General features: G+C 37.6%; 55 protein-coding genes, 1 tRNA gene and 1 pseudogene (1 of these 57 running past the window's edge). 13 read left to right on the forward strand and 44 right to left on the reverse strand.

Annotated elements, in window-relative coordinates:
- Window positions 1-271: 271 nt before the first annotated feature.
- From CYP64_RS08920 to CYP64_RS08975, 12 genes are all read right to left on the reverse strand, one after another.
- Window positions 272-362: transfer RNA gene (locus tag CYP64_RS08920), tRNA-Ser, on the reverse strand.
- 117 nt (window positions 363-479) lie between these two features.
- A complete protein-coding gene (locus tag CYP64_RS08925; protein WP_103649483.1) occupies window positions 480-719 on the reverse strand; it encodes a helix-hairpin-helix domain-containing protein in 240 nt (79 codons plus the stop codon).
- 88 nt (window positions 720-807) lie between these two features.
- Complete coding sequence (gene pyrF / locus CYP64_RS08930) at window positions 808-1,488, reverse strand: orotidine-5'-phosphate decarboxylase (RefSeq protein WP_103649484.1); 681 nt, start codon at window positions 1,486-1,488, stop codon at window positions 808-810.
- A complete protein-coding gene (nusB, locus tag CYP64_RS08935; RefSeq protein WP_103649485.1) occupies window positions 1,485-1,880 on the reverse strand; it encodes a transcription antitermination factor NusB in 396 nt (131 codons plus the stop codon). Before nusB ends, pyrF begins: the two co-directional genes overlap by 4 nt.
- Window position 1,881: 1 nt before the next feature.
- A complete protein-coding gene (gene ribH, locus CYP64_RS08940; protein WP_103649486.1) occupies window positions 1,882-2,352 on the reverse strand; it encodes a 6,7-dimethyl-8-ribityllumazine synthase in 471 nt (156 codons plus the stop codon).
- A gap of 71 nt (window positions 2,353-2,423) precedes the next feature.
- Complete coding sequence (locus tag CYP64_RS08945) at window positions 2,424-3,479, reverse strand: restriction endonuclease subunit S (RefSeq protein WP_103649487.1); 1,056 nt, start codon at window positions 3,477-3,479, stop codon at window positions 2,424-2,426.
- Window positions 3,470-4,075, reverse strand: coding sequence for a restriction endonuclease subunit S (locus CYP64_RS08950; protein WP_103649488.1), 606 nt, complete (start codon window positions 4,073-4,075; stop codon window positions 3,470-3,472). Before CYP64_RS08950 ends, CYP64_RS08945 begins: the two co-directional genes overlap by 10 nt.
- 2 nt (window positions 4,076-4,077) lie before the next feature.
- The gene (locus tag CYP64_RS08955; RefSeq protein ID WP_103649489.1) at window positions 4,078-5,868 is read right to left on the reverse strand and encodes an HsdM family class I SAM-dependent methyltransferase; all 1,791 of its coding nucleotides are present in this window, start codon (window positions 5,866-5,868) and stop codon (window positions 4,078-4,080) included.
- A gap of 76 nt (window positions 5,869-5,944) precedes the next feature.
- Window positions 5,945-6,268 (reverse strand): DMT family transporter, encoded by a 324-nt coding sequence (locus CYP64_RS08960; RefSeq protein WP_103649490.1) that lies wholly within the window; start codon window positions 6,266-6,268, stop codon window positions 5,945-5,947.
- On the reverse strand, window positions 6,265-6,594 hold the full coding sequence (locus tag CYP64_RS08965) for a DMT family transporter (RefSeq protein ID WP_103629179.1): 330 nt from the start codon (window positions 6,592-6,594) through the stop codon (window positions 6,265-6,267). Before CYP64_RS08965 ends, CYP64_RS08960 begins: the two co-directional genes overlap by 4 nt.
- Complete coding sequence (gene kdsA, locus CYP64_RS08970; protein WP_103649491.1) at window positions 6,584-7,390, reverse strand: 3-deoxy-8-phosphooctulonate synthase; 807 nt, start codon at window positions 7,388-7,390, stop codon at window positions 6,584-6,586. Before kdsA ends, CYP64_RS08965 begins: the two co-directional genes overlap by 11 nt.
- Before the next feature lie 10 nt (window positions 7,391-7,400).
- Entirely contained in the window at window positions 7,401-8,291 is an 891-nt protein-coding gene (locus tag CYP64_RS08975; RefSeq protein ID WP_103649492.1) for a DMT family transporter, read from the reverse strand.
- A gap of 152 nt (window positions 8,292-8,443) precedes the next feature.
- On the opposite strand from CYP64_RS08975, the gene der reads away from it, so the two are divergent.
- The 6 genes from der to CYP64_RS09005 all read left to right on the forward strand — a co-directional run bounded on the left by der (window position 8,444) and on the right by CYP64_RS09005 (window position 15,776).
- A complete protein-coding gene (der, locus tag CYP64_RS08980; RefSeq protein ID WP_103649493.1) occupies window positions 8,444-9,829 on the forward strand; it encodes a ribosome biogenesis GTPase Der in 1,386 nt (461 codons plus the stop codon).
- Entirely contained in the window at window positions 9,813-10,334 is a 522-nt protein-coding gene (locus tag CYP64_RS08985; protein ID WP_103649494.1) for a shikimate kinase, read from the forward strand. Before der ends, CYP64_RS08985 begins: the two co-directional genes overlap by 17 nt.
- A 399-nt stretch (window positions 10,335-10,733) precedes the next feature.
- Window positions 10,734-11,696 carry a tryptophan--tRNA ligase gene (gene trpS / locus CYP64_RS08990; protein WP_103649495.1) on the forward strand — a complete coding sequence of 321 codons (963 nt, stop codon included), beginning with the start codon at window positions 10,734-10,736 and terminating at the stop codon, window positions 11,694-11,696.
- A 13-nt stretch (window positions 11,697-11,709) separates the two neighbouring features.
- Window positions 11,710-12,150, forward strand: coding sequence for a copper resistance protein CopD (locus tag CYP64_RS08995; protein WP_087585462.1), 441 nt, complete (start codon window positions 11,710-11,712; stop codon window positions 12,148-12,150).
- Window positions 12,151-12,159: 9 nt separating this feature from the next.
- Window positions 12,160-13,404 carry a serine--tRNA ligase gene (serS, locus tag CYP64_RS09000; RefSeq protein ID WP_103649496.1) on the forward strand — a complete coding sequence of 415 codons (1,245 nt, stop codon included), beginning with the start codon at window positions 12,160-12,162 and terminating at the stop codon, window positions 13,402-13,404.
- Window positions 13,404-15,776, forward strand: coding sequence for a tetratricopeptide repeat protein (locus CYP64_RS09005; RefSeq protein WP_103649497.1), 2,373 nt, complete (start codon window positions 13,404-13,406; stop codon window positions 15,774-15,776). Before serS ends, CYP64_RS09005 begins: the two co-directional genes overlap by 1 nt.
- A 44-nt stretch (window positions 15,777-15,820) precedes the next feature.
- Here the strand turns inward: CYP64_RS09005 and CYP64_RS09010 are convergent, their stop codons facing one another.
- From CYP64_RS09010 to selA, 16 genes and pseudogenes are all read right to left on the reverse strand, one after another.
- A complete protein-coding gene (locus CYP64_RS09010) occupies window positions 15,821-17,068 on the reverse strand; it encodes a DUF2920 family protein (protein ID WP_103649498.1) in 1,248 nt (415 codons plus the stop codon).
- A gap of 29 nt (window positions 17,069-17,097) precedes the next feature.
- Complete coding sequence (locus CYP64_RS09015) at window positions 17,098-17,676, reverse strand: hypothetical protein (RefSeq protein WP_103649499.1); 579 nt, start codon at window positions 17,674-17,676, stop codon at window positions 17,098-17,100.
- Window positions 17,677-17,684: 8 nt separating this feature from the next.
- Window positions 17,685-18,179 carry a TlpA family protein disulfide reductase gene (locus CYP64_RS09020; RefSeq protein ID WP_021090806.1) on the reverse strand — a complete coding sequence of 165 codons (495 nt, stop codon included), beginning with the start codon at window positions 18,177-18,179 and terminating at the stop codon, window positions 17,685-17,687.
- Window positions 18,169-18,858, reverse strand: a complete 690-nt coding sequence (locus CYP64_RS09025; RefSeq protein ID WP_054196145.1) for an ABC transporter ATP-binding protein — start codon at window positions 18,856-18,858, stop codon at window positions 18,169-18,171. The genes CYP64_RS09020 and CYP64_RS09025 overlap by 11 nt, the downstream gene beginning before the upstream one ends.
- Window position 18,859: 1 nt before the next feature.
- Window positions 18,860-20,002 carry an ABC transporter permease gene (locus tag CYP64_RS09030; protein ID WP_103649500.1) on the reverse strand — a complete coding sequence of 381 codons (1,143 nt, stop codon included), beginning with the start codon at window positions 20,000-20,002 and terminating at the stop codon, window positions 18,860-18,862.
- Complete coding sequence (locus CYP64_RS09035; RefSeq protein ID WP_103649501.1) at window positions 19,989-21,281, reverse strand: ABC transporter permease; 1,293 nt, start codon at window positions 21,279-21,281, stop codon at window positions 19,989-19,991. The genes CYP64_RS09030 and CYP64_RS09035 overlap by 14 nt, the downstream gene beginning before the upstream one ends.
- Complete coding sequence (locus tag CYP64_RS09040) at window positions 21,278-22,657, reverse strand: Fe-S-containing protein (protein WP_103649502.1); 1,380 nt, start codon at window positions 22,655-22,657, stop codon at window positions 21,278-21,280. The genes CYP64_RS09035 and CYP64_RS09040 overlap by 4 nt, the downstream gene beginning before the upstream one ends.
- Before the next feature lie 50 nt (window positions 22,658-22,707).
- Window positions 22,708-23,229: an iron transporter gene (locus CYP64_RS09045; protein ID WP_084041674.1), complete on the reverse strand. Its 522-nt coding sequence runs from the start codon at window positions 23,227-23,229 to the stop codon at window positions 22,708-22,710.
- A gap of 20 nt (window positions 23,230-23,249) precedes the next feature.
- Window positions 23,250-25,190: an FTR1 family iron permease gene (locus tag CYP64_RS09050; RefSeq protein WP_103649503.1), complete on the reverse strand. Its 1,941-nt coding sequence runs from the start codon at window positions 25,188-25,190 to the stop codon at window positions 23,250-23,252.
- Between the two features lie 318 nt (window positions 25,191-25,508).
- Window positions 25,509-26,069 carry a formate dehydrogenase FDH3 subunit beta gene (gene fdh3B / locus CYP64_RS09055; protein ID WP_103649504.1) on the reverse strand — a complete coding sequence of 187 codons (561 nt, stop codon included), beginning with the start codon at window positions 26,067-26,069 and terminating at the stop codon, window positions 25,509-25,511.
- A gap of 11 nt (window positions 26,070-26,080) precedes the next feature.
- The gene (locus CYP64_RS09060) at window positions 26,081-28,735 is read right to left on the reverse strand and encodes a formate dehydrogenase subunit alpha (protein WP_440130155.1); all 2,655 of its coding nucleotides are present in this window, start codon (window positions 28,733-28,735) and stop codon (window positions 26,081-26,083) included.
- A 60-nt stretch (window positions 28,736-28,795) separates the two neighbouring features.
- Window positions 28,796-29,056: pseudogene (locus CYP64_RS10390) on the reverse strand (hypothetical protein); the annotation flags it as partial.
- Between the two features lie 11 nt (window positions 29,057-29,067).
- Complete coding sequence (locus tag CYP64_RS09070) at window positions 29,068-29,274, reverse strand: twin-arginine translocation signal domain-containing protein (RefSeq protein WP_087579573.1); 207 nt, start codon at window positions 29,272-29,274, stop codon at window positions 29,068-29,070.
- Between the two features lie 286 nt (window positions 29,275-29,560).
- Window positions 29,561-30,301: a thioredoxin domain-containing protein gene (locus CYP64_RS09075; RefSeq protein ID WP_103580015.1), complete on the reverse strand. Its 741-nt coding sequence runs from the start codon at window positions 30,299-30,301 to the stop codon at window positions 29,561-29,563.
- Window positions 30,302-30,354: 53 nt separating this feature from the next.
- Window positions 30,355-32,175: a selenocysteine-specific translation elongation factor gene (gene selB, locus CYP64_RS09080; RefSeq protein ID WP_103649507.1), complete on the reverse strand. Its 1,821-nt coding sequence runs from the start codon at window positions 32,173-32,175 to the stop codon at window positions 30,355-30,357.
- Entirely contained in the window at window positions 32,172-33,497 is a 1,326-nt protein-coding gene (selA, locus tag CYP64_RS09085; RefSeq protein WP_103649508.1) for an L-seryl-tRNA(Sec) selenium transferase, read from the reverse strand. The genes selB and selA overlap by 4 nt, the downstream gene beginning before the upstream one ends.
- 154 nt (window positions 33,498-33,651) lie before the next feature.
- Between selA and CYP64_RS09090 the strand changes: the two genes are divergently transcribed.
- The 4 genes from CYP64_RS09090 to CYP64_RS10400 all read left to right on the forward strand — a co-directional run bounded on the left by CYP64_RS09090 (window position 33,652) and on the right by CYP64_RS10400 (window position 36,455).
- A complete protein-coding gene (locus CYP64_RS09090) occupies window positions 33,652-35,325 on the forward strand; it encodes a 4Fe-4S binding protein (protein WP_103649509.1) in 1,674 nt (557 codons plus the stop codon).
- Window positions 35,318-36,031 (forward strand): TorD/DmsD family molecular chaperone, encoded by a 714-nt coding sequence (locus CYP64_RS09095; RefSeq protein WP_103649510.1) that lies wholly within the window; start codon window positions 35,318-35,320, stop codon window positions 36,029-36,031. Before CYP64_RS09090 ends, CYP64_RS09095 begins: the two co-directional genes overlap by 8 nt.
- A 156-nt stretch (window positions 36,032-36,187) precedes the next feature.
- The gene (locus CYP64_RS10395) at window positions 36,188-36,316 is read left to right on the forward strand and encodes a DUF6803 family protein (protein WP_258032998.1); all 129 of its coding nucleotides are present in this window, start codon (window positions 36,188-36,190) and stop codon (window positions 36,314-36,316) included.
- On the forward strand, window positions 36,291-36,455 hold the full coding sequence (locus tag CYP64_RS10400; RefSeq protein WP_258032999.1) for a hypothetical protein: 165 nt from the start codon (window positions 36,291-36,293) through the stop codon (window positions 36,453-36,455). Before CYP64_RS10395 ends, CYP64_RS10400 begins: the two co-directional genes overlap by 26 nt.
- A gap of 39 nt (window positions 36,456-36,494) precedes the next feature.
- Here the strand turns inward: CYP64_RS10400 and CYP64_RS09105 are convergent, their stop codons facing one another.
- From CYP64_RS09105 to gltX, 6 genes are all read right to left on the reverse strand, one after another.
- Window positions 36,495-37,175, reverse strand: a complete 681-nt coding sequence (locus CYP64_RS09105) for an MqnA/MqnD/SBP family protein (protein ID WP_103649511.1) — start codon at window positions 37,173-37,175, stop codon at window positions 36,495-36,497.
- Entirely contained in the window at window positions 37,172-37,444 is a 273-nt protein-coding gene (locus CYP64_RS09110; RefSeq protein WP_103649512.1) for a barstar family protein, read from the reverse strand. The genes CYP64_RS09105 and CYP64_RS09110 overlap by 4 nt, the downstream gene beginning before the upstream one ends.
- Window positions 37,441-37,947 (reverse strand): ribonuclease domain-containing protein, encoded by a 507-nt coding sequence (locus tag CYP64_RS09115; RefSeq protein WP_103649513.1) that lies wholly within the window; start codon window positions 37,945-37,947, stop codon window positions 37,441-37,443. The genes CYP64_RS09110 and CYP64_RS09115 overlap by 4 nt, the downstream gene beginning before the upstream one ends.
- Before the next feature lie 9 nt (window positions 37,948-37,956).
- Window positions 37,957-38,583, reverse strand: a complete 627-nt coding sequence (upp, locus tag CYP64_RS09120; protein WP_004317747.1) for a uracil phosphoribosyltransferase — start codon at window positions 38,581-38,583, stop codon at window positions 37,957-37,959.
- Between the two features lie 84 nt (window positions 38,584-38,667).
- A complete protein-coding gene (locus tag CYP64_RS09125) occupies window positions 38,668-39,921 on the reverse strand; it encodes a malic enzyme-like NAD(P)-binding protein (RefSeq protein WP_054196129.1) in 1,254 nt (417 codons plus the stop codon).
- Window positions 39,918-41,297, reverse strand: coding sequence for a glutamate--tRNA ligase (gltX, locus tag CYP64_RS09130; RefSeq protein WP_103649601.1), 1,380 nt, complete (start codon window positions 41,295-41,297; stop codon window positions 39,918-39,920). The genes CYP64_RS09125 and gltX overlap by 4 nt, the downstream gene beginning before the upstream one ends.
- A gap of 70 nt (window positions 41,298-41,367) precedes the next feature.
- Here gltX and CYP64_RS09135 point away from each other — a divergent pair, with 70 nt between their 5' ends.
- Window positions 41,368-42,198 carry a peptidylprolyl isomerase gene (locus CYP64_RS09135; protein ID WP_021091056.1) on the forward strand — a complete coding sequence of 277 codons (831 nt, stop codon included), beginning with the start codon at window positions 41,368-41,370 and terminating at the stop codon, window positions 42,196-42,198.
- 92 nt (window positions 42,199-42,290) lie between these two features.
- Here CYP64_RS09135 and CYP64_RS09140 read toward each other — a convergent pair whose 3' ends face one another.
- Both CYP64_RS09140 and yedE read right to left on the reverse strand, forming a co-directional pair.
- Complete coding sequence (locus tag CYP64_RS09140; protein ID WP_103649514.1) at window positions 42,291-44,387, reverse strand: TonB-dependent receptor; 2,097 nt, start codon at window positions 44,385-44,387, stop codon at window positions 42,291-42,293.
- Window positions 44,388-44,675: 288 nt separating this feature from the next.
- A complete protein-coding gene (gene yedE, locus CYP64_RS09145) occupies window positions 44,676-45,734 on the reverse strand; it encodes a YedE family putative selenium transporter (RefSeq protein WP_103649515.1) in 1,059 nt (352 codons plus the stop codon).
- A 135-nt stretch (window positions 45,735-45,869) separates the two neighbouring features.
- Between yedE and CYP64_RS09150 the strand changes: the two genes are divergently transcribed.
- Window positions 45,870-47,069, forward strand: a complete 1,200-nt coding sequence (locus CYP64_RS09150) for a molybdopterin molybdotransferase MoeA (protein WP_103649516.1) — start codon at window positions 45,870-45,872, stop codon at window positions 47,067-47,069.
- A 17-nt stretch (window positions 47,070-47,086) separates the two neighbouring features.
- Entirely contained in the window at window positions 47,087-48,088 is a 1,002-nt protein-coding gene (locus CYP64_RS09155) for a TerC/Alx family metal homeostasis membrane protein (protein WP_103649517.1), read from the forward strand.
- Window positions 48,089-48,208: 120 nt separating this feature from the next.
- On the opposite strand, the gene CYP64_RS09160 is transcribed toward CYP64_RS09155, so the two are convergent.
- The 8 genes from CYP64_RS09160 to yedF all read right to left on the reverse strand — a co-directional run.
- Window positions 48,209-48,772 (reverse strand): MotE family protein, encoded by a 564-nt coding sequence (locus tag CYP64_RS09160; RefSeq protein WP_103649518.1) that lies wholly within the window; start codon window positions 48,770-48,772, stop codon window positions 48,209-48,211.
- Window positions 48,772-49,194, reverse strand: a complete 423-nt coding sequence (locus CYP64_RS09165; protein ID WP_103649519.1) for a flagellar export protein FliJ — start codon at window positions 49,192-49,194, stop codon at window positions 48,772-48,774. The genes CYP64_RS09160 and CYP64_RS09165 overlap by 1 nt, the downstream gene beginning before the upstream one ends.
- Entirely contained in the window at window positions 49,191-50,441 is a 1,251-nt protein-coding gene (locus CYP64_RS09170; RefSeq protein WP_084041659.1) for an adenylosuccinate synthase, read from the reverse strand. Before CYP64_RS09170 ends, CYP64_RS09165 begins: the two co-directional genes overlap by 4 nt.
- A gap of 2 nt (window positions 50,442-50,443) precedes the next feature.
- Window positions 50,444-51,310, reverse strand: coding sequence for an ATP phosphoribosyltransferase regulatory subunit (locus CYP64_RS09175; protein ID WP_103649520.1), 867 nt, complete (start codon window positions 51,308-51,310; stop codon window positions 50,444-50,446).
- Complete coding sequence (locus CYP64_RS09180; RefSeq protein ID WP_103649521.1) at window positions 51,310-55,404, reverse strand: diguanylate cyclase domain-containing protein; 4,095 nt, start codon at window positions 55,402-55,404, stop codon at window positions 51,310-51,312. Before CYP64_RS09180 ends, CYP64_RS09175 begins: the two co-directional genes overlap by 1 nt.
- Before the next feature lie 146 nt (window positions 55,405-55,550).
- Window positions 55,551-56,180, reverse strand: a complete 630-nt coding sequence (locus CYP64_RS09185) for an NAD(P)H-dependent oxidoreductase (protein WP_103560518.1) — start codon at window positions 56,178-56,180, stop codon at window positions 55,551-55,553.
- 93 nt (window positions 56,181-56,273) lie between these two features.
- Window positions 56,274-57,296, reverse strand: coding sequence for a selenide, water dikinase SelD (gene selD, locus CYP64_RS09190; protein ID WP_440130154.1), 1,023 nt, complete (start codon window positions 57,294-57,296; stop codon window positions 56,274-56,276).
- Window positions 57,293-57,671: the 3' portion of a sulfurtransferase-like selenium metabolism protein YedF gene (gene yedF, locus CYP64_RS09195; RefSeq protein ID WP_084041655.1), read on the reverse strand. It continues 221 nt past the right edge of the window; the window shows 379 of its 600 coding nt (coding positions 222-600); its start codon lies beyond the right edge, outside the window; the stop codon is at window positions 57,293-57,295. The genes selD and yedF overlap by 4 nt, the downstream gene beginning before the upstream one ends.

Here is a 57,671-nt window from a genome sequence, read left to right on the forward strand (position 1 = left end):
ATAATATTTTTTATAATAAAAACTTAATTTAAGATATTTTTAATTAGTTTGAAACAACAATATAACCAAAAAAATCATATTTTTTAAAAAATATGTGATCACTATAAAAATTTTATTTATAAATTTCACAAAAAATTATCAGTCTAAAATCTACAAACTTATAGTTAAGCTTTACTAGCTAAGCAATTTTCTAACACGGAAAATTTTATATAAAGATATTTAAAAAATAATGTTGAACAATAATAAAAAATTTATGATTATCTATAAATAGTGGCGGACAGAGAGGGATTTGAACCCTCGAGCCCCGATTAAGAGCTGCACCCTTAGCAGGGGTGTGGTTTCAGCCGCTCACCCATCTGTCCATAAAAAAGAAATCGCATTATAATTGAATGCTGCTGATATCTTGCTTAAATTTGCATTTCACAATTATAGCACTCAGATAGAGAATCTAAAAATAAAAATTTATAAATTTAGTCCTTCTAAGCTAAGGCCACCGTTTCAACTTGGTTTTTGTCTAAGTGCGGCGTATTGGCATAGTAGTAAATCATACGATAAACATTGAGAAAGTATCCATTGCTACCGAGATCAAGCGCCTTTGTGTGTTCAAACATCTCGTCCAGAACCGCAACCTTTAACGAAGCAATGTCTGTGTAGCCGAGCGCCAGTAGATCGGTCTCTGTCGCTTCGCCAACATAGGGGATTTTCTTAAAATCACTCAAATTTAGTTCCTCACTTCGCTTTGATGTCATCTTCACGCAACATTTTGTAAAAAAGCTTAGTTAAAACCACTTCACACAAGTTCAAATTTTAAATTTGCTCCAAAATTCGTTCACAAATTTCTCTTGGATTTGCATTTTCATAAATCGGCCTGCCAATAACGATAAAGTCGCTACCTTCTTGCTTTGCACTCACTAAGTTTGCTACTCTTTTTTGATCCCCAGCACTCTCGCCAAATGGCCTAACGCCAGGACAAAGCGTAATAAATTTCTCATTTGTAACATCTTTGATGAGCTTGCTTTCAAAAACAGAACAGACCATTCCATCAAGCCCTGCTTCAAAACTCATCTGACTAAATTTTCTAACTGAGCGAGCAAGCGTATCGTTATAAATCATTTCAAATTCACTCTCGTTAAAGCTAGTAAGTGCCGATACTGCGAGCACTAAAGGACGGTTATTAAGACCAGCTAGCCTATCCATAACTGTCTTCAGCGCACGCTCGCCAGCACTAGCATGCACATTTATCATATCTACACCGATTTTTGAGACGACTTCAGCCGCATCTGCCATCGTGTTCGGTATGTCATAAATTTTTAGATCAAGAAAAATTTTAAAACCTTCAATCCCTTTTAGCTCTTCTATAAATTTTGCCCCGTCCCTAAGATAGCTTCTAAGCCCAACTTTTAGCCAAAGATTAAGCCCTTTTAGCTCGCGAACAAGGGCTAAATTCTCTTCGCGACTAGCCATATCAAGTGCGACACAGAGCCTCACAGATCGCCCTTTAGCTTATCAAGTACACCGTTTATAAATTTTGGTGCCTGATCACTTCCAAGCTCTTTCGCAAGCTCGATCGCTTCGTTTATGATAACTGCTTTATCAGTTTGGCTAAATTTTATTTCATAAACTCCAAGTCTAAGGATGGCTAGTTCGGTTGCACCAACTTTGCTAAAATCGCCATCTTTTAGATATGGCTTTAAAATTTCGTCTAGTTTTTCTTTGTTTGCAAGCACCGCTTTAAAGGTCTGTAAAGCTTCATGTTTTCGCTCGTTTCTTATCTTTTTTTCTTCTAAAAATTCCTCTTCAAATGCAGCAGTTACCGGATTTATCTCGTTTGAGTATAGTAGCGAAACGACAGCCTGCCTAACCTGATGACGAGTCGCCATTTTACGCCTCCAAATTTTTATACAGATTTAGCATCTCGATCACGCCCGTCATCGCCTCAAAGCCCTTGTTTCCGGCTTTTGAGCCCGCTCTCTCGATGGCTTGTTCGATGCTATCTACCGTTAGCACGCCAAAGGTCACCGGCTTGCCGTACTTTAGCGTGACGTTTGCGATGCCTTTGGTGGTCTCTGCGCTCACGTAGTCAAAGTGAGGTGTAGAGCCGCGGATCACCGCTCCCACGCAGCAAATAGCGTCAAATTTGCCGCTAGCTAGAGCTTTTTCTAGCGCCATCGGTATCTCAAACGCGCCCGGCACCAAAATGAGGCTCAAATTTTTCTCGTCGCCGCCGTGGCGCAAGAACGCATCTCTCGCACCCTCGACCAGCCTATCGGTGATGATGTGGTTAAATCTCGCATTGATGATAGCGATCTTCTCGCCGCCTTTTAAAGCCAAATTTCCTTCGATTATTTTCATCTTTTTCCTTCGTTTAAATTTAGCGCGATTTTAGCGAAAGTTTAATAAATTTAAAGAATTTATGAGGCCAGTCAGTCTCTTGATAAAAGTAAGTTTCTCATTTTATTCTGCACTTGCGAGATGTATTCTTCGATAAAATCAAAAGCAATTTGACCATCCCCATAGGTCGGTAATAAAACTTTATCCTCTTGCATTATTTCTTTAGTCCATTTGCGATTATAGCCGTATTTTTGGCCCTGTTTACGAAAAATAGTCGCAAAAAATAACGATAAGAATTTATTGTTTTTAAATTTCGGATACAAGACGTTTACGTCGTCGCTAGCCCAAAACCGACTAGGTTGATAAAACGCTTCGCCGACCGAACCGTTGTAGGTTACGCTGATGGTATTTGACGGATGCAAATGTGTATCGTTTGATATTTTTGCGGTTATTCCGTTATTTGTAGATGTTGCTCCGATAAAATTTATATTTCCGTCCTTCATCTGTGATTTTGTAAGCCTTTTTCCCTTTTTAATCTCAAATAAATCATCGATTCTAAATTCTTTCCACTCTAAATTTTGAAATTTCTCATAATAAGCTAGATTAAATTCGGCCCTACTCCCACCCATAGTTAAAAATTTGTAGTAATTTATTAACTTTTGCGTATGCTTTTTCTCTATATCTTTTATAAAATTTTCCATTAAAGTAAAATTTGGCTTATCGAATTTATCAATCGGCAAATAAACGATATGTTTTTCCAAAGTATTTTGTCTATATTGTCGTCCGTATCCAAACTTATCCTTACTTTTATTTATAACAGCACTGATAAAATGCATAGCTTGGGTAGATATTTTCGCTTTTGAAGTAAGCACCAGAACATTATCATCGCAGCAAAAATCTTTAATATGAACAAAAGAATTACAAAACATATCAATAGTAATCGCATTATTAAAAATCTTTTGGTTTTTATTGTTTATAAATTCTTTAACGCCTAAATTTATTTCACCGGCCGTTACGAGCGGATAAATTCCGTTTTCTCGATTATTTTTTGTAAGTCTTGTGCCGCGTTCATAATCAAACAAATCTACAAGCTTAAATTCGCCCCATTTTACGCCCAATTTATCAAAAAGACTATTAGCTATTTGCATAATAGCCTCTTTGATAAAGTTTGAAATACTAGAATCCTCGCTAAAAATAAGATTAAAATCGCCGCGCGATTTACTCTCTCTCTCTCTCTCTCTCTCTCTCGAAGGGCAAGCACGCTATGATATAAAATCAACTTTTGCATTTTAGCTTCTACGCTTGTTATGTAATTTTCCATAAATTTGAAGTCTATTTGTCCATTTATTACAGGTAAATTTAAAATTTCACTTTCAATTCTACTTGAAATAAATGCATTTGTATAATCATATTTTTCGCCGATTTTATTTAATAAAGAACAAAAATATAAAGCAACTTTCTCGTTTAGTACAAAATTATATTTTTTCTTTAAATAAAGTCTATAAATTTTATTACCCGTTACAAATGGCTTCTTTTGATAAAAAGCCTTTGCGGATTCGGCCCCAATAATTATACAGTTTGCTGGATACAAAGTTTCACTTGTTTCAATCATATCAATCACACCGTTATTAAACGTAGTTCTTGCAATATATGGAACCTCGCCTTTATTATATTTTCTTGGATTATGATATTTTGAGCATTCTATATCAAAAATATCTCTGATTTGAAAATTTCCGTATTCCAAATTTAAACCTTAATCTTTATCTCATCATCGTATAAATTTATATCGCTTCCATATAAAACGCTCTCTAAAATCGTTTTTTCAAATTCTTTTTTATCTATGCCGTTTTCAAAAAGCAAATAATCAAGTACGACTTTTTTAAAATCTTGCTCGGTTATTTCAAATTTAGGCTCGGGCATTTTGTATTGCAAGCTTTCATTCGGTTTTATCCATTGGCAACTTTCGTCGCCACTTTGTTTGTATATTACATCAACCCAAAAATCTTCAAGCTCTTGCCATTTACCTTTTAAGTCGTGACGCCCTTGATTTTTAACGGTTTCTAGTCCGTCTTCTTTTATATAGCATCCGAAAATTTCCTTACTTCCTTGCGGTTCGTGTGCTTTAAAAATAAAAATAGACGTTTCGTTTGCACCTTTCATTCGAGCAAAAATTTCTTTGGGAAGTTTAATAATTTTTAAAAGAGAGTGCTTTTTAAGCCATTTTAAAACTTGTTTTTTACCCACTTCAAGTTTATTACTCGGTAGTAAAAATGCACAAGTCGCACCGCTTTCCACGTTATCAAGCACGTTTTTTACTATCGTTAGGCAACCGAATTTATTCTCATACGGCGGATTCATCAAAACTTTTGTAATTTTTTTACTCTTTATCCATTCGCAAGCTGCTTCGCCTCTTGCGTCATCGTGGGTTAAATTCGTCTTGCCGTCTTTATGAATTAGCATATTAGCGCAAGCCAAGGCAAACAACTCTTTATCGAATTCAATCCCGAAAAGCCTTTCATTTTGGATCTTCTTTACGGCATTTTCGTTAAAATTTCCGCCGACTTCGTTTATCATGTTATTCATGGCTTTTACTAAAAACGCGCCGCTTCCGCAACATGCGTCCAGGACGTTATCCTTATAATTTACGTTAGCTATACGGTACATAAGGCTCGTGATATGATCGGGCGTAAAAACCTGTCCTGCTTCACTTTTGCCTTTATAGCGGGTAAATTCATTAAAGAAAATTCCCATCACGTCTTCGCCGTTCCAGCTTTCAGCCTTTATATAGCCCGAAATCGCCACGACATCATCGATAAAGCTATCAATAGCTTTTTGATTTTTCGTATAGTTAAAGCTGATTAGATTAAACTGCTCTTTTATGATATCTAATTTTAAATTTAAGGCTTTTTGTTCGCTATACGAATTTTCAAGCGTTGAAATAATAATGTTTTGTAAAGTCGCAAAATCTCTGCCCTTTAAGCCTTTTAAATTAGCGCCTTTTCTATCTGCCACCAAAGCGCAAGCGGTGAAAATCATCCGATGTTTTAGATTGTTTATGCCGAAATTTACATGCAGATTATCGTTTATCGACTTAGTACAAGAATAAATTTTAGGCTTATCTATACTGCTTTGGGCAAAAAGCTTCAGATAATAATCTTTACTAAAAAGCTCATTATCCTCACGGTAAAATTTGTCGTTTTTATAAATTATTGCTTCATTACCGTTATATAAAATCCCGACGACTTGGTTGTATTTAGTTTGAGCAATCTCTATATATTCTTGAAGTTGCGGTAAATTTGAGCTTAAATTTGAATTGGGTTCATAAGCCTTAGTTTCTAAAATAATAGCAGTATCGTTTTCGTTGTGCGGAAAATACCGACCGTCAGGCTTTTTTAAAATACCGTCAAAGCCTAGTTCGTTAAACGTAGTAATTTGTCCAGTACCGCTCCTGGCGTTTTTATCGTCTTGAAAGTTTAGTAGATTTGCCGCATATTGTCTTATGGCGTCTTCGCTAACCCTTTGCGTTCCAAATTGCATTGTCGTCCTATTTTGCAGTTTTTAGTCTATATTTAATCGCACATTTTGTGTCATTTAAATTTATCATTTCTAACCCTTAGATTATTTTTAACATTATCGCGCTTAACGTTATTAGCGATAGATAAAACGCCTTTTGCGCGTTCATTTTTTCGCCGTTAAAAACCACTCCGACGCCCACGGCTCCGATCGCTCCGATACCCGTCCAAATCGCGTACGCCACAGACATCGCCATCGCCTGCATCGCGTAGCTCAAAAGCCAGAGCGAAAGGGCGAAATTCGCGACCAAAATCAAAAAATTAGCCGCTTTTTTCACGCCGAAGCTTTTTTGAAATTTGGTTAGAAAAAATACACCCGAGACCTCGCAGCACCCGGCCGCCAAAAGGGCTAAAACGTGCGTCAAGATTTTAGCCTCTTTAGCCCCAGTACGCCGGCAACTAGCGTCGCTATGAAAAATAGCCGCAAAGCATCTGGTGCCTGGCCGCTTGAGGTGTATTCGCTAACGCTTTCGGCGACCACGATAAAAAACGCTCCAAATCCCACAAATACGGTATATGCGACGCTAACGGGCAAGTATTTCATAGCCTTCATAAACGATACGAAGCTAACGCAGACTAACGCGGCAGTAAGCGCGAATCCTACGGCGTTTTGGGCGTGTTTTAGCCCGTATGCCCAACCGCACTCGGCGACCGCGCCGCCTAGCACCCACAAAAAGCCCTTAGTTTGCATCGCCTAGGGCGTCTTTTATCTTAAAAATTTGAGCGATATTTGCATCTAGCTCGTCCAAATTTAGCATATTCGGCCCGTCGCAAAGCGCCTCGCAAGGATTTACGTGCGTCTCGTAAAAAAATCCGTCCACGCCCGCAGCCGCCGCAGCTCGCGCTAGATACGGCACGAATCTCGCGTCGCCGCCGCTTTTCTCACCCAAAGCCGAGGGCATCTGCACGCTGTGAGTCGCGTCGAAAATCACGGGCGCAAATTCGCGCATCAGCACCAAATTTCGCATATCTACGACTAAATTTCCGTAGCCAAAGGTGCTGCCTCGCTCCGTTAGCCACACGCCGTTTTGTTTAGCGACCTCGTAACCATCGCCCTTTACACCGCGCGTTTCTAGCACTTTTTCGACCGAATGCTTCATCGCAGACGCCGCTAAAAACTGCCCTTTTTTGATATTTACCACGGCTTTTGTCTTTGCAGCAGCCACTAGCAGATCGGTTTGGCGGCACAAAAACGCCGGGATTTGCAACACGTCGGCCACTTCGCCTACGGGCGCGGCCTGGTAGCTCTCGTGGATATCGGTTAAAATTTTAAAGCCGAATTCCTTTTTTACTTTGGCTAAAATTTCGCACCCTTTTTCAAGTCCGGGCCCGCGAAACGAGCTTATACTCGTGCGATTTGCCTTATCAAAGCTTGATTTGAAATAAAAATCTATCCGCTTATCTTCGTTAAATTTAACCAGCCTCTTTGCCACGTCAAATACTAGCTGTTCGCTTTCTATGACGCAAGGCCCTGCTATTAGTATCATTTTTTCTCCTTTATTTTTCTTTAACAACTAAAATTCCACTAACCACGACAAGTATGATGCCTACAAGCGCTAGGTGATTTGGTAACGCATCGCCCATAAAATAGCCAATAATAAGTGTAAAAATAACATCCGCGTAGCTAACTGCAGCGATGACGCCAGCCTTTTTACCAACTGCAAACGCCTTTGTCATGTACGACTGAAAAAAATATCCGCTAAGCCCCATTAGCAAGATAAAAACAACGTTATACCAGCTTGGCATGCTAAATTTTGAAAACAAAAAATCAAGTGGCTCGTAGGTGAAAAATTCTGCCAAACCCATGCAAATAAGTGGCAAAAACGAGCCCCAAAGCATAAAACTTAGCACGATAACATTTGTACCGTAGCTCTTGTTTAGCTCCTTAACGCTCGTGTATGCGATCGCCGCACCAAGACCGCTCCAAACACCGATAATATCAGTCTTGCTTATGCCTAAATTTGGCTGGATAACAAGCAAAATTCCACCAAATCCCAAAAATACAGCAAACCAGCCAAGTGAGCTTAGACGCTCTTTGAAAATAAAAGCTGCGAGGATGGCTGTAAAGATTGGATTTGTCTTTTGAAATGTAAAAGCTGTGGCCAAATTTACATGAGCGACATTGTAAAAAAAAGCAAAAAGTGCGACCGTGCCCACAAAACCGCGAAACATCAGCAAAAAAAAGTGTCCACCAGCTTGCTTAAATGGAAATCTATAAATGGCATAAATGACGATAAAAAGACCTATTAAATTTCTAAAAAATACAACTTCGATAGATGGCATATCTTTGCTAAGATACTTTGCAAATGCGCCAGTAACGGCAAACATAAAGCAAGCAAAAAGCATATAAAAAATACCAAGATGCGAAATATAAAACCTTTTTAACATCACAATACCTTTAAATTTAAAGTAGCCATTTTAATGAAAAGTGGCTTAAATTTTGGTTGATTTTTTCTTTTATTTTGGCGCTTTTAAGCAAATTTTTATACTTTATATAAGTCAAAAATTTGTATAATCAGCCATCACGAAAAGGACAAAATTTGCAAAAAGTAATATTAGTAGGCAAGCCAAATGTCGGCAAAAGCTCACTTTTTAACCGCTTAGCTGGTCGTCGTATCGCTATAACAAGCGATGTTAGTGGCACGACAAGAGATACGAACAAAGCTAAGATCGAGGTTGAGGGTAAAGAGTGCATTTTAATCGACAGCGGTGGCCTTGATGATAGTAGCGAGCTTTTTAAAAATGTAAAAGCAAAGACCTTAGCAGAGGCTAGAAATTCAGACGTCATTTTATACATGGTCGATGGCAAAATGATACCAGATGACGAGGATAGAGCCATTTTTTACGAGCTTTGTAAGCTAAATTTACCAATCGCACTTATCATTAATAAAATAGACAGCAAAAAAGATGAGCAAAGAGAGTGGGAATTTATAAGCTTTGGTGCTAAAAATTCCTTTGGAATTTCCGTAAGCCACAACACAGGCATAGACGAGCTTAGTATGTGGCTAGCAAAGCATATAGAAGATAAAGTACAGATAAAGGCTGATACGAGTGAAGATTTTGATGATTTTTTAGAAAACTACAACGACGAGGGCGAGCTAAGCGACGAGATAGACTATGAGAGTAAAAACATTAGAGTTGGTATCATAGGCCGCGTAAATGTCGGCAAAAGCTCACTTCTAAACGCCCTTGTAAAAGAGAGTCGCGCTGTCGTTAGCGACGTAGCAGGCACTACGATCGATCCAGTAAATGAAATTTATGAGCATGATGGCAGGGTTTTTGAGTTTGTCGATACTGCTGGTATTAGAAAGCGTGGCAAGATCGAGGGCATCGAGAGATACGCGCTAAATAGAACTGAGAAAATTTTAGAAGAGACAGACGTAGCGCTACTAGTACTTGATAGCTCTGAGCCACTAACCGAGCTTGATGAGCGTATCGCTGGTATCGCCTCTAAATTTGAGCTCGGCGTCATCATCGTGCTAAACAAATGGGATAAAAGTAGCGAAGAATTTGACGAGCTTTGCAAAGAGATAAAAGATAGATTTAAATTTCTAGCATACGCGCCGATCATTAGTGTTTCAGCACTTGGTGGCAAAAGAGTGCATAAAATTTATCCGCTCATAGTTGAAATTTACAAAAACTACACACAAAAAATACAAACTTCAAAGCTAAATGAAGTGATCGGCGAAGCGACCAAAGTGCACCCACTGCCACGCGACAAAGGCAGAGTTGTGAAAATCTACTACGCAGTGCAGTTTAAGGCAACGCCTATCATGATAGCGCTCATAATGAACCGTCCAAAATGCCTACACTTTAGCTACAAACGCTACCTAACGAACAAGCTTAGAGAGAGTTTTAACCTAACTGGCGTACCTATCGTGCTAATCCCTAAAAAACGTGGAGAGAGTGATGAAAACAAAGAATAATAATATCGTTTTGATAGGATTTATGGGCGTTGGCAAGGGCACGACCGCAAGGGCACTAAGCAAGGCTTTAAAGACGATGAACCTTGACTGCGACGACTTACTGGAGAGCTCACAAAATATGAAGATAAAAGCTATCTTTGATGAATTTGGCGAAGAGCATTTTAGGCAGCTTGAAAAGGATCTAGCCAAATTTTTAGCCACAAATGTCAAAAATGCGATCATTTCGACAGGTGGCGGCTTTGCAAAGGTTAAAAATTTAAAGAAGATTGGCACTGTGATCTATCTAAAAGCTAGTTTTGAAGCGATCATGCAAAGGCTAAAAAATAGCAAAAATAGCGAGAAAAAACTCGCCAAACGTCCGCTTTTAAGCGATCTAAAGAGAGCCGAGGCGTTACATCTGGAGCGAGAGGAGCTTTATGAGAAAAAGGCTGATTACATCATCGAAGTCGAGGGTAAAACTCCAAAGCAAATCGTAAAAGAGATAAGGATGCTTTTAAAAATTTAGTTGTAAAGTGGCGCAAGTTGCTTGCAACGATAAATTTTAAGATCATGCTAGATGGCTGTCTGGCGTGATGTTAAAATTTGAAATGTTTGAGCTAAATTTAACGTTTTGTAGTTAGAAATTTTGGCGAAGTATTTGAGGAAAATTTAAATATTGTGCAGTCAAATTTTAATCAAGACTAGACTTTAGCCTGCCAAGCTAAATTTTAAGATTAGATTAGATACAAAAACTCTAATGTAACGTTAGAATTTAAAAAGCATTTTGGCGAAGTATCGCGAGATGATTTTGATAGTTGTGTAGAAATTTTAAGCCGAGGCTAGACACATAGTCTGCCGAAAGCTTAAAATTTCAAATCTCTATCAAAAGCGCTCACGAGAAAAAGCCAAAATTTGAAAGGATAAGATGAGAGTATTAACCGGCCTCCAACCCTCCGGCAAATTACACCTTGGCAACTATTTTGCCTCGATAAAGCAGATGGTTGATATGCAAGAGCAAAATGAGATGTTTATGTTTATAGCAAACTACCACGCGATGACAAGCCTTAGTGAGGCCAAAGCCCTAAAACAAAACACTTTTGAGGCTGCGTGTGCGTTTTTGGCACTTGGGATCGATCCAAATAAAAGCATATTTTGGGTGCAAAGTGATGTTAAAGACGTGCTTGAGCTTTATTGGGTGCTAAGTCAGCACACCCCTATGGGACTTCTTGAGCGTGCACACAGCTATAAAGACAAAGTCGCAAAGGGCCTTAGTTCGCACCACGGACTCTTTAGCTATCCGGTTTTAATGGCAGCTGACATTTTGCTTTATAATGCGCAGATCGTACCTGTGGGCAAGGACCAGATCCAGCATGTAGAAATCGCACGTGATATTGCGATAAAATTTAACAACGAACATGGAGAAATTTTTACATTGCCTGAGGCGAAGATCGATGAAAATGTCGCCACCGTGCCTGGCACAAACGGTGAAAAGATGAGCAAAAGTTATGGCAATACAATCGACATCTTTGCCGATGCCAAAACGCTTAAAAAGCAAATTTCTAGCATCGTGACAGACGGCACGCCACTTGAAGAGCCAAAGCAGTGGCAAAACTGCAACGTATATAATATCGCCAAACTTTTCTTAGACAAGAGTGGGCAAAAAGAGCTTCAAGCTAGATATGAGCGTGGTGGCGAGGGTCATGGGCACTTTAAAGCTTATCTAAATGAGCTTATTTGGGACTATTTTAAAGATGCGAGAGAGAAATTTGAGCATTATCAAAATAATCCTGACGAAGTGTCTGGAATTTTAGAAATAGGAGCCAAAAAGGCAAGTAATGTTGCTCAAACAACGATAAAAAAAGTTCGTGAAGCAGTCGGAATTTATTAATAAAGGAAAAAATATGCAAAATTTATATCCATACGCACAGATAGTTCATCTTTTCTGTGCAATCATCTTTGTTGGTTACCTCTTTTTTGATGTAATCATTTTTAAGGCAGCTTGTAAAAAAATGCCACCTGAGCTTGCTCAAAAGGCAAAACAAGCTATCGGTTCAGTTGCTATTAAGATAATGCCACTTTGTATCTTGCTTTTAGTATTAACTGGGGGCATGATGATGAGTAGCTGGGTCGGATCAAAAGCTGGAGGCTACTTTGAGACAAATTTACAAATCATTTTTATGATCAAATTTTTCTTAGCGATGTTAATCGTAGCTGCGGTGATTACAAATTTGAGCTGCAAATTTATATTTAAACGCCCTAGCCCACTTGGTAACATCCATCCATTTGCGCTAACAGCAGCAGTTTTTATAGTACTTTTTGCAAAAGTTATGTTTATGGTTTAAGGATGCGGAATGATAAATTTAAAACTACTCGAGACAAATTACGATGAATTTGTAAAAAAACTTGAGGGAAAAAATGTAAAAGCTGGGCTGCTTGACGAGCTTTTACAAACTTTTAACGAGCTAAAACAAAAACGTAAAGCACTTGAAAATTTCCAAGCGATCCAAAATTCAAAGAGTAAAGAGCTTGGTATAAAGGCAAGAGCCGGTGAAGACGTAAGCGAGCTAAAAAATGAGCTAAATTTAAACAAAGCTGCACTTTCTGATGCTGATGAGATCGTTAAACAATATGAAGAAAAGCTTGAGCAAATTTCATTTAATGTGCCAAATATCACCGACGATGACGTGCCATTTGGTAAGGACGAGGACGATAATGTCTGCATCAAAACGGTGCTTGAGCCAACTAAATTTAGCTTTACACCAAAAGAGCACTGGGAGTTAGGCGAGAGCCTTGGCTGGCTTGACTTTGAAAGAGGCGCAAAGCTCTCAGGATCTCGCTTTACCGTGCTTCGTGGCATGGGAGCAAGGCTAAGTAGAGCGCTTGTTAATTACATGATCGACTTTAACAGCTCACGTGGCTTCGAGCTTGTAAATGTCCCTTATCTAGTAAGCTCAAACACACTTTTTGGTACTGGTCAGCTGCCTAAATTTGAAGAGGATCTTTACAAAGTGCGCGACGAGGACCTCTACCTCATCCCAACCAGCGAAGTGCCTGTGACAAATTTATACAATGACACGATCATTGAGGCCGAGCAGTTACCTATAAAGATGACTTGCTACTCAGCATGCTTCCGCCAAGAGGCAGGCTCAGCAGGACGTGACACTAGAGGTATGATCCGCCAGCACCAGTTTGAAAAAGTAGAACTTGTAAGCATCACAAAGCCAGATCAAAGCGAAGACGTGCTAAATGAGATGGTAGCGTGCGCGAGCGATCTACTAACTAGTCTTGGACTTCCTCACCGCCATATGCTTCTTTGTAGCGGCGATCTTGGTTTTAGCGCGGCAAAGACGATAGACCTTGAGGTTTGGCTACCTGGTCAAGGCAAATATAGAGAGATTAGCTCTATTTCCAACACTCGTGATTTTCAAGCAAGAAGAGCAAAAATTCGCTTTAAAGATGGCAAGAAAAATATGCTTGTAAATACGCTAAATGGCTCAAGCCTAGCTGTGGGTAGGACACTTATTGCCATCATGGAAAACTACCAAAAAGCAGATGGCACTATCGAAATTCCAGAAGTTCTTAAAAGGTATATGTAGTGGCTGAAGAAGAGGTTGTAGTTTTAAAACCACCTGGCGAGCAAGCAGAGCAAGAAGCGCCTGAAGAGGCAAAAGCCGAGACACCTGAAGAGATCGTCTCGCTTGAGAGTATCGCAAGTGAGGGTGTGCTACAAGATGAGAGCATCCCGGAGCCAATCCCTGTAAAAAAGAGTAATAAAAAGCTCTTTATAATAGCAGGCGTGGTCGCTCTAGTGCTTATCATCTTGATAGTAGTTTTGCTAGTTATCTTGCTAAAGAAAGACAAAAAAGAGAACATAGATGCTGCAAGTATCGTAAAAAATATAGAAAACAACTACCAAACGCAAAATTTTGGCGCTTCAAAGATCGATGAAATGATAAATAAAGCCAATCAGCTCTACGAGCGTGGCAATAAATTTGAAGCGTTAAAAATTTATGAAAACATAGCTGTTTATAACCAGTCACTTTCAAACTACAACCTCGGTGTTTCGCAGATGAAACAAGAAAGATGTGATGAGGCAATCATATCTTTTAATAAAGCTATAACCGATAGAGAAAACACAGCAGTTAGCGCCATAAACGCTGCCGTTTGCTCACTTGAGCTAAATAGCACCAAAAATTTTAACTACTATATAGGACTTGCTGATTCATTTTTGCAGTATGAAAACAACTCGCCACTTTATAGCTATTACTACGCGCTTATAAACTACTATAAAGGCAACTATTACGAGGCGCTTCAAGCACTTTCTCATCCAAATACTGCGGATTATAAAAATGAATATGCGTATTTAAGTGCAAAAATTTTATCACTTCTTGGAGATGATGAGAGAGCAATAGCTAAGCTTGAGAGCCAAAAGGCATTTAAAGCCGACTTCACGCTAGCACAGCTCTATGCAAGACTTGGCAAATACGATAAGGCAAGGGATTATTTAACAAAAGCTTCTAAAAATACGCCAAATATCGATCTTATCAAGATGACTGAGGCGCTAATTGATCTAAAAACTGCTGACTACGGCGACGCGGCTGCATTTATCAAAGATGTTTACGACTACAATGCTTCTTTGCCAAGCAAAATTTACAAGATAAAAACGATACTAAAGCCTGATCTTTTTGATGTCAGCCTAGCTCAGGCACACTTTAGTGATGATATGTTTTTTGATAGAACAAGGCGCTATGAGACCCTTTTTTACTTCGCACCTTACAAGGTTTTTGACGCAAAACAGAGCATCGAGCAGATAAGAAAAGGCGGCGTTAGCGTCTTTTTAGACGATACATCAGCAGCAAACGACTATCTTAGCCAAAGTGCAGCTGCTTCAAAAGTAAATGCAAAACTTAGTGAAGCTATTGCAAAAGCACTAAGCTACCGCTTAAAAGAAGCAAATAAAGAGTTTGAAGAGCTAGCCAGTACTTATCCAAATCACTCTATCTTACAATACAACCTCGCCTTAAGCTACGCTCAGCTTGGAAATTTTAGCCTTGCAGCAAAGCACTTCATAGCAAGCTATCACCAGGACGTAAATAACCATCTTGCAGGTATTTTTGGGGCGATTTGTCTAGATATAAATAGAAATTTAAACCCAAAACTCATTGAAGAGATTGGCGAAAATTTAGAAAACGATAAGAGTTTAAAGCCTGTAAATTTATATGCCTCGCTTCTAAGCCTGGTTAGCGGCAACCAAAGTGCGATGATAAGGTGGCTTGAAGAGCCAAAAGAGCAGACAATGCTAAATTTAGCCTTTGATATCATCATCGCAAAAGTAACAAATAATGATGAGCTAATGGCAAAGAAAGCTGATGAACTACTAAAAATTTTACCAAATGATATTATTGCAAATATCTTAAATTTCATCTCGAAAAACAAAGAGCAAAGTGTCAAAGAGTATGCAAAAGCGATACAAATTCACTTTAACGGCAAGCAGCTTGATTCAAATGCTTTCTATCACGGCGCTGATATCATCAAAAAGCAATACATCAAGCTACTTCAAATTTCAGGCTTACTTACAAGAGAGCGTGATAAGTTAAGAGCTGAGCTAAAAAATGCTCCAAAGAATATAAATTTAATCCAAACTCTAGCCTATGTCGATATCTTTACAAACGATTTTGAAGAAAGCTATAAACTTTATAATCAAGCGATCGATGAGTTTAAAGTAAATGACGCTGGCACATTGTTTTTAGCATCTGTGGCTGCGACAGGAGCTGGAAAAGTATCAAACGCGATCGCACTTTTAGAGCTAACAAAACTAAATGATGCTAGTGCTATCGAAAATAGAATAGCTCTGGGTCTAATGTATCAGCAGATAGATAATATAAAAGCAGCTCTTATACAATACAGCAAAATAGGAAATATTGAGTATGAAAGCGAATTTTACGACTTTGAGATAGATAATGACTGATAAAAACCAGGTCTTTATGCGCCTAGCTTTAACTATTTTAAATACTAAGCAATATCTAAAATTTCAAGATTTATTTGATCTAAGACTTCACTAAATTTATAGATCGTATCGCCGCATTTATACTCAATACTCTTGCTGCTCTTTTTGTTTTTTTGAGATAAAATTTTCTCCATCATACTGGGAAGCTCTTTTTGTAAAAGTAGTTTATAAGACATCCCCATTCCATGCGTTAGAGACTTTATAAATTTGCCATCAACCTCGCTCCCATCTTTTATCATATGAAGCGTTGCGTCAAATTTAAGTTTCTTAAGAGCCTTGTAAAGCTCAATTTTATCCTTTGCTGGAGCTATTTCTTTATCGCAAATACAGTGATAGCTCACGTAAATTGGCTTTTTATAGCTACTTTGAACATTTAAATGATCTAAATTTAGGATGTTTCTTATCTCTTCTCTTGCGTCAATAAAATAGTATGGTGATTTTTCATTAAGCGTCCAGTAGGTCTTATCAAAAAAATAAAGATACAAATTTTGATACAAAGTGCCAGTGCCAAAACAAGGATAACTAGTAAAATCGATCTCTTTGCCAAAACCAATAAGACGCCATAAAAATATAGCATAAGAGCTATTATCTATCACCCCATCTACTAGCCATGGAGCGATCTTAGCGCACATATGTGCCAAATATCCACCATGCGAGCTGCCTACCATTATGACAGGTAGATGCTCAAATTTGGCACTATTTATATATTTTTTTGTATAAATCACGGCATTTAGCACATCTAGTGCTTGCATAACACCAAAATTTTGGTACTCGTTTTTTGTTGGCACCATCGTAATACTAGCTTTTAGCCTAAAATCATCTGGCAAAACTCCGCTCTCTTTTCGCAGCGTGATCTCTTGACTAAGAAATTTAAGCAACACATCAACCTTCTCGTGGCAGTCGATACTTTTTAGATCAATTGGTAAATTTATACCTATGCTTGATAGTTCTCTTGTTAAGATTTCGCGATCTATATCATCAAGTCCAAATTTCGCCCCAAGCTGTGGGCGGTTGCCTATGCAGTGATAATCCACACTAATACATGCAACATCATAAGTCTCTGCCATAGTCTGCATAAGATTAGCTCTATATCCAAGGTCAGAGTCTTCTCCAAGCCCAGGGATAATCACTAAAATGGCTTTTGCATCCTTGGCATCGTCATAACAGGAATAAAAGGAGAGAGGAGAGCTTCTTTTTATACCAAGTTCAATATCATCACAAGATGAAATTTCATAGCTTCCATCAACTAGCATTTAAATCCTTTTAAATTTACTAATTTCTCCTATTTTTGCGAGACATTATAAAAAAAGCTAACGATCTGTTTTGCTAGACGTTCTTTAAAAAACGGCCAAATGTAGCTTGGCGAATAGACGTTACCAGCTTGCATAAGCGATATATTTGTCGCCTTTTCGCCACCATTTTTTGGACGCACTAGCACGCTTACTTGCATGTGATAAGTGTAGCTATTCGTGCTAAAGTCATCATCGTCGTAATAGCCAAATGGGAAAAACATCGAGTAGCCAAAGCCAAAGCTTGGTCTGCCAAAGCCATATCCCATGCCCATTGAAAATCTAGGATCTCTTTTGATTATCCTAGAAAAGCTTTGCACATCGCCAAGGATGATGAAGTCGGCGTTTTTGATATTTGGCTCGTTTCTAAAGCCAGCCTTTGCAAACTCGCTTAAAATTTCAGCATTTACATCTTGCCCGGTCGCACTATTTTTAAAATTTACATAGACGCTTTTATTTGCTTCATTAAGCGTAAAAAATATAGGCTCGCTCGTTTTGACCGAGATATTTGGAGTACTACTAGCACATCCAACAAAAAAAACCGCTAAGACAAATAAAAAGAAATTTTTCATATTCACTCCTACAAGAGCGATCTTATAGCACTTTCAAGTACACTTTTTGGTGTAAGACCGATAAATTTTGATCGCATCTTACCATCTTTATCAAAAAAATAGATAACTGGCACGCCCATGACGCCACCAACTGCCTTGCTAAAGTAATCAACTGAAACCTTATCGCTCGTAGTTTTAAATGTAATATTGTGCTCTTTTAAAAGCTCAATATCTTTATCAAAGCCTTTACTAGGTCCTAAAACACCAATGAATTGAACCTCTTTGCCATACTCTTTTTCAAGCGTATTTAGATCAGGTATCGCGGCCTTGCACACTCCGCAGTCAGTGCCAAAGAAAAAAAGCATATATGGCTTATCGCCTATCTTTAGCCTCTTTTCCGTTGGAAAAAACTGCGTATCAATGCCGCTTGAGTCGTTTAGCGTGATATGATGCTTTTCATACTGCTTGACGCAGCCCATAACTAGGGCTGAGACTAGACATAAAAATAAAATTTTATATCTCATTTGGCACCTTTGGATTTTCAATAGTGCGAATTTTCTCTAATTTGCCATGTCTTAGATAGACGATCTTATCGCCATACTCACCAAGATCAGGGTTGTGAGTTACTAGAAGTATCGTCTTGCCATCTTTTCTTAACTTGCAAAATAGATCAAGTATAACTCTTTCATTTGCTTCATCAAGGTTACCAGTTGGCTCATCTGCTATTAAAATTTCAGGATCGTTTATGAGCGAGCGTGCGATACAAAGGCGTTGTTGCTCACCACCACTTAGCTGACTTGGTCTGTGTGTTAGTCTGTGAGAAAGACCAACTGCCTCAAGCGCTTTTTTAGCATCCTCTTCATCAACTGAGCTGTGATAGTACTGAGCGATCATCACATTTTCAAGTGCGCTAAGATATGGCACTAAGTGAAACTGCTGAAAAATAAGACCGATCTTCTCGCGTCTAAATTTAAGTGTATCATCAGCATTTAGATTACTCGCATCATCGCCACCGAGCATATAAGTACCACTGCTTGGAGTATCCATTAGTGAAAGGATATTTACAAGCGTACTCTTACCACTACCACTTGGCCCCATTACGCTGACCCACTCACCTTTTTTAACCTCAAAATTTATATCATCAAGTGCTTTAACATCGCCAAAAATTTTACAAATATTTTTTAATTCTAGTGCATTTTGCATATCATTCTCCTCTTAATGTATCTGCCATTTTATTATTAAGTGCCCGTTTGATCGGATAAAATGCTGCGATCGCTGCAAATAAAAGCGATATTATCACAGCTACTGGGATGCTTAAAATTCTAAAATCAATACTAGAATCAAATATCGCATAACCTAAAATTTGAGCTAGTAAATATCCTAAAAATGCACCAACTAATGCTGAGATGAGCGCTGTCACAAATGTTTCAAAACCAAATAGATTTAGTACATCTTTTTTGCTTGCACCTATGGCTCTAAGAAGTGCGATTTCCTTTGAGCGAGAGAGCAAGATAGCACTAAGCGTTGTGTTTACGCACATTGAAGTAATGAGCAAAATAACAAGGCTAACAAGTGCCATTAATAGCTTTATTTTCTCCAAGATGTAGCCTTCAGACTTTGAGACCTTTGCCACTGGTTTTGCAGCTATTTCTTCATTGCTTATAGTCTTTGCTAGCGATGTTATCTCGTCAAAGTTACCAAGCACAACAGCTTCAGCATAGTTTATTTTGCCAGCTTTATTTGAAATTTTTTGAGCCAAAGATAGTGACGTGATCAAAAGCGCATCCTCTTTGTCGCCACTTGCAACTACGCCTTTTATCTTTACATTTATGCTCTCATTTGAGCCAATGGCGCGAATCTCTATATCATCGCCTGCTTTAAAGCCAGCCTGACGAGCAAGATCGACGCCTATTAGCACGTTTTTATCGTCAAAATCGACATTTATCATCGTTCCATCTCTAACATCTAAAAATGGTTTAACTTTTTTTAAATTGCTAAATTTTGTTCCCATGACGATAGCGTTTGTTGGACCGATATTTGCCTGAGCAAAGAGATAACCGCTCTCACCAAGAAGCTTGTCTTTTGGCACTTTAGCGATCATTTCATTGTAAGTTTTTTCACTCATATCATCATTTGTAGCCATATCTTTTGGAGCAAAGATCATGTTTGCACCATAAGTTTTTAGCTCGCGTGAGACCTTTGAGTCAATGTCAAGATAGACATTGACAAACGCAGCACACACGCATGCTCCAAGTAAGATAGAGATCACGATGACCATTACTCTTGATGAGCCGTTTTTTAAACTTTTATAAATTGTATTGTAAAAGAATTTGCTATTTGCGGTCATATAGCACCTCCGCAGGTAGTAAATTTATGACGTTTCTCATTGGCATTAGCGAGCCAACGACTGAGATAAGTAGGGCAAATGCCACGCTAATTGGTAGTACGATCCAAGCTATGCCTATGCCGTGAGAGAAGATAATGTAAGACATCACGTAGCTTAGAGCGTAACCCAAAAATGCTCCAGTGATGCCCGCAAAAAAGGCTACCACAAGGCTCTCGCTAGCAAACAAAGCGTAAATTTCAAAGTTACTTGCGCCTATAGCTTTTAAAAGACCGATCTCTTTTTTACGGCGGTAAATTTCACTTGTCATTAGCGATGTTATACCAATGGCTGAGACCACAAGAGCGATGATACTAACGATACCCATTAGGCTTTGGATTTTCTTTACTATGTTACTCTCTGCATCGCTTACTTGAAGGCTTGCCTTTGCGCTAACGTTTGGTAAATTTTCTTCTATCTGAAATGCGATCGATCCTGCATAGGCTGAGCAATACCATTTGTCGTACTCTGCGCTATCAAGATTGTCTAAATTTCTTCTTGCTTTTAGCGATAGGTCATTTTCTGGGATCGTCATGGCTGAGACCTCAGCTTTTGTGTATGAGCCAGCGTGTCCTGAGAGATCACCAGCAAGCTTTAGGGAGCCAACTAGCTTATGTGTCTCATCACTAGCTCCTTTTAAAATTCCAACTATTTTAACTTCTCTTACGCCATTTTTGCCAGTAAGGCTAAGCTTGTCGCCAACCTTTAAATTTTTAGCCTTAGAAAGTTCTTCGCCAACTAAAATTTCATCCATGCTTTCATCTTTTGGCCAAGCGCCCTCAACACCCCAAAATCCATACAAGCTCTTAACGCCTGTGCTAAATTCTGGCTCATCTTTTAGACCGATATTTTTATCAAAATAGGTTCCTTCAAAGGCGAATTCAATTCCTTTTTCATCTTTAACTTTTGCTTCTAAAAACGGCGCAAAAGCAACGATATTGTTTCTCCAAAAGATCTCTTTTATCTTGTAGATATCAGCTTCTGGAAGTAAATTTTGTGATTTTAGCGGGGTGAAATTTTTACCCTCAATCTCGATGCTTAGGCTCTCACCGCGTGGTAAAACGACGATATTTGAGCCATAACCTCTAAGCTCAGTTGCTACTTGATCGCCGATTTTTAGCGTAATGTTTAGCATGCAAGCTATTAAAAGAGCAGCTAGTAGTATGGTGATAAAGGCCATCGTCTTTTGTACCTTTGAGCCCGTGATTGAGCTTTTTATCATTCTTAGTTGCATATTTTTCATTTTAACGTTCCATTTGTTTCTACATATTTTTCTGGATTTGCTTCAAATTTCGCCTGAGTTTCGTTATTTTCAAAGAAATATGTGCGTCCATAGTATAAATATGATCTTGACTCAAGGTTGCTCACCTTTTTGCGACTAACTGGATCAAGCACCATTTTTTCGACAACCTTACTAAAGAAATTTGCTCCATCTGTAATAGTTTTATAATCAACTATGATATTTTTGCCATCGAAGATAAATGGCATTGGTATCGGATTGCAACCACCTTCTTTGCCAACTGATGGCAAGAAAATTCTAACATTACAAGAGATGCAAATAAGGTCATTTCCTCTTTTTATATAGCCCATATCGCCACATATCATGCATGAATCAAATACGATAACAGGCGATACTCGGTCGCTAAAGCGGTTTAATAAGAAAAATCTTATCTGCTTACCCTCATCTGTAATATAAGCAAATCTGTGAAGTTCATTATCTTTTAGCATATCAACATTAAATATAAATTTATCTCCCACTGGCTCAACTAGCACTGGCTCTGAAATTTCAGGTGGACGAGATGCGTAAAGATCATAATAGAGCGAAAATCCAAGTGCTATCAAAATACTACAAAATGCAAATTTTGCATTATCAAAAATATTTTCTCTAATGGCTTTTGTAAAGCGGTATTTGATAGAACCAAATTTATTTTTATCAATACTTTTTGGCATAAAGAAAAGTGCGGTGATGCATAAAAGTAAGATCACAAAGATATAAAAATAAGTACCAAATTCTGATACATAAATACCTTTTGCACTAACAGATAGAATCTGAGAGTTTAACTCACTACTTATCTTTAAAGCCCCAGCACGCAAAAGCTCAAGTGCTGTCTGAGAGCTCCTATCGATTAGCAAGAAAACTAAAGTAATAAGGACTAAAATTTTAGCTATTAATGGAGAAATGCTAGATTTTAAATTCGAAATAAAAAAGAATAAAAATACGAGCAAAATCATTGCAAATATCATTAGAAAGAAGCTAATGACAGAAAGCGTATCTAGTAGCTCACCACCAAATAGTGGAAATAACACACTGCTTGAACTATAGCCAAAGCCAAAGCCGATGCCTAAAACAAAAAACGTTACAATTTTTGCTATCTTAAGCTCAAGAAATATCCATAAAATGCTAATTAGTAGAAAAACTAGCGTCACTGAATCGATGAAAATTTTAAACTGATCATCTATAAGTGAGTGACGAACGACTTTAAAAATAAATACGCCAGCTACGACTCCAAAAAGTGACGGTAAAAAAAGTGTTTTTAAACTTTTATCCTTGTTATTTAAGGCAGCAAAAAGCGTAAATCCAAGGAGGGCTAAAAAGACCTGATAGAAATAAATTGACATAACTAAACCCTGTGAGAATTTTTTAAAAGGGGCGAGAACGCCCCTGGTGATTATTTAACAGGACCACCTGTCCATTGAAATTTATAAGTTGTTGTGAAAGGCTCAAACCATTTACCAACACCGCTCTCTTTGTCAGCGTGACGACCAAAACCTTGTTTTTCTGGATTATCAATGTGGAATTTAAGCTCATAGTTGCCTACGCCTGTATCCATTTTTACGTTAGCACCATAGTGTGGGCCATCGCTTGCAACCATTGGCATAAAGGTACCTTTTTTAACTTTGCCGTTATCAAGGTTTTTTAGCTCGTAGTTAATCTTTAGGTATGGGATCCACTCACCTTCGCCAAAGCCGTTTTTATTACCAGCAATAGCGTGTATGTCAGCTTCTAGGTGAAAATCAGCTAGGCTTGGAGCTAGGTCAATACCCTTTGGTTCCATGTCGATTGGTTGCAAATAAACTGCAGCTATCTCCATACCATTAGCCTCTACAGGCTCGCCGATTGGGTGCTCTCCAGCAAGTGCAAAACCAGCTGCTAGGCTAAGTGCTAGAGCTGAACTAAGAATTTTATTCATATTCTCTCCTTTAAATAAGATTAATTTTTATTTTGTTTTGATTTCATGATAACGATGCCTATAACTAGGGCAAGCACCATAATGATTTGAGGCACTAAGCTCTCGTAATATGGCTGAAGTCCTAGCCAGTCTCTCATCCAGTCAGGGAAGCTAAGTCCATTTATGATAGTTGGGATGAAAATTTTGCCCTCAACTAGTTCGCCAACACCCTTGCCAACAAAGACGATCGACATATAAAAGATAATAGCTGACGTAAATATAAAAAATGGTTTAATAGGAATTTTAACAGCAAAAATTTTAAATAAGAAATAGACTATTAAAAGAACGACAAGTCCTATCACAAAGCCAGCTGCAATCATTGAGTAGCCAGCTGAGTCTTTTGCGTCAAAGATAAGTGCTTGATAAAATAGCACTGTCTCAGCGCCCTCTCTAAATACCGCTAAAAATACAGTCCACCAAAGCGCTGTACTTGAGCCGCTTGAGATAGACTCAGATACATGTGATTTGATGTAGTCATTCCATTTTTTAGCGCCAGCATTTGAAAGAAGCCAAAAACCAACGTAAAATAGAAGCCCCACTGCAACAAGCATTGTGATGCCTTCCATAAGCTCTCTTTTTTGACCTGCTGCCTCGCCAAAGATGACGTTCATGATCCACGCCATGACAAAGCTTAAGATGACAGCCACGCCAACTGAGCTATATACGACCTTACCCATAGCTTTTGCATTGCCAGTTTTTACAAGGTATGCAACGACGGCTGCAACGATGATAAGAGCTTCAAAGCCCTCTCTTAAGATTATAGTTAGCGCCCAGATAAATAGCGTCCAAGGTGAGCTTGAACCGCTAGTTTTTTCAAGTGCGGCTGCTAGCTGAGATGACATCTTGCTTGCGCTTTCTTGAAGAGTTTTTTCGTCTACACCTGATTTCATAAGGGCTACAAGATTGCCAAATGTAGCTTCAATAGCTGTTTTTAAATTTACATCTATTGCGCCTACTTTATTCTCCATACCGCTACCTTCAAACTCATCAAAGTAGATGTCTTGGATATCGCCCATAGCTTTTTTTACATCACCATTTTTATAAAGTGTGATAGCAGCTTGAATTTTGTCGTTTATGTTTTGAACGACTTTGGTATAATCTGCACCACTATCTTCTTCAGAAGCTGCTTCTACGTCGCTCATATCAACTTTTGCAAGTTTTGCAGTATCAGCTGGTAGTTTTGAGATTGCCTCATATGCTAGCTTTTTGATCTCATCTAGCTTAGTTTTAAAATCATCTTTACTTATACCATTTGTGATGCCGCTGATCGCTTCGCCCATCTTTCTTTGGATATCAGCATCTATGCTTTTACCATTTTCTATATGCTGGCGAATAGCGATTTCAAGTTGAGTATTTCTGTAATCTGTAAATTTAGCATCTTGAATAGCACTTTTGGCGTCATCTTGCTTATCGCTCTCATAGCTTGCTATTGCTTTATCTAGATCAGCTGATAAATTTGCAAATGTCACTTTCCACTCAGGGATAAATTTAGAAGTATCATAATCAGTTGTAGCAGCTTGAGCTGGGCTATCTGAATACTCACCAACTAGTCTATGTCCTTTTAAGATAACTGGTAGAACTTCAGCGATTTCGCTATTTATCTGGTCTATTCTTTTTTGCACATCATCTGGTGCTTCGCCAGCTTTTATCGCCTTTCTGATCTCGCCAAACTGCTTCTCCATAGAGTAAGCTTTTTTCTGACCTAAATTTATTCTAATGCCGGCTTCAACATCTTCAAATAAACCAAAATAAGCGTTTTGAGTATCGCTAACTGCTTGCTCGACATTGCCAGCTCTGTACTCTGTTATTACTTTTTGTAATGACTCTTTTATCTGAGCTGCAACTTGTGCGTAGTCATCATTTTTTGCCACTAGCCAGATAGGCAGTAGCATGATAAGCATAAATTTAAAAAATTTATTCATTGGTTAAACCACCTGTGAGATTATTTTAAAGCGCAATATTATCAAAGCTTTACTTTGATTAAAATAAAAACGATTATCATAAAGTAATATAAAATGAAAGTATAAATAATATTTTTTACAATCTAATAATCAACTTTACGTAAATTTAGGGCTTTAGAAGATTACTCTAAAATTTCAATTTAGAGATAAAATAGTTATATATTTTTGATAATTTTAATAGATAAGAAAAATTATTGATGAAATTTTAGATTATAAAAATCATAAAAATAATTTAAATTTTATAAATTTAAAAGGAGAGCAAGCGCCCTCCTTAGTGTGTTATACGTTTAGTCCTGTATTTCTTAGCATAACGCGTTTGCGATATACATTTGAAACCTCAGCAGCGTCGCCAACTAAAAGCGCATTTGTAGAACAGATAGCCGCACACATAGGCACTTTGCCCTCAGCCATTCTGTTTTGACCGTAAAGCTCTCTCTCCTCGAGTGAGTTTGTAGGCTCTGGGCCACCTGCACACATAGTGCATTTATCCATTACACCTTTTACACCAAATGCCCCGTCTTTAGGGAACTGTGGCGCACCAAATGGACAAGCATATAGGCAGTATCCACAGCCTATGCACTTGTGTTTATCGTGAAGCACGATACCATCGGCTCTTATGTAAAAGCAATCCACCGGGCAGACTTGCTCACAAGGTGCATCGGTGCAGTGCTGGCACGCAATAGTAGTTGAGACCTCTTTACCCTCGATACCATCATGAAGTGTGATCACTTTTCTTCTATAAATTCCCACTGGAAGCTCGTGAGCAGAAGAGCAGGCGACTTGACATCCATAGCAGCTGATACATCTGTTAGTATCTACAAAAAATTTCATTCTTGCCATCTTATCTCTCCTTACTCTTTACCTAAGGCGTCTCTCTCGCCATACTCGTGATAAAACGATGTTTTAAAGGTGTTTTCTTCAGCTTTTTCTATGCGGCAAAGACCTGCGTTAAATTCTGAAATTTGAGTAACTGGGTCAAATCCGTAGTTAGTAACTGTGTTAAAGCTCTCGCCGATAACATAAGGCTTAGTGCCCTCTGGGTAACGAGCTGAGAGATCGACACCTTGCATAACGCCAGCGAAGTTATAAGGCATACAAATTCTATCTGGAGTTACCATGTAGCTGTGGTAGCACCTTACTTTGATCTTTGTGCCTTGTGGACTGTGGATCCACATCATATCGCGATCTTTTATGCCGTATTTTAAAGCAAGCTCAGGGTGAACATTAGCAAACATCTCAGGCGTGATAGCTGAGAGGTATTTACTTGTTCTTTCTATCATTCCCGCACCACTTAAATTTACGACACGTTGAGTACTAAACACGATAGGGAATTCTTTCGACCAATCTTTTGCTTGTTGCTCTGACTTAAATCTTGTAGAAACACGGAAATTTCTAGCTTGATCATCAAATGTCGGATACTTTTGAACAAGATCCCAACGTGGTGAGTGGATAGGCTCTCTATGTTTTGGGATAGGGTCAAGAAATTCCCAAACGATAGCTCTAGCCCTTGCGTTACCATACGGCACTACGCCTTTTTCACGGCATTTTTCAAAGATAATACCACTATAATCCATGCTCCAGCTTGGTCCCATCTTAGCTTTCTCTTCTTCAGTTAGAGTTATGCCTAAGACTTTTTCTATATTCTCTTTTGTGATTTGTGGGTAGCCACCTTTTATAGCTGAGCCAACAAGTGTACTCTCTTCGCTAGCTAGCTGACTAACGCCGTTATGCTCTAGTCCAAAGCGGTTTCTAAAGCCAGAGCCACCCTCTGCGTAAGGCTTGCTCATATCATAAAGTATCGGTGTACCAGGGTGTTTATCATCCCATGCTGGCCATGGCTTGCCGTAGTACTCGCCTTTTACCTCACCACCAAGACCTATTAGCGTATCTGGGTCAAATTTATCCCAGTTTGCTTGGTGACGTCTAAACATCTCAGCAGTTCTGCCGCCATAACCGATAGAATTTCCAACCCTTGCTATCTCATTTGTCGCATCATCTGGCCATACAAAATCATCTTTTACTTGTTTTAGCTCTCTATTTACGACAGCCATCTTCATGCCTTTTACATACTCATCATAAAAGCCAAATTTCTTAGCAAATGCAAACATTACTTCATGATCGCCCTTGCTTTCATAAAGTGGATCAACGACTTTTGTTCTCCACTGACCTGAGCGGTTTGTAGCGTTTAAGTGACCTTCATTTTCAAAGGCAGTTGCCACCGGCAAGATATAAACGCCATCTTTTCTATCTGAAAGGATAGAAATTTCATTTACAAATGGCTCAGCTACGACGATCATATCTAGTTTTGAAGCTGCTTCTTGAATTTTAGCTAGGTGCGCCATAGATGTAAGACCAGTTCCTTGAACCCAAAGAACTCTTAATGCACCACTACTAAAGGTATTTTCCTCTTTTAAGACGCCTTGCCACCATTTTGAAAGTGACCAGCCTTTTTCATTTCTCCAGTTTCTATCCTCTGGATTTTTAGGATCGTGGTAATAATACTCTTCAAAAACAGTGTTTTTAACTGGTGTGCCGCCTTGTTTTGGCTCTTTTGTTGAGACTGCAAAGCGTTTTACAAACTCATCATAATCAACACCCCAGCCTTGGCAGTAGTACTTCCAAGCCGCATCAGTTAGTCCATAATACATCGGCAAGCTGTCTGAGAGGTTACACATGTCAGTTGAACCTTGAACGTTGTCGTGACCACGGATGATGTTACAGCCGCCGCCTGGTTTGCCCATGTTGCCTAGGATTAGTTGAAGTATAGGTAAAATTCTAGTATTTGAGCTACCAACTGAGTGCTGAGTGATACCAAGTGCCCAGATCACTGTGCCTGGCTTTGTATGAGCTAGTATATTTGCAGCTTCCATTAACTTATCAACTGGCACGCCTGTAACGTCAGATGTGACCTCTGGTGTCCAGTGCTCAGCCTCTTTTGCTATCTCGTCGATACCGTAAGTTCTATTTTTTATAAACTCTTTATCTTCCCAGCCATTTTTTAAGATGATGTGGATAAGTCCATAAACAAGCGCTATATCAGTACCTGATCTTTGTCTTAGATATAGATCAGCGTGAGCGGCTGATTTTGTAAAATTTGGATCAGCTACAATTACTTTTGCATTGTTTCTATCTTTTGCTTGTAAAGTGTGCTTCATGCCACCAACTGGGTTTGCCACAGCTGGGTTTGCTCCAATGATAAATATACATTTTGAGTTTGCAGCCATATCTCCAAAGTGGTTTGTCATCGCGCCATAACCCCAAGTATTCGCCACACCGGCGACTGTTGCGCTATGTCAAATTCTTGCTACGTGGTCGTTGCTGTTTGTGCCCCAAAACGCAGCAAATTTTCTAAAGTAATATGCTTGCTCGTTGTTAAATTTCGCAGATCCAAGGAATATAACGCTATCAGGACCGTCTTCTTTGCGGATCTGAAGCATCTTATCACCGATCTCATTTACGGCTTGATCCCATGAAATTCTTTGCCATTTACCATCAACTTTTTTCATAGGATACTTGATGCGTTGTTTGCTATGTGTAAGATCGATCTGATCGATACCCTTTGAACAGTGTGAGCCCTGAGATATTGGGTGGTACATCGCCATATCTTGGCGGATCCAAACACCATCTTTTACCTCAGCCTCGATACCACAGCCTGCTGAACAAATAGAACAAATAGTCCTAACCTTTTTTGAGCCAGAAAAAGGATCTTTTATCTCTTCCGCACTCGCCTCTCTTATCGTATCATTTTTTCCAAAAGCCATTGTGGTGCCAGCACCAAGTGCGGCTAGCTTTAAAAATGAACGTCTCCCTATACGTGCATCACTCATGGTTTTCTCCCTTAATAAGCGATTTTATAGTAGGTTTCCCAATTTTTGCTTTTTTTATAAAGCACCTCTTTTTTGTTAGACTTACCTACGACGACGCCATTGCCATCAGGAGCTAAGTCATCACTAGTTGTTTTTGCTATTGCAGAAACTGCGAGTATTCCGCCAGCAGTACCAACTTTTAGAGATTTCTTTAAAAAATCTCTTCTTGATCCTTGCATTTTTTCTCCTTGCCTCTCAAATCTTAAAAATTTGAGAAATTTGGTTCCATAATATGTAAAATTTGCATATTTAGAGATACTAAAATATTGCAAATAGTCTATTTCAGGGCTTTTAGAGCCTAGAATTAAACTATGTAAATTTAGCATATTTATAAAATAATAAAAGTAAATATATAATATTAATTATATTTGTTAAGTATTTATTAAAAATATAGTTAAATGTATTTTAAAATTTAAGAATTTTTATTAAAAGAAGAAATTCTAGGGAGAGCTTCCCTAGAAAAGATTATTTTAGATCACTTTTGTTTATGATAAATGGCACTGATCTAACGCCAGCTGAGAAATATTTTTTACGTAAAGTATCTATCTTGTCGCTCTCTTCTTTGCTAACATTTTTTTCATCCACGTTATAATCTTCAGAAAAATACTTTCTTAAAATTTTAACCTTATCGCTATCACTTTTTGCATTTTTTATATCTTTATAGATCAAAGCACTTTTTTGCAAAGATGATAGTTCATGCACTGGAGTTAGGATGATTTCAACGTTATTGTCTTTTAATGTCGTTTCAATCTTTGCTAGCTCGGCTCTACAATATGGGCATTCAGGATCTGAAAACATGATAAGAGTTGGCTTTTTGCTATCATTGCCAAGAGTTATAACATTTGCCTTGTCTTCATTTTTATAAATTTTAGCTAGTGATTTTACTAAATCAAGTGCTGCTTTTTCTGCGATTACCTTTTTTTCTTCAGCCAAATAAGACTTTTGCTCCTTTAAATTTACAACATCAGGAAACATAAGATCGCCCTTAACAAAAGTCACATCTTCTTGAGACATATCTCCTTTGCTAAATTTTAAGCTTACTTTTTCTATATCATCTAAAATTTTAGTGCGTTCTACGACTTTTACATTAACACCATCGATATTTTGATTTTTAAAAACTTCTGAGTAAAAATCTTCTATTTGCTTATCGCTTGCTGCCATTAGGCTAGTTGCCGCTATTATTGAGGCTAAAACCACTTTTTTCATTTTTTTCCTTTTTAAAAATTTGGCGGATTATATTTACTTTTTGTAAATGAATACTAACCACGAAAGACTCTATCATTTCCTTGCTTCATTATGTCACTCTCAAGGTCAAGTTGCTCAAGATAAGCGATTACATATTTTCTGCTTAAATTTAGTGCATCCTTGGCGTTTGTGACATTTACAAAGCTTTGATTTTTGATGATCTCTCTTAGCTTATCAAGTGCCATTTTTAGCGAATTTCTAGTGATAAAAAGATTATGCTCCAGCCTTACAACTCTACCCATTGCAGTTAGTTTTTTAAGGGCATTATCGCCACTTAGCCTATCTATTTCCAGCTCATCATATATATTATAAGGTGCCGTTGGAGCTAGCTTTCCGCTTTCTAAAATTTCATAAATTTTCTCTTCAAGCCTTACTTTTAGTTTGCTTATATCAACGCCCTTTTTTGTATAGACGCCATCATTTTTAGAGATTAAGTTTATACTTTCAAGCTCATCAAGTGCTTTTTGAGCCAAACTAACGCTAGCCCAAGTAAGCTTTAAGCTTATACTCTGAGCTGAAAAAACAGCAAATTCATTTTTCTCTATCATAAATTTAACCACAGATTTTATCCGCTCAACCGCGCTTAGATCGTAGATATTTAAAGCCTTTTCATCAACAAAGACGTTTGAGACTTTTTTGGCCACATTTACGGCCTCTTCGTGACTCAAACCAAATCTTTGATAAGAAGAGATGATGCCAAAGCCATTTTTGTGGGCTTCTTTAAGTATAGAAAATGCCCCAATGAAATCATGCTTTAAAAGTGCAGCCAAAAAGAGAATTTTGCCAGCTTTTTTTAGTGGCTCAAGCACAGGATTTAGCACTCTACCACCGCCTATCACGCGTGCATCTGAGATAAGCACAAAGGTCTCGTCAAATTTTAAAAACATATCGCTTTGAAATTTAAATGTTACAAAGTAGCTATCATCTTTTTGGCTTAGTATTAGCACCTTTGCGGGCACGTTTTTAGCGCCCACACAAAATGTCACGCTTTGTGAATGTATCAAATTCTTAGCAGTTACGACCGCATCAACCTCTCTAAATCCCCTAAAATAGCCTTTTTTACTAAGTAACTGCCCTTTTTTTAACTCATTAAGCTCAATTCCTGTCAAATTTAGCGCCACGCGGCTGCTAACTCCTACGCTATCAACGAATTTATCGTGGCTTTGCACACTTCTTACTAGCACCTCTTTGCCAGCATCGTAGTTAAAAAGCTTCTCGTTTTTACTAACGCTTCCCTCTATAACGGTGCCAGTTACGACATTTCCGATACCTTTTAGGCTAAAAACCCTATCAATGTAGTATCTAAAAACGCCGTCTTCATCGCGTTTTTTAGCTCTTAGCGTAAAGAGGTAGTTTCTAAGTTCATCGATGCTTGCCTTATCCTTTATACTAACGGCAAAAATTTCTAAAATTTGCAGGTTTTTAAATTTAGAAATTTCATCTCTTATCTCTTTTTTTCTTAAATTTATAGTCGCTTCATCTACGAGGTCACACTTAGTAAGTGCCACGATTATAGATTTCACGCCAAGTAGATTTAAAATTTCAAGGTGCTCCAAGCTTTGAGGCATAAGGCCGTCATTTGCCGCCACCACAAACAAGCACGCATCAAAGCCATACGCGCCACTTATCATCGTTTTTATGAGATTTTCATGCCCTGGCACGTCGATAAACGCGATATTTTCGCTATTTTTGCTTAAATTTGAAAAGCTTAGATCGATCGTTATGCCACGCTTTTTCTCCTCTTCAAGATTGTCCCCCTCAAAGCCATTTAGCTCCTTTATAAGCGCGGTTTTTCCGTGGTCGATATGCCCTGCTGTTCCTATTATTAAACTCATTTTTCTTCCGTTTCATTTATTATTTTTATTAGTTCATTTACATCTTCATCTAAAAGTGTTCTTAAATCAAGCAAAAATTTATCATTTTCTATGCGGCCGATCACCTTTTTTTGCCTAAATTTTTGCTCATTTAAAACTGCATCTCCGCTAACTGCCAAAGCCATACTTGGAATTTTTTTATTTGGCATCGCACCGCCTCCTACAAAGGTTTGTGTGCGTACTATTTCAAGCGGAGTTTTTAGGCTTTTATTTATAAATTTTGCCAAGCTCTCAAGCTCTTTTACACTTTTATGAAGCAGTTTTTGCGTTGTGATTAGCTCAAATTCTTTGTTTAGATAGGCTTTCATGCTCTCAGCCAAAAGCGAGATGATCACTTTATCTACGCGAAGCATCCTTAAAAGCTGGTTTTTCCTAAGCTTTGCGATGAGCTCTTTTTTGCCGACAATGATGCCACACTGCACCGCACCAAGCAGCTTATCGCCACTAAAACTAACTAGCGAAACATCTTTTAAATTTTTTAGATCTGGCTCATTTTTGTCAAGATTAAACGGCAAATTTCCGTAAAATCCGCTGCCAAGATCAAAATAATCTATCAAATTTTGCTCACTCGCCAATTTACTTAGTTCATTTGCCGTAACCTCTTCGCTAAAGCCCACGATATCAAAATTTGAGCGATGAACCTTTACAAGCATCGCCGTATTTTCACTAATTGCCTCTTCGTAGTCTTTTAGCTTAGTTTTGTTTGTCGTGCCAACCTCTTTCAAAAAGCAGCCCGCATTTGCCATAACTTCTGGCACTCTAAAACTACCGCCGATCTCGACTAGTTCGCCTCTGCTAACGACGACTTCTCTGCCTTTTGCAAAGGTATTTAGCACTAAAAATACAGCACTTGCGTTATTATTTACAACGATAGCATCTTCAAAACCAAATGCTCTTGCGATCATCTCACCGATATAGTCATATCTGTTGCCGCGACTGCCTGTTTTTAGGTTGTATTCAAGGTTTGAATACCCTGTGATTACCGGAGTTGCACGGCTTAGAATTTCTTTATCGATAACACTTCTAGCAAGATTTGTATGTATGGTCACACCGGTTAAATTTAGCACTCTTTGAAGGCTTGATTCATTAAATTTATGATATTCGTTTAGGATTAAATCTATTATTTCTTGCAACGCAAAGTTTGCATTTTCATTTAAAATTTTAGCTCTAACTTCATTTAAAATTTGCCTCGCAAGCAATGTGACTAAATTTATATCAAATCCTGAAAAAGCTTCGTTTTTTATGATTTTATCAACTTGTGGGATATCTCTTAAATCGCTCAATTCGTGCTCCTAGTAAGTTAGTTTTACCAAGCCGTGATTTTAACATAAAAAATATTATAAATTAAACCTTAGAGCAAAAAGGAACATATAAAATTCAGAGTTCATTAATCCCATTAATATTAAAATAAGCCTGTTTTTGATAATAGGAGAAATTATGAAAGAATTTGGCTTTTATAACGATTTTGACGATACTTTAATGCTAAATGAACAGATAGAAATAAATAATGAAAAGGAAGAATATTTAGTTTCTAACTCGCCAAAGCTTAAAGCAAACATTACCGCACCTGAGATAAATTTTTATCTAAAAAATACAACTGCAAGCGTCTTAGAAAAAGCTAAAAATACACTTTTGCTTTATGAAGCAAGAGCAACTGTATTTGACATGGCAAAGGATGTTGATTACGAAAAAGAAGTCGGCAAAAATGTCGTAATAGTAAGCAACTCAGGCCGTGAGGAGCTAGCAAATTTATTAAAAGAAAATGGCTATAAAGTCATTGAATTAACGCATTTTGAAGTGAAATTTATTTATGGTGCAGCTGGCGAACTTAGTGTTTTGATACTTAGAGCAAATGACGAATTTGAGGTCGATTGTGACTTTTTCTTGGTTGAAAATGCAAGGGATTATATGCTAAAACAAAGCGGCTGTTACGAAATAGCTGGGCTAGAAGATGAAGCTGTGCTTAAAATTTTAAATGAAAAAACTCCAAAATTTAAGTACAAAAGCCTAACTCAATACGACTCTTCGATCTGCCAATACCATGAGCGACGAAATGAAATTTGTGGACGCTGTGTCGATGTTTGTCCAACTGTAGCCATTTTAAAAGAAGACGAGACAAAGCATCTTGTTTTCTCACAAATCGATTGTGTAAATTGTGGCAACTGCATTAGCGTCTGCCCTAGCGGATCTCTTGACTCTACACTTATGCCACAAAATTCTTTTGCTACTATTGCCAAACTTTACAAAGGCAAAACTCCGCTAATAATCTCTAATGAAACAAATTTAGATGAGCTAAATATAAGCCTACCTGAAAATATCTTGCCTTTTTTCATATCAGCACCGCATATGTTAAATCAAGCGCATCTTCTTACATTGCTTCAAGAAAGTGGTGCGAGTGTGATTTTATTTAGCAAAACTCTTAGCAAAGGCGAAAAAGACGCCATTAGCATCTTAAATCAAATTTATGAGCTTAAATTTAAAGAGACGGCGATCTATCACGCTAAAGATAAAAATGAGCTTGAAGATGCGCTCAAAAAAGCAAAATTTATAGCTGACTCACAACACACGATAAACGAATATGCCTTGCCAAAAAGAGAAATTTTTGCAAAAAGGCTTGAGTTTTTAGTAGGCAGCGAAGATCTTGGCGTGGTAAAAAGCGGTGAGATGATAAGATACGGTGATATCAAGATAAACACTGATAGCTGTACACTTTGTCTAAGTTGCGTTGGTGCTTGTAACGTAAGTGCGCTAGTGGCTGATAAAAAGACAAATTCGATTTTATTTAATCCAAGCGTCTGTACAGCTTGCGGATACTGCGAACTAAGCTGTGCTGAAAAAGATACCATAAGCCTTGAGATTGGAAAAATTTCTCTTAAGCCTGAGTTTTTTACATATAATGAACTGGCAAGAGATGAGCTTTTTGCCTGTGTTGAGTGCGGAAAAGAGTTTGCAACTAAAAAAGCAGTCGAAAAGATCGCAACTATAATGCAACCAAGATTTGGCAACGATAGGGTCAAGATAAAAGCGCTTTACTGCTGTGCTGACTGTAAGGCCAAACTAATGGTTCAAGCCCAAATAAACGCGATGAAAGAGGATTTATTAAATGGATAAAAACATCATAAAAGCAAGATCATATTTTTACGAATTTCTAGCATACCCTATGTTTTTTTACACAAATGATGAAAAATTTTCAAGGTGGAAAGAGCAGCTAAAATACTTAAGTGCAAATCCTTTGAGCGAGGATAGTGATGCTGCGTTTAAAAATTTAGATAAATTTAGCTTTGAAGAATTTTCAAAAGAACAAAATGACGTTCTTTTTGGCTTTACAAATATCCCCTTAAGTGCCTCATTTTATGAAGAGGGCAGAGATAACGGAGCAGCTAGGCTTAGGGTTATTGAATGTTTAAAACTAAGCCCATATAGACGTGATAGCGAGCTTTGCAAAGATAGCGAGGACTACGTTGGATTTATATTTTTAGCGATGGCTACATTTTTAAAAGATGAGTTTAATGATGCAAAAAATATTAGCAATAAGCTATTTTCTGAAACTTTAAATTTATTTGTAGATGAGTTTTCTCAGCTACTTTCAGCTCACAAAGAGGCAAATTTCTTTCGCTCGTATGCGATCATCTTAAAAGACTTCATCGAGCTTGAAAGAGCGGTCTTAAACGTAGAAGCACCAGCTAAACCAAAAGGCGATAGTGTCGCTATGGCAGCTCTTAAAAAAGAGCCATTTCAAAGCAAGATGCCAACATTTAAAACAAAGCTTCATTGGGAGGAATTTTCTCCAGTCATCTCACACGAGTTTAAAGACTAGCTTAAATTTACTCTTAGCCAAGCTAGGAGTAAATTTATATCTTCTTAAATTTTGCATCTATTTTTGGTGTTTTTGACTATCTTGGCCATCTATGTGTAAATTTTTTATCTTATCGGCGTCATCCCACTTCTTGGCATCGCCCTTTTAGAGCTAAATTTGATCTATAAAAATGCAAACGAAAAAACAAAGCCAAAACTTCACTTTTGCCTGCTCATCTTCTTCTTGATCGTCGGACACGTCGCTATGATATTTGGCATGGTTGATCCTATCCATAACAGGCTATAAGGCTGAAAACGGCGCGATGGATATGCAGATAAATATGCCAATGAACATGCCAGCAGATATGCCGATGCATGATCACCACAAGATGATGATGCAAAATATGAGCGATGATAACTCAACTAATATGCATATGCATCACTAAATTTAAAAGTTTCTTGGAAGTTGCTAAGCAGCTTTAGATTTAATTCTTTTTTGCTGCTTTTAATAGTCTATTTTCTTTAAAAAATTTTCGGAGTGATTTTTGCTCTTTTGGACCTATTTTGTAGCTTATAAATTTCAAATACCACTTGATATTTTGCTCGCTTATGTCGCGGCTTTTAGCGTACTGTGCTAAGATATAGTTTGGGATCTTTACATTTTTTTGTAAAAATTTTGCAACCAGCTTTTTGTAAAACGAGCCATTTTTTACGTAAGAAAATCTACCAAAAACAAATGGCAAATTTGTCTTTTCGTGCCAAATTTGACCAAGGTCGTAAAAGCACTCTTTGCCCTCGCTTAAGTATGTCTTTAGCGCCCTGTCGCCTATGATCACCTCGCCATTTAGCTTAAGCACCTTGGCTAGAGCGTTTGAGCTGGCTGAGGCAGGATCTGGCTTTGGGGCTGAGTTTTTGCGCACAAGCACGCTTTTTACATCTTTTTTGGCGACTATTCCAAAATTTAGCTTCTTTAAATTTGCCTTTTTGCTTGCTATGCTTGAGATCACCGCAGCGTCGATCTTTCTGGCGTTTAGAGCTCTGTTTAGCTTGCTTGGCACGCCCTTTTTAAACTCGATAGCCTTTTTTATCTGAGAGCTTAGTGGGGCTGATTTTAAAAAAACGTGAAATGGGAGTAAATTTAGATAATCAATCTTTCCAAATATCATTTTTCATCTTTTACAAGCTCAAATTTAACTAGCTCGTTTTCATTGCAAACATCGCGAAATAGCCGAGTCAAGCTCTCTTTTGCACTATCATCCAAAAATTTTTCATTTTTTAGCCTTATAAGCGTTGGCTCATTTATCTCGCAAAGGCAGTCAAAGAGCGCGTCTAAATTTTTGCCGTAGTACTCTGGCAGGTCAAATTTCTTAGCAAAATACTCATGCATCTTCTCTTTTTCAGCCATCTTTTTGGCATCTAAGATCACGCTTTTCATTGCATCCTCTTCTCATAAAGCAGGTAAAAATGCTCGTAGTGATCGGGCGTGTAGTAGATAAGCCCGTCGTTTGAGTATAAAATTCTCTCAGCACCGCGCCTGCCACCATTATAATTCACATCGCACTCAAACCACTTTCTACCATCAGTATCTGGCAGCCTCTTTTCTCTGTTTGAAAATCTATCCCCGCCGATGCTTTTGCCACCGCTTATCTGCCATAAATTTCTGCTTTTTGCATCCCAGCCAAGATCAAGTGCCTCTTTTTTAGTTATGAAATTCTTTGGTAGCTTGTTAAATTTATAGATATAAAGAGCGACCTCATCTTTTGAGGTGTATGAGCCATTTTCTGCAAGGCTCTGGCTTTTTTGTCCCTCTTTGTTTAGCTGCTCAAGTAAAATTTGAGCGTTTTTATTTGCCTCACTACCATTATTTGAGAAAAAGAAAGTGCCAACAATTACGGCTATTACAAAGGCGACTAAGGCTGGCAAAAGTCTTTTGTTCAAATTTAGCCCCTAAAGCGTGTTAAAAACTCTATCGCCAGCGTCACCAAGACCTGGAACGATGTAGTTTTTCTCGTTTAGTTTCTCATCAATCGATGCCGTATAGACCTCAACATCTGGGTAAATTTCACTAAATCTCTTTAGCCCCTCAGGTGCAGCAATGATAGAGATAAATTTGATCTCTTTAACGCCCTTTTCACGCAAGAATTTGACCGCATCTATCGCCGTGCCACCAGTTGCAAACATAGGGTCAATTATGATCGCCATGCGCTCTTTTGCATCTTTTGGAAGCTTTGCGTAGAAAAACTCAGCCTGCGCCGTCTCTTCGTTTCGCTGAAAGCCCAAAAAGCCCACACTCGCATCTGGGATAATGGTAAAAACGCTATCAAGCATACCAAGTGCAGCCCTTAAAATAGGACATATCATCACTTTTGTAGTAAGCCTTTTTGCATCTGCCACCGCAACTGGGGTTTGGACTTTTACATCTTTTACCTTTAAATTTCTAGTCGCCTCAAAGATCATAAGATAACTGATCTCATCAACTAGCATACGAAACTGAAAAGGTTGGGTATTTTTATCACGTAGAATGGTTAATTTATGCTCGATCAGTGGGTGCGAGATGAGTTTAACGTTTTGCATTTTTTATCCTTAAATTTACTGTTTTTACAGGGTTTATCTTTACAAAATGCCAAAAAGAGTTTAGCCCAAAATTTGGGCTAAATTTTAAAATCCTTTTGCAAGCTTGGCTTTGTAAGCCTCAACATCAAAATCTTTTACTCTCGCCACGCCATCTTCAACTGCAGCTTTTGCAACTGCTGGAGCGACTGCTGTTAATACGCGCTTGTCAAATGGTTTTGGGATGATATACTCTTTGCCAAATTTTAGCTCGCTAACGCCACTTGCTTTTAAAACTTCAGCTGGTACTGGCTCTTTTGCAAGCTGTGCAAGCGCTCTAGCCGCAGCCATTTTCATATTTTCAGTGATCTTTTTAGCTCTAACGTCAAGCGCACCTCTAAAGATGAATGGAAAGCCTAAAACGTTATTTACTTGGTTAGGATAGTCGCTTCTGCCTGTACCCATCATAACGTCGCTTCTTACAGCCTCAACATCCTCTGGATAAATTTCAGGCACTGGGTTTGCCAAAGCAAAGATGATAGGCTCTTTATTCATTGAAGCAACCATCTCTTTTGTAAGAACACCAGGCTTAGAAAGACCTAAAAACATATCAGCACCCCTCATCGCATCAGCTAGAGTTCTATCCTCAGTTTCAAGCGCGAACTCTACCTTTTCAGGTGTTAGGTCTGTTCTTTTTGAATGAATTACGCCTTTGCTATCTATCATAACGATGTGTTTTGCACCAAGCGCTTTATACATCTTCGCGCATGCAATGCCAGCTGCGCCTGCGCCGCTAACTACGATTTTTATCTTAGATATATCTTTGCCAGAAATTTCCATCGCATTTATCATGCCAGCACTTGTTATCATCGCTGTGCCGTGCTGATCGTCATGCATGACTGGGATATCGACTGCTTCTTGAAGCTTTCTCTCGATCTCAAAGCACTTTGGAGCACGGATATCTTCTAAATTTATACCGCCAAATGTCGGAGCAAGAGCCTTGCAAATCTCAACGATCTTATCTGGATCGTGCTCATCTAGCTCGATGTCAAAGGCATCAACGTTTGCAAATTTTTTAAATAGAACTGATTTGCCCTCCATAACTGGCTTGCCAGCGATAGCGCCGATGTCGCCAAGTCCAAGAACAGCCGTGCCGTCAGTGATAACGGCTACTAGATTTGCTTTATTCGTATATTTATAAGCTAGTTCATTGTCAGCTTCTATCTCTTTGCAAGGCTCTGCAACACCTGGTGTATAGGCCATTGAAAGGTCTCTTGACGTCTCGCAAGGCGTCTTTACCTTTATCTCGATCTTACCACCTATGTGGTAGTTTAGTGCTTCTTCTTTAGTTACATGTGTCATTTTTCTTCCTTTAATAAATTTTGTATTCTATTTTTCGTCTCGCTACTGCCCACTACTTCAAGTACTTCAAAGATGCTTGGGCTCACGCTTGAGCCAGTTAGCGCTATTCTTAGAGCCTGAGCTAGGTCTTTTAGCTTTAAGCCATTTTGCTCTAAAAATTTATTAGTTAGCTCCTCGTAGCCCTTTGCGTCAAGGTCACGGTCTAAAATTTGAGCAAATTTCGCCAAAATTTCTTTGCTATTTTCATTTATAAATTTAGCCCATGCTTTCTCATCGTAGCTTTTTGGAGCGCTAATGATCGCGTTTGCGCTATTTGCCATTTCGATTAGTGTCTTTGATCTCTCACGGAGCGAATTTAGCAGTAGCTCGCCCTTTACCAAAGCCTTAAAATCAACGCCAAACTCGAGCATATCATGTGCTAATCTCTCGTAAGGCAGGGTCTTAATGTAGTGAGAATTTAGCCAGTCAAGCTTTTGAGCATTATAAGTGCTTGAGCTTTTGTTGATATCGTTTGGATTAAAGTATTTAAGCATATCCTCAATAGTAAAAATCTCATCATCACCGTGGCTCCAGCCAAGACGAACGAGAAAATTTAAGAGTGCTTCAGGCAAATAGCCCATCTTTTTATACTCCATAACGTCAGTTGCGCCGTGTCTTTTGCTAAGCTTTTTGCCATCCTCGCCGTTTATCATAGCGACGTGATAAAATTTTGGTACCTTAAAGCCAAGTGCTTCGTAAAGAACGATCTGTTTTGGGGTATTTGAGAGGTGATCATCGCCGCGGATGACATCTGTTACACCCATTAGTGCGTCATCTATCACAACTGTGAAGTTATATGTTGGCGTGCCGTCACTTCTAGCGATGATGAAGTCGTCTAAGATATCTTCAACCTTAAATTTAACCTCGCCCTTTATGCCATCATGTATGACGATCTCGCCACTAAGTGGGGCTTTGATACGGATGACTGGCTCGATGCCAGCTGGAGGCGTGCCAGTAAAATCTCTATATCTGTTGTCATATTTTGGGCGCTCTTTTCTTGCCTCTTGGCTAGCTCTAAGCTCTTCAAGCTCGTCCTTGCTCATGTAGCATTTATATGCCTTGCCTTCTTCAAGAAGCTTTTTTACATACTCTTTGTAAAGATCAAACCTCTTTGACTGATATGTTACTTCGCCATCGTGATCTAGCTTGCACCAAGCAAATGCCTCTTTTATGGCTTGCGTGGCTTCTTCTGAGTTTCGTTTTAAGTCAGTATCTTCGATGCGAAGTAAAAATTTTCCATTATTAGCTCTTGCATATAAATAATTATAAAGGGCTGTCCTAAGTCCGCCTATATGTAGGTATCCAGTAGGCGACGGAGCAAATCTAGTAACTATCATTTTGTGCCTTATTTTTATGTTATAATTGCCCAAAATTATATTTACTAAATACTTAAATAAAGGTTTTATTATGAAAAAATTGCTCTTTTTGGCTGCTGGCATGCTAAGTGCTTTAAATTTATATTCGGCTCAGATGATAAACGGTATCGCAGCTATTGTAGAGAACGAACCAATCACGCTTTATGAAGTTTATAGCTTGAAAGAACAGCTAAGAGCTAGCGAACAAGATGCTTTAAATTTACTCATAAGAGATAGGCTCGAAGATGCTCAGATAAAAAATTTAAACATTAGTGTAACGCCATTTGAGCTAAACGATAGAATCGAATCGATCGCAAAGCAAAATGGCATGACAAATTCGCAGTTTAGAAGCTCTATCCAAGCTCAAGGCATGGACTTTTTGGAGTTTAAAAACAACATAGAAAAAAAGATGCTTCAAGAAAAGCTTTATAAAAGCATCTTGGCTGAAGCTGGTAAAAATGTAAATGAGCAAAAAGCAAAGATGTATTTTGATGCTAATCCTGATAAATTTAAGGTCTTTAGCACCGCTAGAGTCGTAGTTTATAGAGCAAAAGATCCTGAGCTACTTGAGGCTCAAAAGACAAGTCCGAAGCTACTAGACGGCGTGCAAACACAAGAGGTTAGTTTGGACTATCAAAGCATAGATCCAAGGCTTGCTGCGATCATCTCAAGCACAAATAACGGTGACTACACACAGCCTTTGCAAGGGCCTGACAGCTTTGATATGTTTTTAGTAAAAGAGAAGATCGGCTCATACACACCAAGCTTTGCAGACGTTAAGGATAATGTTATAAATGAGCTTTATCAAGGTGAGCAAGAAAAACTTATGGCTGATTATTTTGATAAACTCCGCGCAAAAGCAAAGATTCAAATTTTAAGATAACTTCAAATTTAGCCATCTTTGGTGGTTAAATTTCTCCAAATTTCACATGACAAAAATTTACACCGCCAAAGAGAAGGCGGTGTAAATTTTAGTTAAAAAGTGTAGTGCATATTTAGCATAAACGATCTCTCGTCGCCCGGTCTTGAATCAGAACGCCAGTATTTTTTATTTAAGATATTATTTATCGCTAGTGTTATTTGAGCGTGTTCATTAAAGTTATATCCAGCACTTGCATCAAGCCTTACAAAGCCGGGCAAGTGTTGATCGGTTACGCTTGTTTTAGTTACTTGGTAACTATATCTTTTAGAGTACCCGGTTACGCCACTTTCGACATACCATTTGTCGTTTTTAGCATATCTTAAAAAAACATTGCCCTGCCAGTTGGTTGTATCTTTTAAATTAAGTCTTTCGTTTAATGGATTTGATTTGTCGCTTGCGATAATAGCTCTCATATATCCAAGCGAACTTCTTAGATATAAATTTTCATAAATTTGACCCAATATATTTAGCTCTATACCACGGCTTCGCTCTTTACCACGCTGTGCCCAAGTGAATGGATCATTTGTAGGATCTGGTCTATATCTTATATTATTATGCTCGATCTGAAATATAGCTAGGTTTGAGCTAAATTTATTATCAGCCCATGTGCTTTTTAAGCCGATTTCATATTGCTCGTTATTTTGTGGTTTTAGATCAAGCATTGTTGTATCGCCTATACTTATACCTATATTTCCACGGCCACCGTATGGGGCAAAGCTCTTTGAGTATGAAGCATATGCGGTATGCTCTGGTAAAAAGTCCCACAGCAAGCCAACTCTTGGGCTAAAAGAATCCCCCTTATAGCTATTTGTTTTACCCTTTATATCTCTTGTTGTAAACTTATAAAAGTCAAACCTACCACCAAGAAGCAGCCTATATTTATCATCTAAGCTTATTAGATCTTCTAAAAATACTCCATTATTTATAGCTTTGTGCTTGTTGTCGGTCGTAAGCGGCATGTAGCCCACACTACCCCAACTCGATCTTGATGCGTATGGATTTATGGTTACATTTTTTGCTTTGTCATACCAAAGCCTTGGATGGCGAGTTTCTACGCTGTTGTCATATCCAAAAGTAAGATTATGCTTAAATCTTGTAAATTCAAGCTCTTTTGTAAGCGTTATGGCATTTGATAGCGTGTTATTATCAGTTTGTTGTTTAGCATAGTTTTGCTTTAGTCTATTTCCAGGCATGATGGTACCACTAAAATAATGATCAAAATTTTGACTAGCTTTTCTGTATCCAAAAACCCATTTTAAATTTAGCTCTTTTGCCAGCTCGGCATTTAGCTCAGTGCGGAAAAAGTGAAGTTTGTCTTCTGTAAAGTCACCATCGTGAGAAAATCCCTTTGTATAGTCGATACCAAGTTTGTCATAGACACTTTTTGTCGGCATTCTATCAGGTACACGCCAAGCATTATCATATGTGTATTGCGCCTCAAAGCTTACCGTTCCGCCATCATTTGTCACGATAATGCTTGGACTTACCATAAAATTTTTATATTTTACGCCCTCTCTCCATGACTTTCCACGTTCCATATCAGTCGTTAATCTTGCAGCTAATTGATTATTTACTACGTGATTTATATCGATACCACCACCATATCTACTCCAGCTGCCAACTCTTCCTGAGAGCTTATAAACAGGCATAAAGTTTGCCTTCTTACTAACTAGGTTTACAACTGCGCCGCCGTCACTTCTTCCATATAAGATCGAAGCTGGTCCTTTTAAAATTTCAACTCTCTCAACATTTGCTGTACTGCGTCTTATCTGGCCAGAATCTCTAACACCATCTCTATATATATCGCCACCATCAACACTAAAGCCTCTTATCTTGATGCTCTCGCCTCTCATATCATAGCCTGCATCAATACCAGCATTTCCTTCTAGAATACTTGAAAGATCGTTTGTACCGTAGTTTCTGTTCTTTTGTATATCTATATTTTCGATAGTTTGTGGCGTCTCTTTGTTGCTGAGTCCATTTCTATTGATATCCGCACTATCATACGCGATATAACCTTTTAGGGTATTTTGCTCAGAGATACCTTCCACCTCGATAGTTGGTAAAATAACTGAATAATCACTGTTATTTGTATCTAAAGCCCACAGCGAGCTAAAGATCAGTGATGAAGCAAGTATGCTAAATTTCATAGAATTCCTTTAGATAAAATTAAAATCGATATTCTATATCAAAATAGTTTAAAATATTTACTTTATATTGATGTTTATTAATTTTTGCCAATCCATTGTTAAAATTTTAGTTCGATTTGAAATTATTATTTGCCATCTTAAAAAATGCATTACTATTGCCACTAAAAAATTTTAGATTAAGGCTAGTATTTTAATGATCACACACCCACGTGAGCTTTTTGGACTTTTTGATGAGGTGATGGATATAAAAAGTGAGTAAATTTGACTGCAAAGGCAGCCAAATTTATATTATGCTTTTTTAGTAAAAACTCCGACATAAATAGCATAGATAAAGCCGATCGCTACGGCATATGGAGCGTAAGGAGTGATTCCAGCTCCAGAGCTTGCAAGTATGAAGTTATGGCTTATCGCAGCGCCTGCTCCCATGCCTAAAACAAATACAGCCGAGCTTAAATTTCCAGCCCCCATTTGCACTAAATGTTTGCCTGGGCAGCCATAACTTAGACTAAAGCAAAGACCAGCCAAGCTCATGCCAAGGAAATTCCAAAGAACGTCATTGTGAGCGATAGGTTGAGCTTCAAAGCCAAATTTATATTGTCCAAGAGCTAAATTTGTGATACTTGCAAAAGCGATGATAGATACAATGCCATAAAACATTGAAAGATCGCGCTCAAAAACTTTGCTAATCGCTCCAACCGAGCAAAATTTACTTCTTTGCATAAAAATGCCAATAACAATGGCGCAAATAAGTGAGATAAAGATATTTGCGTGCTGTGAGCCTGGGCCTTTTTCTGAGCTAAATAATGCACCATTATCGCCAAGTTTTAAACCAAAGACAAGGGCTATTAAAAGCAAAATGGCAATGATTAATGGCAAAAATGCAACTGGTTTTGTTGTGGCATCATTTTCAGGTATGACGTAACCATTTTTCTTGAAAAATCGTCCAACAAAAACACCAGCAAATAGACCGACAAGACCAGCAATAGCAGTCATATCTCCTCCGCCAAGACGCAAAAACGCTCTCCATGGGCAGCCCAAAAAGATAAGGCAACCAATCATAGCAAACACGCCTAAGAAAAATCTAGAAAAAGCCGCACTGCCTGATACTGGAGTGAAATTTCTACTCCAAAGCATACTGGCTAGAAAGCCTCCGATGATAAGCCCTAAAATTTCAGGCCTTAGATACTGCACGACCTTGGCTTGGTGAAAGCCAAGAGCACCTACGCTATCCCTTAAAAAGCAAGCCGCACAAACGCCCATGTTTGCTGGGTTGCCAAAATAAACAAGCACTGGGCCAAGAATGCCAAGGCTTGCACCTGCGATGATGTAAAGCACTGTTTTATTCATGAATATTCCTGTGTATAGGGTAAAATCAAACTGATTTCTTAAATGGCATTTTAATAATCATTAAATAAAACAAAGATTAATTTTTTTAAGAGCAAAGTAGATAAAATATGCAAAAATTTCATAAAAGGGATAAAAATGAAAGATTTTATGAGTTACGCAGATAGCCTAAAAATTTTAAAAGATACAATAAATGAGTGGGAAAAGGTCGAAAAAGTAGCCATCACGGACGCACTTGATAGAAATATCGCCTACGACGTGACAGCCGCTGAAAATTACCCAGCAAAGCCGGTTTCAGCAATGGACGGATACGCTTTTGCTTTTAAAGATGGTCTAAACGAGCTTGAGCTCATCACAGACCTGCCTGCTGGAAGCGACAAAGGACTGGTCATAGAGGGTAGTAAATGTGTAAAAACTTTCACTGGCTCACTAATGAGCGAAGGCACTGATACTCTTGTGCCGGTAGAAAATGTCGAGGTTAGCGGCTCAAAAATAATTATTAAAAAGAGTGTGCCAAAGGGTTTTGCCGTACGAGAAGTAGGAGAAAGCTACAAAAAAGGTGAAATTTTAATCAAAAAAGGCACTCGTCTAAGCTACGCCGAAATCGCACTTCTAGCAGAGCTTGGCCACTTTCACATAAGCGTCTTTATCCGTCCAAGAGTGGCGATACTTGCAACTGGTAGCGAGATAAAAGACCTTGGCGAACCATTAGAAAATCCAGCACAAATTCACAGCTCAAATCACGTAGGCATCGCTATGCAGATACGCAAAATGGGCGCAGAGCCGATCCTTTGCGAGATCGTAAGAGATAAGGCCGAGCTTGTCGAAAAAGCTATCATAAACGCACTAAAATCAGCTGATATACTAGTGACGACTGGTGGCATAAGTATGGGGGACTATGACTTTGTAAAAGGCGCTTTAAATGAAAATTTTAGCCTTATCATCGAAGGTGCTGCCATAAAACCGGGTCGTCACATCAGAGTGGCAAAGTCAGGCGATAAATACATCTTTGCGCTGCCTGGATTTCCGTACTCGGCAATGGTTATGTGTGTGCTTTACGTGAGGGTCCTAATAAATGCGTGGTTTGGTCAAGAAGAGCCAAAGATCACGGCTATAATGGACGAAGACTATAAAAAACGCTCACCATTTTTAGAATTTACAGCTGTAAATTTAGAAAATCGTGAAGGAAAAAATTTTGTAAATCTAAATGGCAAAAAGCTTGGCAGTTCAGCGATCGTAAATAATTTAACAAACAAAGCTGCACTTTTAATGATCCCAATGGATAAAGAAATTCTTAAAAAAGGCGAGATAGTAGAAGTCTTGATGATGCCTTGCTAAAATTTTAAGGATAAAAGTTGAACACGTCAGAAATTCAAACAATTATAGTTTTTCTTATAATGGCATCACTTGCCTTTGGAATAGATCTTTTTGCTCATAAACATGATGAGAAAATTTCACTAAAACAAGCTGGTATTTGGTCTATTTTTTGGATAGGAGTTTCGGTACTTTTTGGCATATATTTATATTTTGAGCGAGGCAGTGAAATAGCAAGTCTTTATTTTGCAGGATATGCGCTAGAAAAGTCGCTCTCGGTAGATAATCTTTTTGTGATGATGGCGATTTTTTCATGGTTTAAGATACCTGAAATTTACCGCCACAGAGTGCTTTACTTTGGCGTTATAGGAGCTATGATATTTAGGCTCATCTTTGTAGCCGTAGGTACGATGCTTTTTGCCATCTCGCCTTGGATGGAGCTAATATTTGCAGCAATAGTCGCATATAGTGCTGTAATGATGATAAAAAAAGATAAGTGTGATGAGGATATAAAAGATTATTCAAACCACATAGCTTATAGGGCAGTTTATCGCTTCTTTCCGGTTTTACCACAGCTTTTTGGACATAGTTTTTTTGTTAAATTTAGCGAAATTTCTAAGCAAATTTCAGATAGTCAAAAAACTGCTCTTAACGATCAAATTTTAAGACTAAAAGCCACTTGGGTAGCAACACCATTATTCTTGTGTCTTTGCGTGATTGAGCTAAGCGATGTGATATTTGCTTTTGATAGCGTTCCGGCTGTCATTGCTGTGAGCAAAGATCCTGTAATTGTTTATTCAGCGATGATATTTGCGATACTTGGGCTAAGAACGCTTTATTTTGTGCTTGAAGCACTCAAAAATTTTTTAAAATATCTAGAAATTTCTGTGATCGTGCTTTTATTTTTTATCGCAGCAAAGCTAGCTGTAAGTGCGACTGCTCATATCTTTCATCATTGTTTTGAAATTTCTGCACAAATTAGCCTTTTTATCATTCTAGCCATCCTTGGAGTTGGGGTGCTAGCAAGTTTGGTTAAAAAATAACTACCATAAAAGTATACAAGCTAAAGTTAGATGAGCTTAAAATTAAAAATTTATAAGCATAGAGCTTTATGTTTGGTGTCTAAATTCTTTAAAATTTTACTTGTTTGTGTAAAAGATTGATTACTGTATATTTATACTACCGGCTGGAGTTGGCATATCACCTTTTTCATCAGCAAATGGTGGCCCTTTTTGAAGCAAAGTGGTGATCTCAGAGGCCACTTTCGGATCCATTTTTGCCATGATAGTTGATATCTTTTTGGCATCAAGAGCATAAAGTATGGTGGCTGCGTTTGATCTAGGCATTTTAGAGAGCACCTCAGCCGCCGCACCATCTTTCATCTTAGAATACGACTCATTGACTTTATCGCTAGTCATTGTGCGAAGTTCTTTTAAAATTTTTTCATTTTTAGCGACCACTTCATCGAGCTCTTTGCGTTTTTGCTCGATTACTTTCATTGTCGTATTTAGGTCAGCTTCTTTTTTGGCAAGCTTTTTATTATTTTCTTCATAGGCTGCTGCCGAGCTTGCGCGAAATACCTCTAAAGCTTGGCGCTGTTCATCTATGATCTCAAGTTCCTTTAAAATTTCTTCTTTTCTAGCTTCAAAAATTTGCGTACAGTCAACTGGTACTTCAAAACAAGATGCAAAATTTAAAATAGTTAAGAATAATAAAACCGCTCTCATCACAACTCGCTCTTAGTTGTAAATTTCATCACTGCAAACTCGTCAAGTGCAAGTGTTTCGGCCTTTTGTATGCGTTTTATCTCTTTTTTAAACTCTTCTTTTTCTAGATATTTCATCTTTTCGTACTCTAAATTTGCATTTTTATATTTATGCTCGTAGTGTAAAACTTCTTTGTTAGCCATTTCAAGGCTCTCTTTGCAGGCATTTAACTCTTGCCTTGCTATCTTTATAAACTCTAAATTTTCCTTTAGCTCGCCTATATTGCCACTTTTTGGCAAGCAAAACTCCTCAAGCCTTGCTCTTAAATGCACTAAATTTTCTTCAAAATTTCTTACATTAAGCCTAGCAATGGCAAGCTTTGCCTCTACCTTATCCATCTCTTGTTTTTTTACACGGACGATAGAGGTAAATTTGCTTTTCATCTAATGATCGTATCGCTTCTTTCAGGGCTTGTTGAAATGTAGCCGATCTTTACGCCAGTTAGCTCTTCTATTCGCTCGATATAAGCTCTTGCATTTGCTGGCAGATCTTCATATTTGCTTATGCCTTTTACGCTATCCCAGCCTGCAAGTTCTTCATAGATAGGAGTTGCATTTTCAAGATCTGTCGGCATATAATCAATCGTTTCACCATTATATTGATAAGCCTTGCAAATTTTTACCACTTCAAATCCATCAAGCACATCAAGCTTCATAAGCGCATAAGTATCGACACCGTCAAGCCTTGAAGCATATTTTACACTCACAGCATCAAACCAACCACAACGTCTGCGGCGGCCTGTTGTTGTGCCAAATTCCTTACCGATATCGCACATCTTATCGCCGCTCGTGCCTTTATCTTCTGTTGGGAAAGGGCCAAAACCAACACGAGTCGTATAGGCCTTTATGACGCCTATTACTTCACCGATTTCTTTTGGATTTAGCCCAAGACCTGTGCAAGCACCTGCACTTATGGTATTTGAGCTAGTTACGTATGGATATGTGCCGTGGTCAATATCTAAAAGTGTGCCTTGAGCGCCTTCAAGTAATACCTTTTTATTTTCATCAAGTGCCTTCCACACTAGGTTTGTAGTATTTGCGATAAATGGAGCTAAAACCTCTTTATATCTTTTTAGCTCTTCAAGTAATTCGTTCTCATTAGGAATTTTTACACCAAGTGCGTCAAATACGCATTTGTTTGTCTCAAAATCATGCATCAAAGCATCGCACAAACGCTCCGGCTCAAGTAGTTCGCCTACTCTGTGACCACTTCTACTTATTTTATCAGCATAAGTTGGTCCGATACCTTTTCCAGTCGTACCGATTGCTTTTTCGCCTTTTAGTCTCTCTTTTGCTTGATCGATTTGACTATGGTAGCTTAGATTTAAATGTGCTTTATCGCTAATATAAAGTCTTCCCTCCAAATTTTCAAACTGAGCCATTTCAGTGATTAATACCTCTGGGCAAACAACAACACCATTGCCAATGATGTTTATAATATTTTTATGCAAAATTCCACTTGGAACAAGGTGAAGCGCGTATCTAACGCCATCAACCCAGATCGTATGGCCGGCATTGTGACCACCTTGTGAGCGACAGATCATGTCATAGTTTAGTCCTAGCATATCAACTATCTTGCCTTTACCCTCATCACCCCATTGAACTCCAACTACTAAATCAGCCTTTCTCATTCTTACTTCCTTAAATTAATTTTTTCTTCTATCAATGCATCCGTATAAACAGCAAAACCACTATTTATTTTTCCGTCTATTTCGTAGCTGCCGCCACTTGCTATTATGCTGTTATTTCTTAAAAATCTAAAAAATAAACTATCGTAATATCTCATTTTTGAGTAATATAGCGGAACTATTCTTAAATTTTTATATTCTAAAGCGCTGGCTAAATTTCTCAAATTTTCAAGCGGTTCTTTTAGTTTGCTTGGAGAAATTTTAATCACTTCATCCAACTCATCAACTGACTTTAAAAGAGCAAGAGCGCTTAGCCATGGAACATTTTGAGATAAAATTTTTTCCATTTGCCCATTTTCAAAAATTTCAATAGGTATACTTAAAATTTCACAAATCACTCTTGGAATTTGTATATTGCTCACTTGCAAAAATGTATCCATTTTTAGCTCATTAAGAAGCTTTGCTACGATATTTATGCTTTTTAAAACATCATTTTCACCGATTAGTTCGGCTCCGATTTGATAAATTTCTTGGCTTGGATAGCGAAAGACTGGCTGGATATAAAACCATCTTTTTGATTCGTTTGCTTTTAGCCTTCTAAGCACGATCCTTACAGTATCTACCGTACTATCAGCTCTTAGGCTTATTTCGTGATTTAGACTATCGCTAAAACGCAAAAGATTTGTAGCATCTACACTTAAATGCTGGTGATATGAGAAAAATGGCGTTACGATCTCGCTAAAGCCTTCATTTTCTAAAATTTCACTAGCTTTTTGCTCGATCTGCCTCTTTAGCTTTGCGCTACTGGCAAAGTATAGCTTGCTTCCATTTGGGATTTCATGCTCATAAACATTTAAAGCATTTTCATTCATTATTTATTCGCTCCACTCAAATTTAGATCATTATCGCATAACAAAATTGCCTCATTAGCTAAATTTATTACGTTCTCTTTGTCTATTTTTACAAGGATCGTATCTAAAATTTCAGCTAATTTTTCATTTATTATTCTGATATCATCTACTTGATTTGCTATTTCACTTTTTAATTTTTCACTTACTTTTTCATCGCATTTAAGCAAATTTATCAAACGAATCATAAGCTCTTTTGCACCTACTATTTTACAAAGCATATTGTAGTTCTCATCATCTTGAAAATTTCTTACATTTAGCGGAGATGATAGAGCAAATTTAAATTTAAGCACATCATCTAGGCTAAGCTCTGGCGCAAAAAGTCGTCCTTGAAATCTACTAAAGCCAAATCCAACAAAAATTTCAAGCATGCTTTTATCTTCTAAATTTTTTATCATGACATCAAAATTAAATGTATCTGATACATACTTTATCATACGTATGGTCTTTAGCGCTTCTACTGAATCAAAAATTTGTTTGCAAAATCTTTTATCTATATTAAATCTATTTGTTTTTAACATACCTAAAGCTTCTACCGAGCCTGAATAAGACGCAAAATCATCAAGCGAAAAGCTAACGCCTAGCTCCTTATAAGCATCAATATATCTAACAACATCATCTAAATTTACGCCACTTGCGGAGTCAACGATATCTATGATTAGCCCATTAGCGTCTAGTTGCTCATCTTTTAAAAGCTTTTTAAATTTCTCAAAAAACTCAGAAGTCATTAGCTTTTTAATGCATAAATTTACTCTAACTTTTGCATTTATTCCCTCTTTTAGCCATACAGCCCTAGCTTTTAAAGCATCTTTTAGTGTAAATAATGCGATAGCAACAACTGCTTTTGAGCCTTTTGCAAGTGGCAAGAAGTCTGATGGCCTTAATATCTTATCGCCATTTTTCCATCTAATAAATGCCTCAAAGCTGCTAACTTCCCCACTTTTTATATCAATCTCAGGCTGATAAAGCAAGAACATCTCGCCAGCATCGATAGCTTCAATGATCTTTGAGTCATCTCTATATTCATTTTTAAAGTACGTATCTTTTTTCGAGTTAAATACATAATATTTATTTTTTCCATTAAGCTTTGCTTGATACATGGCCCAATCAGCTCTTTCAATTAGATCATCAACGCTAAGTGCATCGCTACTTAAGCTAATACCAATACTTACACTAAGTTTTTTCTCATCATCATCAATAGAAATTTTACTCTGGCCCACTCTTAAGATGTTCTCAGCAGTTTCGTAAATTTCTCCCAAATTTTCATAAGGCATAGCACCTATAAACTCGTCTCCGCCTATTCTTGCAAATATTCCTTGTTTTGGGAAAATTTCATCTATTTTTTTTGAAATTTCTATTAGGATTTTATCGCCTACTTGATGTCCGTATCCGTCATTTATCGATTTAAAGTTATCAAAATCGACATAAAAAGCTGCTATTTTTAAGCTTTTTTTCGCTTGTTTTAGTAGATTTTCTAGCTTATTAAAAAGCAAAAATCTATTTGGTAGTCCAGTTAGCGTATCGTGATACGCGATAAATTCGAGATATTCTTTATTATAGCAATCATCATTTGCGCTTGAAGCTAACAAAATATATCCCTCTTGATCGCCAAACGCGTTTAAAAGCTTGCTTATACTTATGACTTCGAGTCTATTTTTGCTTCGAACATCATGAATAAGACCTTGCCAAAAGCCAGTTATTTTAAGTGAATTTAAAATTTCATCTTTAATATCTTTTAGTCCGTTTTTAAAATTTATTATATCTTTTGAGTAAATTTTCTCTATAAAATTTTTATCTCTAGAAATGTCAAGCGTATCGAAAAAAGCGTCATTAGCATCTATGATCCTAAACTCATCATCAAGCATAATAATTTGCTCTTTTGCGTATGAGAAAATTTTTGCTAAAAGGTCTTGATAAGAAAAAAAGTTATTTTGCACACTAAGATCTTGCATTGTGCCCTTTATAACGCTTGCTTCACCATCATAAAAGGCTATTGCTTTTGCTCTAATCCTAACATAAATAATCTCTTTATCAGCCCTATAAAAACGCACTTCACCATCATATACTTCATCTTTTTTTATAAGATCAAAAAAGTCCTTAAAGCTTACAAATTCATCTACAAATATAGTTTTTGCACGTTCAAAATTTATACTCATATCCCCATTTAATGCATATCCGAGCGACTTGGCAATAGCATTTGGGATATAAAGGGTGTCGCTTTTTTTATCCCATGAAAAGACAAGCGCTTGGCTTGCCCAAAGTATGCTTTGAAAATATTTTAATTCAGCATCGTATTTTTCTTGCAACTTTGCTATATCGCTTAAGTCATTAAAAAAGTAGATGATCTTTCGCTCTTTATCAGCACCATTATCTATAAATTTTACTTTTATCTTAAATGGCGTTTTGTTATTTTCGTTTGTTTGCATATTGGCTACGAGATTTATTTCGCTATTTTTGCTACCTTTTTCAAAGAATTTTTTAGATTCATTAGAAACATTTACAGCAAACTCATCTAAACTTTCAGGGCTTATTAGATCTTTTAAATTTATAAGCTTCTTATCTTGTGGGACTTTAAAGACACTATCGATATTTTGCGTACTTCTTACGATAGAAAATGGATCGCTGCTTAATGCTTCTGCTATTACATTTGGCGATAAAAACGAATAATCATTTATTGCTTCGTTATCCTTTTTCGTAAATTTTCCATCGTCAAGCTCGTGTATAAGCATAAAATTTAGCCTAGAATCTCTTAGCTCGATCTGTGACTCTTGTAAAAATCCCTCTTTAGTGCCGCCATCTTTTGTTTTTAGCTCGATTTTAAAGCTCATATCGCTATTTTGAGCGTCTTGTTTCATTTGCATAAACAATGCAAAATCGCCATCTATTAAATCATTTAAATTTAGCTCTATAATCTCATCTTTTGTGTAGCCAACGGAAGATAAAAATGCATTACTAGCATCAATAATATCGCCGCTATAAGCATCATAAACTACTATTTTCAAAAAGCTTTGCTCAAAAATATAGCCAAATCTACTTTTGTATTCTTCTAGCCCATCAGTTGCTTTTTTGGTTTCTATCTTTAGCTTGTTTATTCCATTTTTTATATCTTCAAATTCTGTTACATTAAAGCTTCGTCTTATCTCGTATTCATCGCCATCTAAAGTATCTCTTACCTCTTTTAAAGCTGGCATTATTCTATTTTTTATAAATTTTACATCTCTAACCCACAAAATTAAAGAAGATATAAAACAAAAGATCGATAGCCAAAATAACACAAACTGCATAAAGATATGAAAATGCTTCGTTGAAGCTGTAATAACAAAAATTTTATACTCTGGCATATAGCTTATGAGATAAAAGCCCATATGGCTTAAAGAAAATATTATTTTATCCTCTTTAAACTCGTCGCCAAGACTCACATAAGGCAAAAACATCGATTCATCAAATTTTTTATAAAACTCATCTCTTGATAAATTTCCATATTTATCTACCAGATAAGCATAAGTTTTGCTTTTATCATCGTAATCTACATTAGTGTAGTTTTGCAAAAATTTTATATCAATTTGAACTAAAATGCTGCCTCCATTTTTTAGTCCATAAGATGCATAAATGTCTCTAAAACGATTGTTTTTATAAACTCGATCCGATACTGTAAATTTTCCAGCATCTGTCTCGTTTAAAATAAGCCAAGATAGATCCTTTTCGGCTATGTCATCAGCACCTAAAAATCTCTTTGAATAGAGTAAATTTCTATTTTTATCAAAAACATAAAAAGCTATATAAAGATCGTTTTTTGTTGAATTTTTATCAAATAGCATATCGCTAAGACCTGCTTCAACCATTTTTGATTTTAAAAATAGATCGTTTTTTATTATAAAAAAGCTATTTGAGATTGATGATTTTATATTTGAATTAGTTGAGCTAAGATCATACTTTATATCGTTCGTACCGGCACAAACTACAAATAATGCTAAAAATATAAATGAGAGTAAAAGTAAAATAGCCTTTGTATAAAACATTTTTACTATTTGAAGGCTGGTTTTTTGTTTCTCAAGCACGATAGACACCTCGTTAGTTTAGGTTTTGGCTCTGATTTTATCCCATTTTTACTTGATTTGGGTTTATAAAGGTAAGTATTTATTTAGAATTTATTGATTTATTTAAAATCGAGCCAAAAATTTATTTAAAATTTGGCTCAAATATCTTAATAGATCCAAGTAACGATATCAGAAATTTCTCTGCGAAGTTTTTTTGGTTGTGGATTTAGGCGGTAGCCAAATGGCACCATGATGGCCACTCTTTGAAAGCTCTCATCAAGTCCCAAAAGTTCATTTAAAGCATGTCTGTCAAAGCCTTCTATCGGGCAACTATCAATGCCCAAACTTGCAGCTGCATTCATCATATTTGTGGCAATTATCATGCATTGCTCATGCGACCACTGAAATGTTAGCTCATCATCATTTTTAAAATTTGCAAGCAAAAAGTCATGATAAAATTTTTGCCTTGCAGCAATGGCTTCAGGATCTTTGTTGGTATTTCTAGCGATTATTTTATTAACGTAGGTGCTTCCAAATTTTACCTCTTTGATCTTAGCTAAAACGACAACTAAATGTGAGCAAGATGTGATTTGCGCTTGATTCCATGAAAGAGCTTTTATTTTTTCTCTAAGCTCTTTATTTTGAACGACTAAGATATCCCACTGCTCAAGACCAGTTGAACTAGGGCTTAATCTACCAGCTTCTAGTATAAAATCAAACTCTCCAGCACCGATTTTTTTGCTTTCGTCAAAAACCTTGCAAGCATGACGAAATTTTAAAATTTCAAGATAATTCATTATCTCTCCTTTGTAGTTTTTGAAATTATAGAATGGCTAAGTAAATTAAAAGATTTCACTAACGCAATGAGATAGCATGCTATTTTTAAAAATTTATTTTAAAAATATACCAAACTCGCTCTTTGATACCGCGGAGCCAACAATAGCTGAGTGCTCATAGCCTACTTCTTTTAAGCGTTTTACTGCAAGTATCGCGTCCTTTTCACCAACTGCAAGCAAAAGTCCGCCTGAAGTTTGTGCATCAAATAGCAAAATGTCAGCTTCTTTATCTACAAAATGCTTTGCAAATTCGCGGTTTTTATAGCTTCCTTCTGGAATAATACCCATATCTGCAAATTCCTTTGCGCTTGCAATGATTGGCACGTTTTTTTCATAAATTTCAAAACTGATCTTTTCATTTAGCATTTCGCTTAAATGTCCCAAAAAGCCAAATCCAGTCACATCAGTAGCGCCGTAGACTTTGATGCCATCAAGTGCTTTTAATGCATAAAAATTTAGCTGTGCCATAATAGTTGCAGCCTCTTTTATTTGCTCGATGCTTAATAAATCAGCCTTTATTGCTGTACTTAAAATGCCGCTTCCAAGGGGCTTTGTAAGTATCAAAACATTGCCATTTATGGCTGTATTATTTGCCCAAAATTTATCAGGATGCACCCTTCCAGTGACGCTAAGCCCATAATACATCTGCTGTGTCTCAATCGTATGCCCGCCAACGATTATACCGCCACACTCTTTTACTTTATCGGCTCCACCTTGTAAAATTTCGCCTAAAATTTCAGGCGCCAAGTTGCAGCTATCAAAGCCCACGATGTTTAGAGCATTTATCACCTCGCCACCCATTGCAAAGACGTCGCTTAGGCTATTTGCAGCAGCGATTTGACCGTAGATAAATGGATCATTTACCACAGGCGTTATAAAGTCAAGCGTTTGAACAAGTGCAAGATCACTTGAAATTTTAAAGACACTCGCATCCTCGTTAGAATTGGTGCTTGAGAGCAGATTTGGATGAGATAAATTTAAACTACTAATCGTTTTGTTTAGACCCGACGGGTCAAGCTTAGCAGCTCAACCAGCGGCTCTAACAAACTGCGTAAGCTTTTTGTCGTGGTAGATCATAATTTGATTTGCTCGTGAGTTGAGAGTATGTCGATGATCTCATAAGCATTTGAAATTTCGCCAATCGCAAGATCGCTTACTAGCTTATAAGCCTCCAAACAGCTTCCGCAGCTTAAAATTTTAACACCAGCAGCTTCAAGATCTTTAAGCGGCTTAAAACTTGGGTGTGAGCGGTTTGTCGTCATCTTTACAGCGTTATTTACGCAGATTATTATCTTTGGCTTTTTCTCAACTTGAAGAAATGCTCCTAAGAATTTTGATAGTAAATTTATTCCTACTTCGCCACTTCCCGCACGCTCTTCATTTAGATAGAGTACTTTATTATTTTTTGGTGTTATGTCGCAGACAAACTCATCAAAATTTGTAAGCTCAAGC

It is taken from the genome of Campylobacter concisus, assembly GCF_002913945.1.
Taxonomy (GTDB): Bacteria; Campylobacterota; Campylobacteria; order Campylobacterales; family Campylobacteraceae; genus Campylobacter_A; species Campylobacter_A concisus_P.

Excerpts from the sequence above, each read along its gene's own strand:
- nusB (WP_103649485.1), bottom strand. The coding sequence starts at position 1,880 with ATGGCGACTCGTCATCAGGTTAGGCAGGCTGTCGTTTCGCTACTATAC.
- ribH (WP_103649486.1), bottom strand. The coding sequence starts at position 2,352 with ATGAAAATAATCGAAGGAAATTTGGCTTTAAAAGGCGGCGAGAAGATC.
- CYP64_RS08945 (WP_103649487.1), bottom strand. The coding sequence starts at position 3,479 with ATGCAAATAGCTAATAGTCTTTTTGATAAATTGGGCGTAAAATGGGGC.
- CYP64_RS08955 (WP_103649489.1), bottom strand. The coding sequence starts at position 5,868 with ATGCAATTTGGAACGCAAAGGGTTAGCGAAGACGCCATAAGACAATAT.
- CYP64_RS08965 (WP_103629179.1), bottom strand. The coding sequence starts at position 6,594 with ATGCAAACTAAGGGCTTTTTGTGGGTGCTAGGCGGCGCGGTCGCCGAG.
- kdsA (WP_103649491.1), bottom strand. The coding sequence starts at position 7,390 with ATGATACTAATAGCAGGGCCTTGCGTCATAGAAAGCGAACAGCTAGTA.
- CYP64_RS08975 (WP_103649492.1), bottom strand. The coding sequence starts at position 8,291 with ATGTTAAAAAGGTTTTATATTTCGCATCTTGGTATTTTTTATATGCTT.
- CYP64_RS08985 (WP_103649494.1), top strand. The coding sequence starts at position 9,813 with ATGAAAACAAAGAATAATAATATCGTTTTGATAGGATTTATGGGCGTT.
- trpS (WP_103649495.1), top strand. The coding sequence starts at position 10,734 with ATGAGAGTATTAACCGGCCTCCAACCCTCCGGCAAATTACACCTTGGC.
- CYP64_RS08995 (WP_087585462.1), top strand. The coding sequence starts at position 11,710 with ATGCAAAATTTATATCCATACGCACAGATAGTTCATCTTTTCTGTGCA.
- serS (WP_103649496.1), top strand. The coding sequence starts at position 12,160 with ATGATAAATTTAAAACTACTCGAGACAAATTACGATGAATTTGTAAAA.
- CYP64_RS09010 (WP_103649498.1), bottom strand. The coding sequence starts at position 17,068 with ATGCTAGTTGATGGAAGCTATGAAATTTCATCTTGTGATGATATTGAA.
- CYP64_RS09015 (WP_103649499.1), bottom strand. The coding sequence starts at position 17,676 with ATGAAAAATTTCTTTTTATTTGTCTTAGCGGTTTTTTTTGTTGGATGT.
- CYP64_RS09020 (WP_021090806.1), bottom strand. The coding sequence starts at position 18,179 with ATGAGATATAAAATTTTATTTTTATGTCTAGTCTCAGCCCTAGTTATG.
- CYP64_RS09025 (WP_054196145.1), bottom strand. The coding sequence starts at position 18,858 with ATGCAAAATGCACTAGAATTAAAAAATATTTGTAAAATTTTTGGCGAT.
- CYP64_RS09030 (WP_103649500.1), bottom strand. The coding sequence starts at position 20,002 with ATGACCGCAAATAGCAAATTCTTTTACAATACAATTTATAAAAGTTTA.
- CYP64_RS09035 (WP_103649501.1), bottom strand. The coding sequence starts at position 21,281 with ATGAAAAATATGCAACTAAGAATGATAAAAAGCTCAATCACGGGCTCA.
- CYP64_RS09040 (WP_103649502.1), bottom strand. The coding sequence starts at position 22,657 with ATGTCAATTTATTTCTATCAGGTCTTTTTAGCCCTCCTTGGATTTACG.
- CYP64_RS09045 (WP_084041674.1), bottom strand. The coding sequence starts at position 23,229 with ATGAATAAAATTCTTAGTTCAGCTCTAGCACTTAGCCTAGCAGCTGGT.
- CYP64_RS09050 (WP_103649503.1), bottom strand. The coding sequence starts at position 25,190 with ATGAATAAATTTTTTAAATTTATGCTTATCATGCTACTGCCTATCTGG.
- fdh3B (WP_103649504.1), bottom strand. The coding sequence starts at position 26,069 with ATGGCAAGAATGAAATTTTTTGTAGATACTAACAGATGTATCAGCTGC.
- CYP64_RS09070 (WP_087579573.1), bottom strand. The coding sequence starts at position 29,274 with ATGCAAGGATCAAGAAGAGATTTTTTAAAGAAATCTCTAAAAGTTGGT.
- CYP64_RS09075 (WP_103580015.1), bottom strand. The coding sequence starts at position 30,301 with ATGAAAAAAGTGGTTTTAGCCTCAATAATAGCGGCAACTAGCCTAATG.
- selB (WP_103649507.1), bottom strand. The coding sequence starts at position 32,175 with ATGAGTTTAATAATAGGAACAGCAGGGCATATCGACCACGGAAAAACC.
- CYP64_RS09090 (WP_103649509.1), top strand. The coding sequence starts at position 33,652 with ATGAAAGAATTTGGCTTTTATAACGATTTTGACGATACTTTAATGCTA.
- CYP64_RS09095 (WP_103649510.1), top strand. The coding sequence starts at position 35,318 with ATGGATAAAAACATCATAAAAGCAAGATCATATTTTTACGAATTTCTA.
- CYP64_RS09105 (WP_103649511.1), bottom strand. The coding sequence starts at position 37,175 with ATGATATTTGGAAAGATTGATTATCTAAATTTACTCCCATTTCACGTT.
- CYP64_RS09110 (WP_103649512.1), bottom strand. The coding sequence starts at position 37,444 with ATGAAAAGCGTGATCTTAGATGCCAAAAAGATGGCTGAAAAAGAGAAG.
- upp (WP_004317747.1), bottom strand. The coding sequence starts at position 38,583 with ATGCAAAACGTTAAACTCATCTCGCACCCACTGATCGAGCATAAATTA.
- CYP64_RS09125 (WP_054196129.1), bottom strand. The coding sequence starts at position 39,921 with ATGACACATGTAACTAAAGAAGAAGCACTAAACTACCACATAGGTGGT.
- gltX (WP_103649601.1), bottom strand. The coding sequence starts at position 41,297 with ATGATAGTTACTAGATTTGCTCCGTCGCCTACTGGATACCTACATATA.
- CYP64_RS09135 (WP_021091056.1), top strand. The coding sequence starts at position 41,368 with ATGAAAAAATTGCTCTTTTTGGCTGCTGGCATGCTAAGTGCTTTAAAT.
- CYP64_RS09140 (WP_103649514.1), bottom strand. The coding sequence starts at position 44,387 with ATGAAATTTAGCATACTTGCTTCATCACTGATCTTTAGCTCGCTGTGG.
- yedE (WP_103649515.1), bottom strand. The coding sequence starts at position 45,734 with ATGAATAAAACAGTGCTTTACATCATCGCAGGTGCAAGCCTTGGCATT.
- CYP64_RS09150 (WP_103649516.1), top strand. The coding sequence starts at position 45,870 with ATGAAAGATTTTATGAGTTACGCAGATAGCCTAAAAATTTTAAAAGAT.
- CYP64_RS09160 (WP_103649518.1), bottom strand. The coding sequence starts at position 48,772 with ATGAGAGCGGTTTTATTATTCTTAACTATTTTAAATTTTGCATCTTGT.
- CYP64_RS09165 (WP_103649519.1), bottom strand. The coding sequence starts at position 49,194 with ATGAAAAGCAAATTTACCTCTATCGTCCGTGTAAAAAAACAAGAGATG.
- CYP64_RS09170 (WP_084041659.1), bottom strand. The coding sequence starts at position 50,441 with ATGAGAAAGGCTGATTTAGTAGTTGGAGTTCAATGGGGTGATGAGGGT.
- CYP64_RS09175 (WP_103649520.1), bottom strand. The coding sequence starts at position 51,310 with ATGAATGAAAATGCTTTAAATGTTTATGAGCATGAAATCCCAAATGGA.
- CYP64_RS09185 (WP_103560518.1), bottom strand. The coding sequence starts at position 56,180 with ATGAATTATCTTGAAATTTTAAAATTTCGTCATGCTTGCAAGGTTTTT.